The organism is Microbacterium sp. K24, from assembly GCF_004794465.1.
Taxonomy (GTDB): Bacteria; Actinomycetota; Actinomycetes; order Actinomycetales; family Microbacteriaceae; genus Microbacterium.
Window position 1 is genome coordinate 1 of record NZ_SSDJ01000152.1, and the last position, 54,583, is coordinate 54,583.

General features: G+C 67.6%; 58 protein-coding genes (1 of these 58 cut by a window edge). 26 read left to right on the top strand and 32 right to left on the bottom strand.

Going from position 1 to position 54,583, the window contains the following annotated elements:
• Together DW306_RS19265 and DW306_RS19270 are read left to right on the top strand one after the other, a co-directional pair.
• On the top strand, positions 1-2,104 hold a 2,104-nt coding region (locus DW306_RS19265; protein WP_136057190.1), incomplete at its 5' end, for a DEAD/DEAH box helicase.
• A 201-nt stretch (positions 2,105-2,305) separates the two neighbouring features.
• Complete coding sequence (locus DW306_RS19270) at positions 2,306-3,334, top strand: 6-phosphofructokinase (protein ID WP_136057191.1); 1,029 nt, start codon at positions 2,306-2,308, stop codon at positions 3,332-3,334.
• A 16-nt stretch (positions 3,335-3,350) separates the two neighbouring features.
• Here DW306_RS19270 and DW306_RS19275 read toward each other — a convergent pair whose 3' ends face one another.
• Entirely contained in the window at positions 3,351-5,450 is a 2,100-nt protein-coding gene (locus DW306_RS19275) for a S9 family peptidase (protein ID WP_136057192.1), read from the bottom strand.
• Between the two features lie 155 nt (positions 5,451-5,605).
• Between DW306_RS19275 and DW306_RS19280 the strand changes: the two genes are divergently transcribed.
• Both DW306_RS19280 and DW306_RS19285 read left to right on the top strand, forming a co-directional pair.
• Complete coding sequence (locus DW306_RS19280) at positions 5,606-6,973, top strand: inorganic phosphate transporter (protein ID WP_136057193.1); 1,368 nt, start codon at positions 5,606-5,608, stop codon at positions 6,971-6,973.
• Positions 6,970-7,305 (top strand): peptidase, encoded by a 336-nt coding sequence (locus DW306_RS19285; protein WP_136057194.1) that lies wholly within the window; start codon positions 6,970-6,972, stop codon positions 7,303-7,305. Before DW306_RS19280 ends, DW306_RS19285 begins: the two co-directional genes overlap by 4 nt.
• 35 nt (positions 7,306-7,340) lie before the next feature.
• Here DW306_RS19285 and DW306_RS19290 read toward each other — a convergent pair whose 3' ends face one another.
• A complete protein-coding gene (locus DW306_RS19290) occupies positions 7,341-7,907 on the bottom strand; it encodes a TetR/AcrR family transcriptional regulator (RefSeq protein ID WP_136057195.1) in 567 nt (188 codons plus the stop codon).
• 62 nt (positions 7,908-7,969) lie between these two features.
• Between DW306_RS19290 and DW306_RS19295 the strand changes: the two genes are divergently transcribed.
• Complete coding sequence (locus DW306_RS19295) at positions 7,970-8,890, top strand: metallophosphoesterase (RefSeq protein WP_136057196.1); 921 nt, start codon at positions 7,970-7,972, stop codon at positions 8,888-8,890.
• Between the two features lie 60 nt (positions 8,891-8,950).
• Complete coding sequence (locus DW306_RS19300) at positions 8,951-10,411, top strand: aspartate ammonia-lyase (protein WP_136057197.1); 1,461 nt, start codon at positions 8,951-8,953, stop codon at positions 10,409-10,411.
• Between the two features lie 64 nt (positions 10,412-10,475).
• Here the strand turns inward: DW306_RS19300 and DW306_RS19305 are convergent, their stop codons facing one another.
• Entirely contained in the window at positions 10,476-11,345 is an 870-nt protein-coding gene (locus DW306_RS19305; RefSeq protein WP_136057198.1) for a fumarylacetoacetate hydrolase family protein, read from the bottom strand.
• Positions 11,346-11,434: 89 nt separating this feature from the next.
• On the opposite strand from DW306_RS19305, the gene DW306_RS19310 reads away from it, so the two are divergent.
• Together DW306_RS19310 and DW306_RS19315 are read left to right on the top strand one after the other, a co-directional pair.
• Positions 11,435-12,736: a PrsW family intramembrane metalloprotease gene (locus DW306_RS19310; protein ID WP_136057199.1), complete on the top strand. Its 1,302-nt coding sequence runs from the start codon at positions 11,435-11,437 to the stop codon at positions 12,734-12,736.
• A gap of 38 nt (positions 12,737-12,774) precedes the next feature.
• Entirely contained in the window at positions 12,775-13,464 is a 690-nt protein-coding gene (locus DW306_RS19315) for an alpha/beta hydrolase (RefSeq protein ID WP_136057200.1), read from the top strand.
• Positions 13,465-13,575: 111 nt separating this feature from the next.
• On the opposite strand, the gene DW306_RS19320 is transcribed toward DW306_RS19315, so the two are convergent.
• Complete coding sequence (locus DW306_RS19320) at positions 13,576-14,283, bottom strand: cache domain-containing protein (RefSeq protein WP_136057201.1); 708 nt, start codon at positions 14,281-14,283, stop codon at positions 13,576-13,578.
• Between the two features lie 47 nt (positions 14,284-14,330).
• The gene (locus DW306_RS19325; RefSeq protein ID WP_136057202.1) at positions 14,331-15,134 is read right to left on the bottom strand and encodes a GntR family transcriptional regulator; all 804 of its coding nucleotides are present in this window, start codon (positions 15,132-15,134) and stop codon (positions 14,331-14,333) included.
• Between the two features lie 99 nt (positions 15,135-15,233).
• Between DW306_RS19325 and DW306_RS19330 the strand changes: the two genes are divergently transcribed.
• Entirely contained in the window at positions 15,234-15,602 is a 369-nt protein-coding gene (locus DW306_RS19330; protein ID WP_136057203.1) for an FKBP-type peptidyl-prolyl cis-trans isomerase, read from the top strand.
• A 181-nt stretch (positions 15,603-15,783) separates the two neighbouring features.
• On the top strand, positions 15,784-16,338 hold the full coding sequence (locus DW306_RS19335) for a YceI family protein (protein WP_136057204.1): 555 nt from the start codon (positions 15,784-15,786) through the stop codon (positions 16,336-16,338).
• A 33-nt stretch (positions 16,339-16,371) separates the two neighbouring features.
• On the opposite strand, the gene DW306_RS19340 is transcribed toward DW306_RS19335, so the two are convergent.
• Positions 16,372-17,664, bottom strand: coding sequence for an MFS transporter (locus DW306_RS19340; protein WP_136057205.1), 1,293 nt, complete (start codon positions 17,662-17,664; stop codon positions 16,372-16,374).
• Between the two features lie 187 nt (positions 17,665-17,851).
• On the opposite strand from DW306_RS19340, the gene rpsO reads away from it, so the two are divergent.
• From rpsO to DW306_RS19355, 3 genes are all read left to right on the top strand, one after another.
• Positions 17,852-18,121, top strand: a complete 270-nt coding sequence (rpsO, locus tag DW306_RS19345; protein ID WP_017830938.1) for a 30S ribosomal protein S15 — start codon at positions 17,852-17,854, stop codon at positions 18,119-18,121.
• Positions 18,122-18,276: 155 nt separating this feature from the next.
• Positions 18,277-19,158, top strand: a complete 882-nt coding sequence (locus DW306_RS19350) for a hypothetical protein (protein WP_136057206.1) — start codon at positions 18,277-18,279, stop codon at positions 19,156-19,158.
• Positions 19,151-19,489: a transcriptional regulator gene (locus DW306_RS19355; RefSeq protein WP_136057207.1), complete on the top strand. Its 339-nt coding sequence runs from the start codon at positions 19,151-19,153 to the stop codon at positions 19,487-19,489. The genes DW306_RS19350 and DW306_RS19355 overlap by 8 nt, the downstream gene beginning before the upstream one ends.
• A 26-nt stretch (positions 19,490-19,515) precedes the next feature.
• Here DW306_RS19355 and DW306_RS19360 read toward each other — a convergent pair whose 3' ends face one another.
• A complete protein-coding gene (locus DW306_RS19360; RefSeq protein ID WP_136057208.1) occupies positions 19,516-20,520 on the bottom strand; it encodes a 2-oxoglutarate and iron-dependent oxygenase domain-containing protein in 1,005 nt (334 codons plus the stop codon).
• 120 nt (positions 20,521-20,640) lie between these two features.
• Here DW306_RS19360 and efeU point away from each other — a divergent pair, with 120 nt between their 5' ends.
• From efeU to efeB, 3 genes are read left to right on the top strand one after another with little or no spacing between them, the layout of a single operon-like run.
• Positions 20,641-21,582 (top strand): iron uptake transporter permease EfeU, encoded by a 942-nt coding sequence (gene efeU, locus DW306_RS19365; RefSeq protein ID WP_136057209.1) that lies wholly within the window; start codon positions 20,641-20,643, stop codon positions 21,580-21,582.
• The gene (gene efeO / locus DW306_RS19370; protein WP_136057210.1) at positions 21,579-22,811 is read left to right on the top strand and encodes an iron uptake system protein EfeO; all 1,233 of its coding nucleotides are present in this window, start codon (positions 21,579-21,581) and stop codon (positions 22,809-22,811) included. Before efeU ends, efeO begins: the two co-directional genes overlap by 4 nt.
• 26 nt (positions 22,812-22,837) lie before the next feature.
• A complete protein-coding gene (gene efeB / locus DW306_RS19375) occupies positions 22,838-24,148 on the top strand; it encodes an iron uptake transporter deferrochelatase/peroxidase subunit (RefSeq protein ID WP_136057211.1) in 1,311 nt (436 codons plus the stop codon).
• A 7-nt stretch (positions 24,149-24,155) separates the two neighbouring features.
• Here efeB and DW306_RS19380 read toward each other — a convergent pair whose 3' ends face one another.
• Positions 24,156-25,019 carry a serine hydrolase gene (locus DW306_RS19380; RefSeq protein ID WP_136057212.1) on the bottom strand — a complete coding sequence of 288 codons (864 nt, stop codon included), beginning with the start codon at positions 25,017-25,019 and terminating at the stop codon, positions 24,156-24,158.
• Between the two features lie 9 nt (positions 25,020-25,028).
• A complete protein-coding gene (locus DW306_RS19385) occupies positions 25,029-25,196 on the bottom strand; it encodes a hypothetical protein (RefSeq protein ID WP_240747282.1) in 168 nt (55 codons plus the stop codon).
• 129 nt (positions 25,197-25,325) lie between these two features.
• Here DW306_RS19385 and DW306_RS19390 point away from each other — a divergent pair, with 129 nt between their 5' ends.
• Entirely contained in the window at positions 25,326-25,937 is a 612-nt protein-coding gene (locus tag DW306_RS19390) for an NAD(P)H-dependent oxidoreductase (RefSeq protein ID WP_136057213.1), read from the top strand.
• A gap of 236 nt (positions 25,938-26,173) precedes the next feature.
• Complete coding sequence (locus DW306_RS19395; protein ID WP_136057214.1) at positions 26,174-28,015, top strand: S8 family peptidase; 1,842 nt, start codon at positions 26,174-26,176, stop codon at positions 28,013-28,015.
• Between the two features lie 63 nt (positions 28,016-28,078).
• Here DW306_RS19395 and DW306_RS19400 read toward each other — a convergent pair whose 3' ends face one another.
• From DW306_RS19400 to DW306_RS19410, 3 genes are all read right to left on the bottom strand, one after another.
• Positions 28,079-29,815, bottom strand: a complete 1,737-nt coding sequence (locus tag DW306_RS19400) for a hypothetical protein (RefSeq protein ID WP_136057215.1) — start codon at positions 29,813-29,815, stop codon at positions 28,079-28,081.
• A gap of 96 nt (positions 29,816-29,911) precedes the next feature.
• Positions 29,912-30,949, bottom strand: a complete 1,038-nt coding sequence (locus tag DW306_RS19405) for a methionine synthase (protein WP_136057216.1) — start codon at positions 30,947-30,949, stop codon at positions 29,912-29,914.
• 20 nt (positions 30,950-30,969) lie between these two features.
• On the bottom strand, positions 30,970-31,962 hold the full coding sequence (locus DW306_RS19410) for a DUF1852 domain-containing protein (RefSeq protein ID WP_136057217.1): 993 nt from the start codon (positions 31,960-31,962) through the stop codon (positions 30,970-30,972).
• Positions 31,963-32,034: 72 nt separating this feature from the next.
• Here DW306_RS19410 and DW306_RS19415 point away from each other — a divergent pair, with 72 nt between their 5' ends.
• A complete protein-coding gene (locus DW306_RS19415) occupies positions 32,035-32,976 on the top strand; it encodes a LysR family transcriptional regulator (protein WP_136057218.1) in 942 nt (313 codons plus the stop codon).
• A gap of 256 nt (positions 32,977-33,232) precedes the next feature.
• Here the strand turns inward: DW306_RS19415 and DW306_RS21525 are convergent, their stop codons facing one another.
• The 3 genes from DW306_RS21525 to DW306_RS21405 are packed head-to-tail and all read right to left on the bottom strand — an operon-like array spanning position 33,233 to position 34,069.
• Positions 33,233-33,625, bottom strand: a complete 393-nt coding sequence (locus tag DW306_RS21525) for a DUF2510 domain-containing protein (protein ID WP_205814213.1) — start codon at positions 33,623-33,625, stop codon at positions 33,233-33,235.
• 20 nt (positions 33,626-33,645) lie between these two features.
• Entirely contained in the window at positions 33,646-33,834 is a 189-nt protein-coding gene (locus DW306_RS19430; RefSeq protein ID WP_136057220.1) for a helix-turn-helix domain-containing protein, read from the bottom strand.
• Positions 33,824-34,069 carry a DUF3263 domain-containing protein gene (locus DW306_RS21405; RefSeq protein WP_342670869.1) on the bottom strand — a complete coding sequence of 82 codons (246 nt, stop codon included), beginning with the start codon at positions 34,067-34,069 and terminating at the stop codon, positions 33,824-33,826. Before DW306_RS21405 ends, DW306_RS19430 begins: the two co-directional genes overlap by 11 nt.
• A gap of 15 nt (positions 34,070-34,084) precedes the next feature.
• Here DW306_RS21405 and DW306_RS21410 point away from each other — a divergent pair, with 15 nt between their 5' ends.
• The 6 genes from DW306_RS21410 (at position 34,085) to DW306_RS19460 (ending at position 36,686) form a co-directional block, all read left to right on the top strand.
• Positions 34,085-34,657: a hypothetical protein gene (locus DW306_RS21410; RefSeq protein ID WP_168429385.1), complete on the top strand. Its 573-nt coding sequence runs from the start codon at positions 34,085-34,087 to the stop codon at positions 34,655-34,657.
• 36 nt (positions 34,658-34,693) lie between these two features.
• Positions 34,694-34,999: a hypothetical protein gene (locus tag DW306_RS19440; RefSeq protein WP_136057222.1), complete on the top strand. Its 306-nt coding sequence runs from the start codon at positions 34,694-34,696 to the stop codon at positions 34,997-34,999.
• Positions 35,000-35,003: 4 nt separating this feature from the next.
• On the top strand, positions 35,004-35,315 hold the full coding sequence (locus DW306_RS19445) for a hypothetical protein (RefSeq protein ID WP_240747284.1): 312 nt from the start codon (positions 35,004-35,006) through the stop codon (positions 35,313-35,315).
• A 19-nt stretch (positions 35,316-35,334) separates the two neighbouring features.
• Positions 35,335-36,030, top strand: coding sequence for an SOS response-associated peptidase (locus DW306_RS19450; RefSeq protein ID WP_136057223.1), 696 nt, complete (start codon positions 35,335-35,337; stop codon positions 36,028-36,030).
• A gap of 9 nt (positions 36,031-36,039) precedes the next feature.
• A complete protein-coding gene (locus DW306_RS19455; protein ID WP_136057224.1) occupies positions 36,040-36,312 on the top strand; it encodes a hypothetical protein in 273 nt (90 codons plus the stop codon).
• A 128-nt stretch (positions 36,313-36,440) separates the two neighbouring features.
• Positions 36,441-36,686 carry a hypothetical protein gene (locus DW306_RS19460; protein ID WP_136057225.1) on the top strand — a complete coding sequence of 82 codons (246 nt, stop codon included), beginning with the start codon at positions 36,441-36,443 and terminating at the stop codon, positions 36,684-36,686.
• 51 nt (positions 36,687-36,737) lie between these two features.
• Here the strand turns inward: DW306_RS19460 and DW306_RS19465 are convergent, their stop codons facing one another.
• The 14 genes from DW306_RS19465 to DW306_RS19530 form a co-directional block, all read right to left on the bottom strand.
• Complete coding sequence (locus DW306_RS19465) at positions 36,738-37,049, bottom strand: hypothetical protein (RefSeq protein ID WP_136057226.1); 312 nt, start codon at positions 37,047-37,049, stop codon at positions 36,738-36,740.
• The gene (locus DW306_RS19470; RefSeq protein WP_136057227.1) at positions 37,046-39,109 is read right to left on the bottom strand and encodes a glycerophosphodiester phosphodiesterase family protein; all 2,064 of its coding nucleotides are present in this window, start codon (positions 39,107-39,109) and stop codon (positions 37,046-37,048) included. The genes DW306_RS19465 and DW306_RS19470 overlap by 4 nt, the downstream gene beginning before the upstream one ends.
• Positions 39,110-39,143: 34 nt before the next feature.
• Positions 39,144-39,497: a hypothetical protein gene (locus DW306_RS19475; protein ID WP_136057228.1), complete on the bottom strand. Its 354-nt coding sequence runs from the start codon at positions 39,495-39,497 to the stop codon at positions 39,144-39,146.
• Between the two features lie 3 nt (positions 39,498-39,500).
• Positions 39,501-39,947, bottom strand: coding sequence for a hypothetical protein (locus DW306_RS19480; RefSeq protein WP_136057229.1), 447 nt, complete (start codon positions 39,945-39,947; stop codon positions 39,501-39,503).
• Positions 39,944-40,597 carry a hypothetical protein gene (locus DW306_RS19485; RefSeq protein WP_136057230.1) on the bottom strand — a complete coding sequence of 218 codons (654 nt, stop codon included), beginning with the start codon at positions 40,595-40,597 and terminating at the stop codon, positions 39,944-39,946. Before DW306_RS19485 ends, DW306_RS19480 begins: the two co-directional genes overlap by 4 nt.
• 2 nt (positions 40,598-40,599) lie before the next feature.
• A complete protein-coding gene (locus DW306_RS19490) occupies positions 40,600-40,974 on the bottom strand; it encodes a hypothetical protein (protein WP_136057231.1) in 375 nt (124 codons plus the stop codon).
• A gap of 33 nt (positions 40,975-41,007) precedes the next feature.
• Positions 41,008-41,790, bottom strand: coding sequence for a hypothetical protein (locus tag DW306_RS19495; RefSeq protein ID WP_136057232.1), 783 nt, complete (start codon positions 41,788-41,790; stop codon positions 41,008-41,010).
• On the bottom strand, positions 41,790-42,005 hold the full coding sequence (locus tag DW306_RS19500) for a hypothetical protein (RefSeq protein WP_136057233.1): 216 nt from the start codon (positions 42,003-42,005) through the stop codon (positions 41,790-41,792). The genes DW306_RS19495 and DW306_RS19500 overlap by 1 nt, the downstream gene beginning before the upstream one ends.
• Positions 42,002-43,813, bottom strand: a complete 1,812-nt coding sequence (locus tag DW306_RS19505; RefSeq protein WP_136057234.1) for a DUF859 family phage minor structural protein — start codon at positions 43,811-43,813, stop codon at positions 42,002-42,004. The genes DW306_RS19500 and DW306_RS19505 overlap by 4 nt, the downstream gene beginning before the upstream one ends.
• A 10-nt stretch (positions 43,814-43,823) precedes the next feature.
• Positions 43,824-47,129 carry a hypothetical protein gene (locus DW306_RS19510; RefSeq protein WP_168429386.1) on the bottom strand — a complete coding sequence of 1,102 codons (3,306 nt, stop codon included), beginning with the start codon at positions 47,127-47,129 and terminating at the stop codon, positions 43,824-43,826.
• Between the two features lie 10 nt (positions 47,130-47,139).
• Positions 47,140-47,934: a hypothetical protein gene (locus DW306_RS19515; protein ID WP_136057236.1), complete on the bottom strand. Its 795-nt coding sequence runs from the start codon at positions 47,932-47,934 to the stop codon at positions 47,140-47,142.
• Positions 47,934-51,479 carry a hypothetical protein gene (locus tag DW306_RS19520; protein WP_136057237.1) on the bottom strand — a complete coding sequence of 1,182 codons (3,546 nt, stop codon included), beginning with the start codon at positions 51,477-51,479 and terminating at the stop codon, positions 47,934-47,936. Before DW306_RS19520 ends, DW306_RS19515 begins: the two co-directional genes overlap by 1 nt.
• 11 nt (positions 51,480-51,490) lie before the next feature.
• Complete coding sequence (locus DW306_RS19525) at positions 51,491-51,796, bottom strand: hypothetical protein (RefSeq protein WP_136057238.1); 306 nt, start codon at positions 51,794-51,796, stop codon at positions 51,491-51,493.
• Positions 51,797-51,870: 74 nt separating this feature from the next.
• The gene (locus DW306_RS19530; RefSeq protein ID WP_136057239.1) at positions 51,871-52,323 is read right to left on the bottom strand and encodes a hypothetical protein; all 453 of its coding nucleotides are present in this window, start codon (positions 52,321-52,323) and stop codon (positions 51,871-51,873) included.
• 130 nt (positions 52,324-52,453) lie between these two features.
• Between DW306_RS19530 and DW306_RS19535 the strand changes: the two genes are divergently transcribed.
• On the top strand, positions 52,454-52,993 hold the full coding sequence (locus tag DW306_RS19535) for an HNH endonuclease signature motif containing protein (protein ID WP_136057240.1): 540 nt from the start codon (positions 52,454-52,456) through the stop codon (positions 52,991-52,993).
• Between the two features lie 20 nt (positions 52,994-53,013).
• Here the strand turns inward: DW306_RS19535 and DW306_RS19540 are convergent, their stop codons facing one another.
• The 3 genes in view from DW306_RS19540 to DW306_RS19550 are tightly spaced (at most 54 nt apart) and all read right to left on the bottom strand, a layout consistent with a single transcriptional unit that may run on beyond the window.
• Positions 53,014-53,853, bottom strand: a complete 840-nt coding sequence (locus DW306_RS19540) for an IPT/TIG domain-containing protein (protein ID WP_136057241.1) — start codon at positions 53,851-53,853, stop codon at positions 53,014-53,016.
• Positions 53,854-53,907: 54 nt separating this feature from the next.
• A complete protein-coding gene (locus DW306_RS19545; protein WP_136057242.1) occupies positions 53,908-54,336 on the bottom strand; it encodes a hypothetical protein in 429 nt (142 codons plus the stop codon).
• On the bottom strand, positions 54,336-54,583 hold the 3' portion of the coding sequence (locus tag DW306_RS19550; RefSeq protein WP_136057243.1) for a DUF5403 family protein. 94 nt of this gene lie beyond the right edge of the window; only the last 248 of its 342 coding nucleotides appear in the window; its start codon lies off the right edge, out of view; it ends in the stop codon at positions 54,336-54,338. Before DW306_RS19550 ends, DW306_RS19545 begins: the two co-directional genes overlap by 1 nt.

Genomic DNA, 54,583 nt, shown 5'->3' on the forward strand with positions numbered 1-54,583 from the left:
GTCCCGTCGAGACGACGAGGCCCCCCTCATCCCGATCCTCGCGCGCAAGGTGCGCGAGATCGAGGCGAAGTCGCAGCGGGGGAAGCTCGGCCCGACGAATCGGGTCAAGTTCCAGGTGATCGCCTTCCTGGTGCGCGAGGAGCGCGCCAGGGTGAAGGCGGATGCCGAGATCGGCGACCCCGCACGCGCCGAGCTGCTCAAGCGCCTCGACGGCGTCGCGACCATCCTCGCGAAGACCGCGGCCCGCGACACGTCGCTGATCCAGCTGCTCGAAGCCGACCAGGCGACGTCGCCGGTGGCCAAGCGCATGCGTCGCGACTGGCTTCTCGAATCCGGTGCCGAACTCGCCCCGGAAGAGCTCATCATCGCCGACGCCGCCCCGGTGCAGATCTCGTCGGTTCCCGCAGCCATCGCCGAGCGGCAGGTCACCCCGCCGTCGGTCGAGTCGCGCCAGCTGGCCAACCCCTTCCTCGCCCCGGATCTGACGCCGCGCAGCACCGTGACGCCGCGTCGCCGGCTGGACGGCTGGGAGCTGATGGGCCCGCTGTACAAGGCGTTCGAGACGGGCGCCGGCGGATCCGCCGCCTCGATGGAGCTGCCTCCCGCCCCCGAGTACGATCACCTCTCGCCCAAGGGCCTCGAGGTCATGGTGCACCAGTCCCGCTTCCTCGAAGCCGTGCGCGCCGGTCACCGCAGCTTCCTGCTGGCCGACGAGCCCGGCCTGGGCAAGACGGCGCAGTCCCTGCTCGCCGCATCGGTCGCCGGAGCCTACCCGCTGCTCGCCGTCGTGCCGAACGTCGTGAAGATGAACTGGGCCCGCGAGGTGGAGCGGTGGACTCCACAGCGCCGTGCCACGGTCATCCAGGGCGACGGCACCGACATCGACGCCTTCGCCGACATCTTCATCGTCAACTACGAGATCCTCGACCGTCACCTCTCCTGGCTCGGCTCGATCGGACTCCGCGGCATGGTCGTCGACGAGGCGCACTTCATCAAGAACCTGTCCTCGCAGCGGTCGCAGAACGTGCTGTCGCTCGCCTCCCGCGTGCGGGAGCGCACACCGGGCGGCGACCCGCTGATGCTCGCCCTCACCGGCACGCCGCTGATCAACGACGTCGAGGACTTCGACGCGATCTGGCGCTTCCTCGGCTGGACGACCGGCGAGAAGCCCGGCCCCGAATTGATGGAGAAGCTCGACGCCACCGGGTTCACCCCCGCGGACAAGGCGTTCTACCCGGAGGCGCGGGATGCCGTGATCTCCATGGGCATCGTCCGCCGCAAGAAGAAGGACGTCGCGGCCGACCTCCCGGACAAGCTCATCGCCGATCTTCCGGTGCAGCTCGACGACGAGTTCGGGCGCAGCATCCGTCAGGCCGAGCGCGAACTGGGGGAGCGGCTCGCCGCACGGTACCGCCGCATCATCGAGGCCCGGGGCGACCGCGGCCTCGCACCAGGCGAGATCGACGACGACATCGTGCGCCTGGTCGCGCAGAACGAGCTCGAGGAGTCCAAGGCCGCCGGCACCGGAGGAGACAACGTCTTCACCATGGTCCGCCGGATCGGCCAGGCCAAGGCACAGCTCGCCGCCGACTACGCCGCGCAGCTGCAGCGGTCGGTCGGCAAGGTCGTGTTCTTCGCCAAGCACATCGATGTGATGGATCAGGCGGAGGCGCACTTCGCGTCGGTCGGCATCCGCTCGGTCTCGATCCGAGGAGACCAGACGTCGACGGTGCGCCAGCAGGCGATCGACGACTTCAACGGCGATCCCGAGGTCGGCATCGCGGTCTGCTCGCTCACCGCGGCAGGCGTCGGACTGAACATGCAGGCGGCGTCGAACGTCGTGCTCGCCGAGCTGTCGTGGACGGCCGCGGAGCAGACGCAGGCGATCGACCGGGTGCACCGCATCGGTCAGGACGAGCCGGTCACGGCGTGGCGCATCATCGCCGCTCACACGATCGACACGAAGATCGCCGAGCTCATCGACCAGAAGCAGGGTCTCGCGGCTCGTGCTCTCGACGGCGAGGCGATCGATGAGACCGCCGCGGAGCCGGTGCAGCTGGGGGCGCTCATGCATCTCCTGCGACAGGCGCTCGGAGCCGCGTAGGCGTCAAGAACCGTTGTTCTTAACGTCGTTTTCGGGCGTGAATCAGCATATGTCGTGAAGATCTCACGTGCCGGGTCTCAAGCGTGTCAAGATCGCGGGTTTTCACCTCCGCCGAATGGCGCCTGACCGCGCCGGGGCACTAGTGTCGATCGCAGGCAGCGTCGCCTTTCCCCCTTTCACCGAACGTCTGAAGGCACCAGCATGAAGATCGGCATCCTGACGAGCGGCGGCGACTGCCCCGGCCTCAACGCGGTCATCCGCGGCATCGTGCTCAAGGGCACCACCACGTACGATCTGGAGTTCGTCGGCATCCGCGACGGATGGCGCGGCCTCGTCGACGGAGACTTCATGCCGCTCACCCGGCACGAGGTGAAGGGGCTGTCGAAGGTCGGCGGAACGATCCTCGGAACCAGCCGCACCAACCCCTACGAAGGCGAGCGCGGGGGAGCGGAGAACATCGCCAAGACCCTCTACGGGCACAAGATCGACGGCATCATCGCGATCGGCGGCGAAGGCACGCTCGCCGCCGCCGACCGGCTGTCCAAGGACGGCATCAAGGTGATCGGCGTCCCCAAGACCATCGACAACGACCTCCAGGCCACGGACTACTCGTTCGGCTTCGACACGGCCGTGAACATCGCCACCGACGCCATGGACCGGCTGCGCACCACCGGCGATTCGCACCAGCGCTGCATGGTCGCCGAGGTCATGGGCCGTCACGTGGGCTGGATCGCGCTGCACGCCGGCATGGCCGCGGGCGCGCACGTCATCTGCATCCCCGAGGTGCCCATGTCGATCGAGGACATCACGGCCCTCGTCACGAGCGCCCATGATCGCGGTCGCGCACCACTGGTCGTGGTCTCCGAGGGCTTCAAGCTCCTCGGCATGGACGAGGCATACAGCGACAAGGGCCTCGACGCGTTCAACCGACCGCGACTGGGCGGGATCGGCGATCAGATCGCCCCCGCGATCGAGCGCATCACGGGCATCGAGACGCGGGCCACGATCCTCGGCCACATCCAGCGCGGCGGTTCGCCGTCGGCCTTCGACCGCGTTCTCGCGACGCGCCTCGGGCTGCACGCGGCCGACGCGATCGTGGAGGGCTCCTGGGGCCAGATGGTGGCCATGCACGGTACCGACATCGTGCGCGTTCCGTTCGCCGATGCGCTCGGTGAGCTCAACACCGTGCCCCGCTACCGCTACGACGAGGCCGCAGCGCTCTTCGGCTGAGTCCGCGGGCGACGGCTCACGCCTCCGCGAGGCCGAGGGTGTCGAGGAGCCAGGCGAGTTCGAACGCGCGCTCCCTCCAGGAGTTGTAGCGTCCGCTGACGCCACCGTGCCCGGCGACCATCTCGCACTTCAGGAGCACGTCAGACGCCCCGGCCTCGCGGAGTCGGGCGATCCATTTCGCGGGCTCCACGTACAGCACCCGGCTGTCGTTGAGCGAGGTCACGGCGAGGATGCGCGGGTACGCGACGCCTTCGCGCACGTTCTCGTACGGCGTGTACGACTTCATGTACGCGTAGACATCGGCGTCGTGCAGCGGGTCGCCCCACTCGTCCCACTCGACCACGGTCAGCGGGAGGGAGGGGTCGAGGATCGTCGTCAGTGCGTCGACGAACGGCACCGCCGCGAGGATGCCGGCGAACAGCTCCGGCGCCAGGTTCGCGACCGCGCCCATGAGCAGCCCTCCGGCACTCCCGCCCTCCGCGACCATCCGCTCCGGCGTCGTGACACCGGACGAGACCAGATGCTCGCCGCACGCGACGAAGTCGGTGAAGGTGTTGCGCTTGTGCAGCAGCTTGCCGTCCTCGTACCACTGGCGCCCCATCTCGCCGCCGCCCCGCACGTGCGCGACCGCGAAGACGACGCCGCGGTCCAGCTCCGACAGTCGCGCGACGGAGAAGCCGGGGTCGATCGAGTGCTCGTAGGAGCCGTAGCCGTAGAGGTGCACCGGTCGCGGATCCGCGCCAGGGTCGCCGAACGAGCGCTTCCAGACGAGCGAGATCGGCACCTGCGTTCCGTCGGATGCGGTCGCCCAGTCCCGCCGCTGACCGTACTCCTTCGGGTCGTAGCCGCCGAGGACGGCGACCTGCTTGCGCAGCAGCAGCTCCCGTGAGGCGAGGTCGAGCTCGTACACCGTCCCGGGCGTCACGAACGACGTGTACCCCAGGCGCAGGTAGGGCGAGTGCCACTCAGGGTTGCCGCTGACCCCCGCGGAGTACAGCGGCTCGTCGAACGAGATCTCCTCCACGGCATCCGTGGCGTAGTCGAGCAGGCCGACGCGCTCGAGTCCCTCGCTGCGGTACTCGACGGTCGCGAAGTCGCGGAACGCATCCGTTCCCAGAAGGCGCCGCCCTGGCTCGTGCGCCAGGATGACCCGGCGTTCCCCCTGCGGGTCGGATGCCGCCACCGACACGAGCGCGAAATCGAGCGCGTCGTCGTTGTGCAGGATCAGGAGGCGATCCTCGCCGTCCACGACGGCGTGCTCGAGCGAGTACTCGACGCCCTCGCGTCGGGGCCACACGACGCGCGGGTCGGCGGTGATATCGCCGGTCAGATCGACCAGGTGCTCCTCGCTGGTGATGCTGGAGCCGACGCCGATCACGAGGTATCGACGACTGCGGGTGATGCCGGCGCCGAGCCAGAACTTCTCGTCGGGTTCGTGGAACAGCGTGACGTCGTCGGCGACGGGGGTGCCGAGGCGATGCAGCCAGAGGGTGTCGGGCCGCCAGGCCTCGTCGCGGGTCGTGTAGAGGATCCCGGTCCCGTCGGGCGTGAAGAACGCGCCGCCGGTGTTCGGGATCTCGTCCTCGAGGTTCGTGCCCGTCGTGAGGTCACGGACTCGCACCGTGTAGAGCTCATCGCCTTCGAAGTCGGTGGACCACAGCAGCTTCGTGGCGTCGTCCGAGGTGTCGAAAGCTCCGAGGGAGAAGAACTCATGCCCCTCCGCCTCGGCGTTGCCGTCGAGAAGGACGACCTCTCCGGGTACGGGTACGCCGGGCTCGAGGCGCGGGGGAGTCCAATCGTTGGGCGCAGCCGCGGCGCGGCAGTGGATGCCGTACTGCGCACCCTCCTCGGTACGGCTGTAGTACCACCAGTCGCCGCGTCGGGTCGGCACGGAGAGATCGGTCTCCTGGACTCTGCCCTTGATCTCCTGGAAGAGGGTCTCGCGCAGTCCCTCGAGGTGCGCGGTCCGCTCCTCGGTGTAGGCGTTCTCCGCCTCGAGATGCTCGATGACCTCGGCGGAATCCTTCGCCCGCAGCCACTCGTACGGATCGTCGAACGTGTCTCCGTGGTGCGTGCGGGTGGTCGAGCGGCGGTCTGCGGTAGGGGCATCGGTCACCGTCCCACGCTATCCCAGGTCGAGTTGACCGGCGCGGGACAGGGTGGGAGGATTCAACGGGGCCGGTTAACGGAAGAAAAACCCACGGTGAACTCTTCGTTCGTCACGTCGATCACGTCGACACCTCCTTCCTCCTCAACGACCGAAAGCGAACGGTGGAAACCGCAGCCCTCATCGTCGTGCTTGTCATCGCGCTGGCACTGTTCTTCGACTTCACGAACGGGTTTCACGACACCGCGAACGCGATGGCGACTCCCATCGCCACCGGCGCGCTGAAGCCCAAGACCGCCGTGCTCCTGGCGGCCGCCCTCAACCTCGTCGGCGCATTCCTCTCGACGGAGGTCTCGAAGACGATCTCCGGGGGCATCATCAAAGAGGACGCGATCATCGCCGCGGGCACCGATCTCTTCCTCTCGCTGATCTTCGCCGGACTCATCGGCGCGATCACCTGGAACATGCTGACCTGGCTCCTCGGTCTGCCGTCGAGCTCGTCGCACGCGCTCTTCGGCGGGCTGATCGGCGCCACGCTCGTCGGCGCCGGACTCGGGGGCATCGACTTCGGGATGGTCCTCTCGAAGATCGTGCTGCCCGCGCTGATCGCGCCGGTCACGGCCGGGATCATCGCCTTCGCCGCGACGAAGATCGCCTACTCGATCACCCGCCGCTACGACGGCAAGCCCGACGGCCGCGACGGCTTCCGCTGGGGCCAGATCTTCACGTCGTCGCTCGTGGCCCTCGCGCACGGCACCAACGATGCGCAGAAGACCATGGGTGTCATCACCCTGGCGATGATCACGATCGGCTGGCAATCCGGCGCGCACCACGAGCCCGAGCTGTGGGTCATCATCGCCTGCGCCTTCACGATCGCGCTCGGCACCTACCTCGGCGGCTGGCGCATCATCCGCACGCTCGGCAAGGGGCTGACCGACGTGAAGCCGGCGCAGGGCTTCGCCGCCGAGAGCTCCACCGCGGCCACCATCCTCGCGTCGAGCGCCCTGGGTTTCGCGCTCTCGACCACGCAGGTCGCCTCGGGCTCGGTCATCGGCTCCGGACTCGGCCGCCGTGGATCGACCGTCCGCTGGCGGACCGCGGGACGGATCGGCATCGGCTGGCTCCTCACGTTGCCCGCCGCCGGAGGCGTGGGCGCGCTGGCTGCCCTCCTCGTGGTGTGGCTCGGCAACTGGGGCGTCGCGATCGATGCCGTCATCGCCGTGGTGATCATCCTGGCGCTGTTCCTGCGCTCGCGACGCAACGCGGTCACCCACGCGAACGCGATGAGCGACGTCGCAGAGTCCGGTCTCGCGATCGAGCTTCCCGACACGCCGCCGCCGACGCGTCGTCAGCAGCGCATCGAGCAGGCCAAGGCGGAGGCGAAGGCGCGAGCCGAGGCGAAGGAGAAGGCGAAGGCCGAGGCCAAGGCCCAGGCGAAGAAGAAGGCCGAGGCGAAGGCCGCGTCGAAGTCCGGCAAGTCCGGGAAGTCGGCGAAGCCCGTCGACGCGAGCCGGGACGGAGACTCCGCATGACCGTTTCCATCGATTGGCTCGCGTTCCTGCAGGTGTTCGCCGCGGCACTCGTCGGCGCGACCGCGATCGTCACCTTCTATGCCCTCGGTCTGCGTCTGCTGGTTCGCAGCGGACGCGCTCCCGTGGTGAGCCCGGCGGAGTTCACGGATGCGATCACCGTCATCTCCGAGAAGGAGCTGAAGCGGGCAGCGAAGCAGGCGGCGAAGGCAGCCAAGAAGAGCCCGCTGACCGAGGGACAGAAGTCGCTCGCGCTGGTGGGGGCGTATGGCTGCTTCGTGCTGTGTGCAGCAGCGGTGATCGCCGGCATCCTGATCATCGTCCTGGGGCACTGACCTCAGGACGGGGGACCGGCCTCAGGGCGACGGGCTCAGCGCAGCAGCCCGGCCACGAGGTCGTCGATGATGTCGTCGGTCGGCGTGTCCGGATCGATCGGAGACGTGAGCCGGTCGAGCAGGAGACCGTCGATCGCGTAGTGGAACAGCGCGATCTCGCGGCGTCCGCCCGGCAGTCCGGCCGCGATGTTGAATTCGACGTCGCCGTCGAATCCCGCGCGCTGCCAGGCTCCGAGCACGGCGGCGACCTCGGGGCGGCGGCTGCTCTCCAGACGCAGCTCGAACAGGGCGAGTGTGACGTCGCGGTCGTCGCTGAGGCGACGCACGATGTCGCGGATGTAGTCGGCGAACAGGGCGGGACCGGGGGCGCCGCTCGCGCGCCGCGCGAGGTCATCGGGCGTCGGGGCGAGCCGTTCCCCGATGCGGTCGACGAGTCCGGCGACGAGAGCATCGCGGCTGCGGAAGTAGTTCGAGGTGGTCCCGGTGGGCACGCCGGCCGCGACGTCGACGGCGCGATGGGTCAACCCTCGCGATCCGTCCCGCGCGAGCACCGCCAAGCCGGCATCCGCGATGGTCCGTCGTCTGCTGTCGTTCTTGGCCATGTCGGCATCCTAACTTGATCACTACACCCGCAGTAGTCGGTGGGGGAGCATAGGCTGATGCCATGTCCGCAGTTAACGGCACCGCATACGCCTTCGGCCGGCACCGGCCCGCGTCCCACGTCCTGATCCACGTCAGCGACCCGCACTTCCTCGCCGGAGGCGCCCGCCTCGGCGGACGGTACGACGTGGAGGCCACCCTCGCGCGGACGCTCGCGGCGATCCGCTCGGTGCATCGGAACCCCGCGGGCATCGTCATCACGGGTGACCTCGCCGACCTGGGGGAGCCGGAGGCGTACCGCCGTCTGCGAGCCGCCGTCGAGCCCGTCGCAGCGGAGCTGGGCGCCCCGATCATCTGGGTCGCCGGCAACCACGACGAGCGCCCGGCGCTGCGCCGGGATCTGCTCGATCTGGCGCCGACCGAGGAACCGGTCACCGGAGTGTGGGATCTCGACGGTCTGCGGGTCGTCGCCCTCGACACCAGCGTTCCCGGCTGGCACCACGGCGACCTCGACGCGGCGCAGCTCGGCTGGCTCGCCGAGGTCCTGTCGCAGCCGGCGCCCCACGGCACCCTGCTGGCGATGCACCACCCGCCGCTGCCGAGTCACGTTCCTCTGTTCGACATCCTCGAGCTGCGGCACCAGGACGAGCTCGCCGAGGTCATCCGCGGCAGCGATGTGCGCGGCATCCTCGCCGGCCATCTGCACTACTCCTCGCACGGGACGTTCGCCGGGGTGCCGGTGAGCGTGTCCTCGGCGACCTGCTACACGATGAACGTCGCGCGCCCGGCCGCCGAGGTCAACGGGATGGATGCCGCGCAGGCGTTCCAGCTCGTGCACGTGCACCCCGACACGATCACGCACTCGGTCGTCCCGGTGACCGACGCCACGACCGGGGACTACTTCTCCGAGACGTGGCTGGAACACATGGCGAGCCTCACTCCGGAAGGGCGGCTCGAAGCCTTCTCCCGGAAACCCGGACGGTGAGCCGCGTAGACTGGTGGCATCCCCCACACACCCACCCGCCACGACCCACAAGGATGTGACATGGCTTCTGCCGCGCCTGCCCTGACCCGCACCGAGACCGATTCCCTCGGGAGCATGGAGATTCCCGTCGACGCGTACTGGGGGATCCACACCGCCCGCGCCGATGCGAACTTCCCGATCACCAAACGCCCGATCTCGGTCTATCCCGATCTCGTGATCGCGCTCGCGATGGTCAAGCAGGCCAGCGCCCGAGCCAACCGTCAGATCGGCGTCCTCGACCCGGAGCGCGCGGATCTCATCGACCGGGCAGCCCAGCGCGTGATCGACGGCGAGTTCCACGAGCAGTTCACGGTCGGCGTCATCCAGGGTGGTGCCGGCACCTCGACCAACATGAACGCGAACGAGGTCATCACCAACATCGCGCTCGAGATGGCCGGACGCGAGAAGGGCGACTACGCCTTCCTGTCGCCGATCGACCACACCAACCGCAGCCAGTCGACGAACGACGTGTACCCCACGGCCGTGAAGATCGGCCTCTCGCTGACGCTCCGCTCACTGCTCGAGGAGCTCGACCTGCTGCGCCTGTCGTTCCTCGCGAAGTCCCGCGAGTTCCACGACGTGCTCAAGGTCGGCCGCACGCAGCTGCAGGACGCGGTCCCGATGACGCTCGGGCAGGAGTTCCACGGCTTCGCGTCCACGCTCGGCTTCGACCACACCCGCCTGACCGAGAACGCCTCGCTGATGTTCGAGATCAACATGGGCGCGACGGCGATCGGCACCGGCATCACCACGCACCCGGACTACGCGCCGGCCGTGCTCAAGCACCTGCGCGAGATCACGTCGCTCGACCTGAAGACGTCGGCCGACCTCGTGGAGGCGACCAGCGACACCGGGTCCTTCATGTCGTTCTCGTCGACGCTCAAGCGCAACGCGATGAAGCTGTCGAAGATCTGCAACGACCTCCGTCTGCTCTCGTCCGGACCGCAGGCGGGCTTCGGCGAGATCAACCTCCCCGCGATGCAGGCCGGTTCGAGCATCATGCCCGGCAAGGTCAACCCGGTGATCCCCGAGGTCGTGAATCAGGTCGCGTTCGCCGTCGCCGGCGCCGACATGACCGTCACGATGGCGGCCGAGGCGGGGCAGCTGCAGCTGAATGCCTTCGAGCCCGTGATCGCGCACTCGATCTTCCAGTCCATCACCTGGATGCGCCAGGCGATGTGGACGCTGCGCGTCAACTGCGTCGACGGCATCACCGCGAACCGCGACCGTCTGGGCGCGATGGTCGGCGCCTCGGTCGGCGTCATCACCGCCCTCACGCCGTTCATCGGTTACGCGGCGGCTGCGGCGCTCGCGAAGACGGCGCTGCTCACGAACCGCAACGTGGCCGACCTGGTCGTCGAGGCGGGCCTCATGTCGCGCGACGAGGTCACCAAGCAGCTGTCGCCGGCGCGTCTCTCCGGGCTGGAGGCCATCACGGCGGCGATCCCCGTGATCACGCCGGAGGATCTCGTCGAGATCTGAGGACCGAACGAGAAGGGGACGGATGCGAGTCGCATCCGTCCCCTTCTCCGTCTCGTGCGAACGGTCAGCCGGTGATGCGGCAGTAGGTGGTGAGCTCGCCGAGCCCGTCGATCCCGACGGTCACCGTCGAGTGATCGCGGAGGAAGATCTGCGGGTCGCGCGAGTACCCAGCGCCGCCGGGGCTGCCGGTGGAGATCAGCGTGCCGGGCAGGAGGGTGACCGACTGCGACAGGTGCGCGATCAGCTTCGCCACGGAGCGGACCATCTGTCCGGTGCTCGCATCCTGCACGGTGTGACCGTCGACGACGGCCCAGATGTGCAGGTCCTGGGGATCGGCGACCTCATCGGCCGTGACCGCGAACGGGCCGGTGGGCGTGAACCCGTCGAAGGACTTGCACCGGGACCACTGCGCCTCGGAGAACTGGATGTTGCGGGCGGTGATGTCGTTGACCACCGTGTAGCCCCAGACATGCGAGAGCGCGTCGGCCTCGCTCACGTCTTTCGCCGGGGTGCCCATGATCACGCCGAGCTCCGCCTCGTAGTCGACCGCCTCGCTGAGCGCGCGCGTCCACGACGTGATCTGCTCGTGCCCGTTCAACGAGTTCGGCCACAGCGTGAACACGGTCGGCGCGGAGTCGGTCTTGAGCCCGAGCTCACTGGAGTGCGCGGCGTAGTTCAGGCCGACGGCCAGCACCGCCGGGGGAGCGAGCACGGCGGAATCGAACGTCCAGTCGCCGAGCGGATGCCGCGGCGCAGTGCCCTCGGCGAGGGCGGCGCGCAGTTCGTCGAGCACCCCGTCACCTCTCTCGATGAGCTTCTGCAGGGTCGCAGGAGCATCGTTGAGGAGGTCAGAGACGAGGATGGCGTCCGAATCCTGCACCACGGCGAGAACCGCGAGAGGGGAGTCAGGACGGCGCAGATGAGCGAACCGCATGCTTCTACGCTACCGGGTGGTGGGGGATCGCCGCCTGGAGGTCTTCACCAGAACAGAGCGATGACCCTTGTGCCCCATAAGCTTCTGCTATGAGTCTCGGAGGACCTCCCCAGCCGCAGCAGCCGTCGCCCTATACGCCGCCGCCTGCGCAGCCGGCGAACGCGCCGCAGTACTCCGCGCCGCAGTACGCGCAGTCGCCGTACACGCCGCCGCAGTTCTCGGCCCAGCCCGGATACGCATCGGCTCTCGCGCAGCCCACCCCGTACACGCCACCCGCGCCCGTCGCCCCCTCGCCGGCGCCGTCGCTGCCCGCGCTGCCGGTGCCGACGCGGAAGGGACGCACCGTCTCGCTCTGGCTCTTCGCGTTCCTGGGCTTCCTGCTCCTCGCGCTGATCGGGTACTTCGGGTGGGCGCTCGGTCCGGCGGCGTCGGTGATCGGCCTCGTGCTCGCTCTCATCCCGCTCACGATCGTCTTCCTCGGGGTGCGCATCATCGACCGCTGGGAGCCCGAGCCGAAGCGTCTCGTGTTCTTCGCGATCGCCTGGGGAGCCATCGCGGCGATCGGGCTGACCCTCCTCGTCGATCTCGGGCTCACGCTGCTCGTCGGTCCGCGCGGCGACACGTTCTCGGCGGTGGTGCAGGCGCCGATCGTGGAGGAGTTCTGGAAGGGCTTCGGAGTCTTCCTGATCTTCCTCGTGGCGCGCCGCGCCTTCGACGGCCCCGTCGACGGGGTCGTCTACGGTGCTCTGGTCGGCGCCGGGTTCGCCTTCACCGAGAACATCCAGTACTTCGCGATCAGCCTCATCGAAGGCGGGGGCGAGCAGCTCACCGTCACGTTCGTGGTGCGCGCCCTGCTCTCACCCTTCGCGCACGCGATGTTCACCTCGCTGACCGGCTTCGCGATCGGTCTCGCCGCGCGTCGTCACGCGTCGGCGGGCGCAGCCCTGGGCGTAGGCCTCCTCGGGATGCTCGGCGCGATCGTGCTGCACGCCCTGTGGAACGGCTCCGCGACGTTCGCCGACTTCTTCGGGCTGTACTTCACGCTCCAGGTGCCGCTCTTCCTCGGCTTCATCTTCGGGATCATCATGCTCCGGCGCGAGGAGTCACGTCTCACGAGATCGCGTCTCGGCGAGTACGCGGCCGCGGGCTGGTTCACGCCCGAAGAGGTCACGATGCTCGCGACTCCGGCCGGACGCAAGGTGGGACTCGCCTGGGCGGCGCAGCTGCGCGGAGACCGGCGCCCGCTCATGCGGGAGTTCATCAAGGATGCGACGGCGCTGGCATCGGTGCGCCAGCGGGCGATCACCGGACGGGATCCGCTCGCGGCCGAAGACGAGAGGGCGCTGCTCATCCGCACGCGGGCGACGAGGGCGGCGCTGCTCGCCTATTGAGGTTCGCAGGTGTGCTGGCGGGAGAGAGGCGGTTCGGGATGAGCACCTTCGCGCTGATCCACGGCGGCGGGGACGTCGGCTGGTCCTGGCATCTCGTCGCTGCCGAGCTCGAGACGAAGGGGCATGAGGCGATCGCCCCCGACCTTCCGGCGGACGATGACTCCCTGACGCTCGAGGACTACGCGGATGCCGTCGTGGCGGCTGTCGGCGACCGGAAGGACGTCGTCGTCGTCGGGCACTCGTTCGGAGGCTTCACGGCTCCTCTCGTCGCGGAGAGGCTCTCCGCCGATGTCCTCGTGCTGCTGGCCGGGATGATCCCCGCGCCCGGTGAGCCACCCGAGCTGTGGTGGGACGACACCGGCTACGGGGCGGCGGTCGAAGAGCAGTCGGGGCGCGACGGAGGGCTGACGGGCAACGACGACCCGTACGTGAGCTTCTACAACGGCGTCCCGCGCGAACTGGCGTCTGCGGCGCTGAGCAAGGAGCGCGCGCATCCGTCGCAGGCGGCGATGTCGGCACCCTGGCCGCTCGCCGAGTGGCCGACCGTGCCGACGCGGTTCATCGTGTGCGCCGACGACCGCTTCTTCCCCGCGGACTTCCTCCGCGATCTCGCTCAGCAGCGTCTCGGGATCGTCGCGGACGAGGTTCCCGGTGGACACTGCGCGATGCTGAGTCATCCGCAGGAGATCGCCGCGCTCCTGGTCGACTATGCGGAGAACGTCTCGTAGAGACCCCCGGAGCAAGACTCAGCGCCCGGTGCTGCGGCGATGCCTGCATGTCTCCCGGGCGCTGAGTTGGTCTGTAAACAGCGTGCACCCGGCCATGCGGGGTGTCAAGGGTCAGTTGGCCGTCGCGTCGACGATGACCTCGAGCGGGACGTCCGCGCAGGCGAACCGGGGCAGTTCCGCCCAACGAGTGCTGCGCACGGCGTCGCCGGTCGCGCACTGCGGATCGGTCGAGAGCACGATGCGGCCGATGCTGTTGATGACGGTGATCTCGCGATCGAGTTCTGCGAGACGGGGAAGCAGATCCCGCTCGACCTCCGAGACGAGCATGTCGAGTCCCGCGACACCGATCCGCTCCCCGTCGATCTCTGCCGGGACGGCGATCGTGATGGTGTACTCGTCGCTGCAGAGATAGTCGACGTAGGGACCGGCCATGTGCGGTCGGCCGGTGGCCATCGGTATGCGGTACCACTCGAGCACGCTGTAATCGATGTTCTCCTTGTTCAGCGACTGCGCGGCGAGCACGAGCTGCCGACGATCCTCGCCCTGCCACCACGCCAGGTGACTGCGGGCGTCGGCGGGGAGATCGATCGCGGCGATGAAGCCGGCGCCGTAGACGGGAGCATCCGTGGTCTCCAGAGTGTCCAGCGCATGGGGCTCCACAAGCGCGTCGATGCGCCCGCTGGTGAGAGCCTCGGATCTCCGGACTGCGGCGATCCGCTCGGCGAAGGGACCCACCCACTCGAGCAGACTGCGCGTCGGACCGGAGAAGTACTCCGCCACGATGTCCGCGGCGGCGCGGACCGTTCCATCTGCTGTCATCGTCGTCGCTTCCTCCGGATCGGTGGCGGGGTCTTCCTGCATGCGGCTCAGTCGGTCTTCGCTGCCGCCTGCGTCTGGATCAGGGCATCGATGACTTCGGCGACCATCGTCTCGGTGCGGGTCCCTGCGGCATCGGCATCCGCGTCCTCCACCGCTTCGCAGACCGCCGTGAGATGCTGCCCCTGCCTGCGGTGATCGTCGGAGGTGTGCGCGGCGAGCCGCAGATAGGGGGAGAACTCGGCCTGGAGCTTCATCTGCTCGCGGGTCAGCCGGGCGGACTGGCTCAACGCCACGATCTCGATCTGCACGTCGTCGAGCAGGCGACGCTGCGATTCGCCGTCGAGGTCGTCGAGGCGTTCCAGCCGTCGACGGACCTGCCGCGCTTCGGACGGATCGGCTCGGCGGGCGGCCAGGCGCACGCCGGCGCCGGTGATCGCGGCGTAATGGGCTCCGAGATCGCGGAGCGAGACCCGGGAGGACAGGCGGATGGCCTCCCGTGCGAACGAGAGCGGGTCGGCATGTGCGGCGACGAAGCTGCCGCCGTTGCGTCCGCGCCGGGTGACGACCAGGCCGCGCCCCCGCATGGCGAGCAGCGCTTCGCGCACGGTGACCGGTGCGACCCCGAGACTCCGCGCCAGTTCCGCTTCCGACGGGAGCCGCTCGCCGGCGCGGAGATGACCGCGGGTGATCGCATCGACCAGACGGCGTTCGACGAGTGCGGCGCGGCCTTCGTCGCCGATCGGCTGGAACAGCACGCCATGGAGCCGATGCGGACGCTGGTGCGCGGCGGCTGAGCCGTGCGGAGGCGCGTGGGAATCGGCGGCTCCCGGAGGCGTCGAAATCGATTCCATGTTGCGATTCTGCACTGTCATCAGCCGCTTGTCGAAGTGTTCGCTCTGAGCAGGTGCTGCCGCGTTGACCCGTCCGCATGCCTCCGGTTGGATGGAAGCATGACTGATCGCACAAAGCCTGAGTTCGACGCCCCCACTGGTACCGCTCCCACGGAACTCGTCATCCGCGACCTCATCGAGGGCGACGGCGCCGAGGCGAAGCCCGGTGACACCGTGACCGTCCACTACGCCGGCGTGGAGTTCGATTCCGGCGAGGAGTTCGACTCGTCGTGGGGACGCGGCGAGACCATCCAGTTCCCCCTCCGCGGCCTGATCCAGGGCTGGCAGGACGGCATCCCGGGCATGAAGGTCGGCGGACGTCGTGAGCTGGTCATCCCGCCCCACCTCGCATACGGGCCGGCCGGCGGAGGTCATTTCCTCTCCGGCAAGACGCTGATCTTCATCATCGATCTCGTCGCCGTCGGCTGAATCGACGCCTATCGGATGCAGACGCCTCGCTCCTCCGGGAGCGAGGCGTCTGTGCGTGGGGAAAAGAAATCCTCGCGCCGGGGAATACATGCGCGTGAATGCAAGTTGGGTCACATGATGCCGCGAACGCGGCCCCTGTCCCTCCGCCGCTCCGGCGGCCGACGTCTCGAGGAGAGAAATCATGACCAGCATCGACATTCCCGGCTACCGTTCCGGCACGTGGGTCCTCGACCCCGCCCACAGCGAGGTGACGTTCAGCGTCCGTCACATGATGATCTCGAAGGTGCGCGGAAAGTTCGGCGTCAAGAACGCCACCCTCGTCGCCCCAGAGAACCCGCTCGAGGCCAAGGTCGAGGCCTCGGTCGACGTCACCTCGATCGACACCAACGACGAGGGCCGCGACGCGCACCTGCGCTCGGGTGACTTCTTCGACACCGAGAACTTCCCGACCATGGAGTTCGTCTCCACCGGTGCGCACGTCAAGGGCGACGAGCTGTTCGTCGACGGAGACCTCACCATCCGCGGCGTCACCAAGCCGGTCAGCTTCGAGCTCGACTTCGGCGGCTTCGGCACCGACCCGTACGGCAACTACAAGGCGGGCGCGTCCGCCAAGACCGTGATCAACCGCGAGGACTTCGGCCTCACCTGGAACGCCGCTCTCGAGACCGGCGGCGTGCTGGTGGGCAAGGACGTCACGATCAGCCTCGACCTGCAGGGCGCCCTGCAGCAGGACTGACGACGTCGGACCGCATCACGAGAACCCCGGGCCTCACGGCTCGGGGTTCTCTGCGTCGTAGTCGTGGAAGCGGCTGTTCCGGCGCGCGAGCAGCGCCACCAGCGCGATCACGAGGATTCCGCCGAGGAGCGGCGGGAACCAGAGCGCGGTCACGGTCGCGAGCGTGCCGGCGTACAGGGCGCCGACGCGCGGTCCGCCGGTGACCACGACGATGAAGACGCCCTGCAGGCGTCCGCGCATGGTGTCGGGCACGGCCGCCTGCATCATCGTGTTGCGATAGATCGAGCTGACGTTGTCGGACGCGCCGGAGAGCGCGAGCGCGACGCACGCGGCGACGATCAGCGCGACAGCGGGGGAGTCCTCGGTCGCCGATCCCGAGAAGGCGCCGATGAGCAGGACGACGCCGAACAGCAGGATCGACGCGCCGTAGGCCTCCACGGCCCTCTCGATGCCGCGGCCGTGCCAGCGGTAGTGCACCACGCGGCCCGACAGCAGACTCGACGCGAAGGTGCCCACCGCGACGGCGGCGGTGAGGATTCCCGTCGTGACCGCTCCACCGCCCAGGATCACGGTGCCGAGCGCGGGGAACAGCACCAGCGGCTGCCCGAACGTCATCGCGATGATGTCGATGATGTACTGCGTGCGGATGTTGCCCGCCCGTCGCAGGAACCGCCATCCGTCGACGAGCGACGCCAGCCCGGGGCGGACGATGTCGCCCTCGGGGCGCAGCGCGGGCAGAGTCCACAGGCCGAGGAACATCGACAGCATCAGCACGACGTCGATGGTGTAGGTCCAGCCGTAGCCGGTGAGCGCGACGAGCAGACCGGCGAGTGCGGGACCGGCCATCACCGTGACGCCGAACGCCACCCCGTTGAGGGCGGATGCCGCGGCGAGCATGTCACGCGGGATGAGACGCGGCACGATGGCGGTGCGGGTGGCCATGCCGACCGAGTTCGCGGCCGAGTTGACGATGCTCAGCACGTAGAGCCACCAGATCGTCTCGCCGCCCGTCCACGTCAGCGTCGCGAGCAGTGCCGTGGAGGCGAAGGTCACCGTGGCGGCGATGAGTGCGACTCGGCGGCGGTCGAAGGCGTCGGCGAGCATGCCTCCGTAGAGGCCCGCGAGGACCATCGGGAGAAGTCCTGCGACGGCGATCATCGAGACCGCGAACGTGCTCTCGGTGAGCGCGAAGACGTGCAGCATCACCGTGACGATCGTGAGCTGGCCGCCGATGCCGGCGAGCGTGGACCCGATCCACATCCGGGCGAAGGCGGGGCTGCTCTTCAGCGGGGTGAGGTCGATCAGGTGCCCGCGCGCTGCGCTCACTTCACGACCCCGTCCTGCACCCTCCGAGACTAGCCGAGCGCAGAGGGCGGGGCGCTCCGGCCGCTGTCGCCGGAGCATGTCGCCGGCTGGTAGACTCTTCAGGTTGCCGTTTGATCGGCCGCGGATAAAGAGAGCCCTCGCATCAGGCGTCGGGCGCCGCGCAACAAGCTGAAAGGGGATCGAATCTATGGCACTGGAAGCAGACGTCAAGAAGGCGATCATCGAAGAGTACGCGACGCACCCCGGTGACACCGGATCCCCCGAGGTGCAGGTCGCAATGCTGACGCAGCGCATCAAGGACCTCACCGAGCACCTCAAGGAGCACAAGCACGACCACCACTCGCGTCGTGGCCTGTTCCTGCTCGTCGGTCAGCGCCGTCGTCTGCTCGGCTACCTCCAGGACATCGACATCGCGCGCTACCGCTCGCTGATCGAGCGTCTTGGTCTTCGCCGATAAGGCAGAGCGAACCCAGCGTTCAATCGCGCAGAACATTCTTGAGAAGGCCGCCCCACGGTGTGGGGCGGCCTTCATCGTGTCCGGGGTTGATCCCGTCCTGACTTTCCGGTAGGAAAGTAATGAGGCTTTCCACATGGAAACAGGAGGGGATCCTGATGGACCAGAAACCGATGCCGGGCGTTCAGCCGCTCGAACCGCCGACGCCGGAAGTGGCGCGACTGTACCTCGACGAGGTCGAATCGGTGACCGAGCGACGCGATTCCCAGGTCGACCTCCGCGGGCAGGGGTGGATCACGATCGTCGAGGCCCTGGTGATGCTGCTCTTCGTCGCCTGCTGCGCCGTCCTGATCCGATCCGGTCGGGCCTCGCATGTCAGCCTGCTGCTCTTCGCGATGCTCGCCGCCTCCCAGATCCTGTCTGGGGCGGCGCAGAGCAGGGGAGTGCAGTGGCGCTTTCGCGGCAACCGCACGGTCTACATCGTCGTCATCGTCTTCACCGTCATCGCCATGCTCAGCAGTTTCGTGCTGTTCCTCGTCGCGCCTCAGCTTCCGCTGGCTTCGGTACTGCTGCCTGCGGCGGTAGGCACGGCGGCCCTCATGGGGCTCGGCATCCGGCAGCTGTGGGCCGGACGAGACGCGCCTCGCGGCGTCCGTCGTGAGCGCCCGCCGTTCCTCTGGCCCGCGAGAGGGACCACGATCGGTCTGGGCGCGCTCCTCGGAGCGCTGATCATCGTCGCGGGTACCGCTGATCTGCTCGTGTCGAACCTGCTGGCGATCCTCGCCGGAGGCGCGATCATCGTGATGAGCATCGGCAACCGCACCGACTGGGGTCCTGTCCATCTGGGCGAAGTATGGCGCTGGCCGCAGTTCGCGATGTTCGCCCTGGGCGGGCTCCTTCTCACCGCCGTCGTGACTATCGGCGATCGATCCGACCTCGTGAATCCCTGGAGCACGACGATCCTCGGCTCGATCGTCGTCGTCCTCGCCGTGCTGGTGTCGCTCGTCGGTTCTCCCGCCCGAGGTGGCCGAGATGGGTGACCACGCGGAACCGGAGCGCGACCCGCATCCGCGGACACGGCTGGACGACAGTTTCTCGACGCCGGTGCGCTTCTCTCTGATGGCCGCGCTCGGCGACAGCATCGAGCTGGACTTCGCCACTCTCGCCGCGATTCTCCAGGCAGGTGACTCCGTGCTGAGCAAGGCGATCGCCCACCTTCAGGACTCCGGATACGTCGCCACCCGGAAGGTCCATGCCGGGAGCCGCCCGCGCACCTGGGTCCGCGCGACCACGGAGGGCGCTGACGCGTTCGCCGGCCACCTGCGCGCCCTGCGCGAGATCGTGGAACTGAGCGGCGGACGCATGCCCTGAGCGCGCCGACCGCCGCTCATCCGATGTCAGGCGGGGGCGCCTACCAGATCGGGGTGGTGGATCGCCGCCACATCCGGGTGCGCGCGCAGGCGTGACTTCATGGCGTTCTCGCCGTAGGTGGCGTGAATCGGGTTGCTCGGATCATCGGTGACGCCCGTGGCCTCGGCGGCCAGGTCGGCAGGGAGCTCGAGCAGGGGGAGCTGCTGGTCGAGCGCGGGGTTGAAGAAGAACGGGATCGAGATGCGCTCCTCCGGTGCTCGGGGCGAGATGACCCGATGATTCGTCGCCTTCAGGTAGCCGCCGGTGGCGTATTCGAGCAGCTCTCCGATGTTGACGACGAAGGCGCCATCGACGGGAGGAGCCGACACCCATTCGCCATCGCGCTCGACCTGCAGACCGCCCTTCCCGGGTTCGACCCAGAGCAGCGTGAGCACACCGGAGTCCTTATGCGCGCCGACGCCCTGCTGCGGCTCGGGTTCGTGGGAACCCGGGTAGCGGACGATCTTGATCAGGGTGGACGGGTCGCGGAAGGGCTCGTCGAAGTAGGTCTCGTCGGCTCCGAGGGTCACGGCCCAGGTGCGCAGCAGTTTGCGGGCGATCGCGGTCAGCGTGTCGTGCCACTCGGTGACGACCTCCTGCAGCTCCGGCTGAGTCGCAGGCCACAGGTTGGGCCCGATGAGGCGGTTGAAGGCGGGGCCGCCCTCGACCGGCTCGCGCTCCGGCCCGATGTCGATCTGCTCGCGCCAGTCGACCTTGCCCTGCGTCCGCTCCCCGCCGATGCGCGTGTAGCCCCGGAAGTGCGGGCTGTTCACGTTCTCGATCGCGAGCTTGTCCTCTTCGGGGAGTGCGAAGAAGTCGAGTGCGGCGCGGTGCAGACGGGCTTCGAGCTCGGGGGAGATGCCCGTGCCGGTGAGGTAGAAGAAGCCGACGTCATGCGTGGCAGCCCGTAGGTCGTCGCGGAAGCGTGCCGCTGCTTCGGGGCCTTCGTCGAGCTGGGAGAGGTCGAGGACGGGGAGCGAGAGTTCAGCCATGGACCGAGGCTACGTCGGCTTCGCCCGGGAGAGGGCGTGTGTTGCGCCGCGTTACCCAGTGCTAGAGTCTCGTGGGTAAGGGATGCCTTACCTCAGTCTTCGCCAGAGAGTCTTCCTTCCGTGCTCGCAACCTTTCTCATCGGCCTCCGTGAGGGCCTCGAGGCCGCGCTCGTCGTCGGCATCCTCGTGGCCTACCTCCGTCGACTCGGCCGGCAGGATGCTCTGCCGAAGCTCTGGGCCGGTGTCGGTCTCGCCATCGCCCTCGCCCTGGGCATCGGCGCCGTCCTCACGTTCGGTGCGTACGAGCTCACCTTCGCCGCCCAGGAGCTGATCGGAGGCGGACTCTCGTTGCTCGCCGTCGGCATGGTGACCTGGATGATCTTCTGGATGCAGCGCGCCGGTCGCACCATGAAGGCGACGCTCGAAGGCGGAATCGATCGGGCGCTCACCGTCGGCGGTCTCTGGGCGCTCATCGCGATCGGCTTCGTCTCGGTCGCCCGCGAAGGCATCGAGACCACACTGCTGCTGTGGTCCATGGTGCAGTCGTTCGGCGACGCGCCCTCCGCCCTGCTCGGCGCCCTCCTCGGGCTGATCGCCGCGGTGATCATCGGCTGGTTGATCTCCCGCGGCGCGGTGAGACTCGACCTCCGTCGCTTCTTCGCATGGACCGGTGGCTTCCTCGTGATCGTGGCCGCCGGCGTGCTCGCCTACTCGTTCATGGATCTGCAGGAGGCGGGCGCCCTTCCCGGGCCGTTCACCGCCGCCGCGCCCATCGACGCCGTCACCGGCGGCGTCGCCGTCGGCTGGGCGGGCTTCCCGTTCGGCTGGGCGTTCGATCTCTCGGCGACGATCGCCCCCGGCGGCCCGCTGGCCGCGATCCTGCAGGCCACGGTCGGCTTCATGCCCGCGATGACCTGGTTGCAGGTGATCGCCTGGACCGTCTACATCCTCATCGTCGGATCGCTCTACATCCGCGGACTCCGCTCGCGCCGCCCGTCGAAGCCGCAGGCTCCGACCGAGCCGCAGCTCGCTACATCTCACTCACGACAAGGAGCAGCATGACCACCTTCCACCGGATCCTCGGGGCGGTAGCCGCCACGGGTGCGGCCGCACTCGTCCTGAGCGGATGCGTCGCGAAGAGCGACGTCGGCGCCTCAGCGGCGTTCGACGTGTCCTCCACGGACAGCGACTGCGCCGTCTCGGCAGCGACGGCGAAGAGTGGCACGCTCACATTCGACGTGACCAACGACACCGATCAGGTCTCCGAGTTCTACCTGCTGGCCGAGGACGGGCTGCGTATCGTCGGCGAGGTCGAGAACATCGCACCGGCGGCATCGCGCACGCTGACCGTCGTCGCCCAGCCCGGCGACTACTTCACCCTGTGCAAGCCGGGCATGATCGGCGAGGGCGTCGGCAGGAGCGCCTTCACCGTGACGGGTGACCGCGTCGCGGTCGACGGTCCGGATGCCGACCAGAAGCAGAAGGCCGTCGACCTGTACGCGGCGTTCGTGAAGGATCAGGTGGGACAGCTCGTCCCGGCGGTCGAAGACTTCGTCGCCGCCTACGAATCGGGTGACGACGAGACCGCCCGCACGCTCTTCCCGCAGGTCCGCGCCTACTACGAGCGCATCGAGCCGGTCGCCGAGGCGCTGGGCGACCTCGACCCGCGCATCGACTACCGCGAGGTCGACGCCGTCGCTGAGGGACTGGACTGGACGGGATTCCACCGCATCGAGAAAGACCTGTGGGTGCCCGCTCAGGATGCGCTGAACGCCGATGGTGAGACGCCGGCCTGGCAGGACTGGGCGCCGTCGACGCCCGAGGAGCGCGCCGATTACGGTGTTCTGCTGCTCGCCGACGTGCAGGAGCTCTACGACTACGTGCACTCCGACGACTTCACGACCGCGCTGGACGATCAGGGCATCGGCGGGATCTCGAACGGGGCGATCGCTCTGCTCGACGAGGTCGCCACCGGCAAGATCTCCGGCGAGGAGGACTGGTGGTCGGGTACCGACCTGTCCGACTTCGCTGCGAACGTCGAGGGTTCCAAGATGGCCTTCTCGCTCGTGCAGGACTTCGCGACCGCGCAGGGTGATGACGGTGAAGCGCTCGTCGCCGAGATCGAGTCCGGCTATGCGGCTCTCGAGGGGTCCCTCGCGGTGCACGGTTCGCTCACGGGCGGTTTCGTCGGATACGCGGAGCTGACCGAAGACGACAAGCGCGAGTTCACCGATCTGATCAACGCGCTGGCCGAGCCGCTGTCGCAGCTCACCGGCACGGTCCTCGACTGATCGGCTGAGCGGGTACCATCACGGACGTGAACGAACGAGAAGCGGATGCCGCGGCCGACCCGGCGACGGAAGACACGGCCGCGGCCCCCGCTCCCTCGGGACTGAGCAGGCGAGGGCTCCTGGGCCTCGCGATCGGCGGCGGTGTCGCCGGGTTGGCGGTCGGTGCGGGGGCCGGCATCGCCGGGGGCGTGGGGATCGGACGCGCGGGAGCGCAGGCCGATGCCCAGACCGCGCACGATTTCTTCGGAGAGCACCAGGCCGGTATCACGACCTCTGTACAGGAGCACCTGCACTTCGCGAGCTTCGACATGATGCCGCGCACGGACCGCGACGATCTCATCTCCCTCTTGCAGGACTGGTCGTATGCGGCCTCCCGCATGACGCAGGGCCTGGAGGTCAGCGCCAGTGGGGCGGTGAACGGCCCGGCCGAGGCGCCGCCGGACGACACCGGCGAGGCGCTGGGTCTCCCGGCGGCGAACCTCACGATCACCTTCGGCTTCGGGCCTGGCCTCTTCGAGAACGAAGACGGCGACCGTTACGGGATCGCGTCCCTCCGTCCGTCAGGGTTGGAGCGCCTCCCGGCGTTCCTCGGCGACGACCTCGACCCGCAGGCCTCGCACGGCGACCTGTGCATCCAGGCCTGCGCCGATGATCCGCAGGTCGCCGTGCACGCGATCCGCAACCTCAGCCGCATCGCCTTCGGACGTGCCCGCCTGCGCTGGTCGCAGCTGGGATTCGGGAAGACATCGCGCACGACATCGGGGCAGGCGACGCCGCGGAACCTGTTCGGCTTCAAAGACGGCACGGCGAACATCCTGGCCGACGACACGGCCGCGCTCGACGACCACGTCTGGGTGGCGAAGAAGGACGAGCCCTCCTGGCTCGCCGGCGGGTCCTATCTCGTCGCACGGAAGATCGCCATGCTCATCGAGACCTGGGATCGTGTGCGCCTCGCCGAGCAGGACACGATCATCGGCAGGGACAAGGGGAAGGGTGCACCGCTTTCGGGCGGCGACGAGTTCACGGCCCCCGACTTCGGCGGCGCGTCGATCGACGCGAACAGCCACGTCCGTCTCGCGCATCCCGACCAGAACGACGGCATCCGCATCCTCCGTCGCGGGTACAACTACGTCGACGGGAACAACGAGCTCGGCCGGCTCGATGCCGGACTGTTCTTCCTGTCGTATCAGCGAGATCCCGCCCAGTTCATCTCGCTGCAGCGCCGGCTCTCGACAGACCTCATGAACGAGTACATCCGACACGTCGGCTCCGGCATCTGGGCGATCCCGCCGGGCGTGAAGCCCGGCTCCTACGTGGGGGCGGAGCTGTTCGCCTAGACGCGGGTCACGTCTCGAGCATCCGCACGACGTGCTCGGCCATGGCGTCGGCGCCGAAGTGATCGTCTGCCGTGATCGTCACGACGGCGTCGCCCGCGAAGATCACCAGCTGGCCGTACGCGCCGTGGAGTCTCCAGGCGTCGCCGGGGCCGCCCCAGCCGGCGAGCGCGTAGCGGTCGTAGCCGGGTGACGCTCCGGCGACCACCCAGTCGGCGTGCATCGCGTCGACCAGTCCCGGCGACACGATCCTGCGGCCGTCCCACATGCCGCGGTCGCGGATCAGCCGCCCGATACGCGCCAGCTCCTCGGTGCGGAGGGCGAGCCCGCCGCCGGCGACGATCCGGCCGTGGGGGCAGCGCTGCCACTCCACGTCGCGGATGCCGAGGGGCGCGAACAGCCGCGCGGCGAGGTACTCGCCGACGTCGCCGACGTGGGCGGCGAGCACCGTCATCGCGGTGTAGGTGCTCGCGTTGGAGTACTGGAAGACGCGGCCGCGCGAGGGGCGGCGGAGGAACTCGCGGGCGAGATCCGGCCAATCGGTCATCATCGTCTCCGACCACGGCAGATCGATGCCGCTCGTCATCGTCAGGAGATGGCGGAGCGTGACGCCGTCGACGCCGGCTCCGAGGTCGACGTCGTCGAGATGCTCGGCAACGGGTGCGTCGAGGTCGACGAGCCCCTCGTCGCCCGCGATGCCTGCCGCGAGCACGCACACGCCTTTGGCCGCGGAATGCACGTCTTCGCGGATGTCGGGCGACCAGCGGTGCTCTGCGACGTCGGAGCCGATCAGCACGTGGAGCCCGTGAGCGGCGAATCCGCTCGCATCCGCTGCCTGCACGATCCGGTCGCGGACGGTCAGCGCACGGGTCATCCGCTCAGGCTATCGCGGCCGTCGCGAACCGGTCGGATCGTTCCTGCGGCCTTCGCGCGACGCGAGAGCAGGGTCGGTGAACAGCCACTTCGGCCGCGGCTCGACGAGCGGGCGGAACAGCCAGCGCACGGGTTTCGTCGCGAGGGCGAGAGCGACGACGACGGACAGGATGGTCACGAGGGGCAGCCAGATCCAGGTCGGCTCGAGATCGCGCAGAGCGCCGGACTCGCGGAACGGGTAGTGGTGGGTGCGCGAGCGGAGGAAACCCCCTGGGCCGGGCCCGTCGCCGCGTGGTTCTCTCTCTGCATGAACGCTCCACTCACGGCTCTCGCCATCTCCTGCACCCTCAAGCCCTCCCCCGCGGAGTCGAGCTCCGATCTGCTCGCATCGCAGATCCTCGCTGCTCTCGCCGACCACGGCGTCACGGGCGACGTGGTCCGCGCCGTCGACCACGTGATCAGTCCCGGGGTGGAGAAGGACATGGGCGACGGCGACGAGTGGCCAGCGCTGCGACGGCGGGTCCTGGACGCCGACATCCTCGTGTTCGTGACGCCCACCTGGATGGGCCAGCAGTCGAGCGTGGCCCAGCGTGTGCTCGAGCGCCTCGACGCCGAGCTCAGCGAGACGGATGCCCGCGGACGGCTCACCCTGCTGGACAAGGTCGCGATCGCGGGCATCGTCGGCAACGAGGACGGCGCGCACCACATCGCCGCGATCCTCTTCCAGTCCCTCAACGACGTCGGCTACACCATCCCCTCGCAGTCGTCGGTCTACTGGAATGGCGAGGCCATGCACACGACGGACTACAAGGACCTCGAGGAGACGCCGGAGAAGGTCGCGTCGGCCACGGCGACCGCCGCGCGAAACGCTGCGCATCTGGCACGCGCGCTGCGGGAGCGCGAGTACCCCGCGAGCTAAAATATTGGTTTCTGTCCAAGAATCCTCTCAGAGGGTTGACGTCGTTCACAGCGGTCAATAGGTTCGGTGACGAACCGCTCCGGCGGATTCGACCTCAACAGCCAGCCGGTGTCTCCGCGCTCCCCACGCGGCTCCGCTTCTGAACGAGTCCGCCCCCAGAGCGGGCCCGGTCGTCGACCCCTGCGGTCGGCGGCAGACGTCCCCACGGCGTCTTCCCACCGATGAGAGGAAACCCCTTGTTCACCGACACCCCGAAGCGCAGTGCAGCGCCGCGAGGACTGGCCGCTGCGGCGGCGGCCCTCACCTGTCTCGCCCTCACCCTGACGCCGTCGTTCGCCGGTGCGACCACCGATTCGCCCGATGCGCCGGAGATCGTCGGCGCCGACTCGGCGTCGGCCGTCGAGGGCGAGTACCTGGTCGTGCTCAAGCCGCAGGCGGCGCTCGGCGCCGCCGAGGACATCGCGTCCGCGTTGACCGACGCGGTCGGCGGCGAGATCCGCGACGTCTTCAACACTGTGATCGACGGATATTCGGCCACGCTCAGCGAGGACGAGGCGCTGGCGATCGCCGCCGACGAGCGGGTCGATCACGTGGAGCAGGTTCAGATGCTCCACGCGATCGGCGAGCAGGTGAACCCGCCCAGCTGGGGAACCGACCGCGTCGATCAGCGCGACCTTCCCCTCGACGGTCGGTACACGTACCCTGACGCGGCGGGGGCCGGGGTCAATCTCTACGTCGTCGACACCGGCATCCGCCAGACGCACGCGGAGTTCGCGGGTCGGATCCGCCCCGGATTCGACGCGGCGACCGCGGGCGGGAACGCGTCCGACTGCAACGGTCACGGCACCCATGTGGCCGGCACGGCCGCCGGTACGAGCTACGGCATCGCCAAGAAGGCGACGGTCTATCCGGTCCGGGTTCTCGATTGCAAGGGCGACGGCCTGAGCACGACGATTCTGGCGGGCATCGAGTGGGTCGCGGAGAACGCGGTCAAGCCGGCCGTCGTCAACTACAGCGTCGGATGCCGCACCGCGTGCTCCCTCCCGTCGATCGACGCCGCCGTCAAGCGCGTCGTCGCCTCCGGGATCACCTGGGTGTCGGCAGCCGGCAACAGCAACGACGATGCCTGCCGGTACAGCCCTCAACTCGTGCCGGAGACGATCGTGGTGGGCAACACGACCCGCGTCGACGGCAAGGCGCTCACGAGCAGCTACGGAAGCTGCCTCGATCTCTGGGCGCCGGGAACCGACATCCTCTCCTCCTGGTACACGGGCGACACCGCGGCGGCGACCGCGACCGGCACATCGATGGCCTCCCCGCAGGTCGCAGGGACCGCGGTTCTCTACGTGAGCGCCAACCCCATCGCGACGCCCGCCCAGGTGCAGGCCGCGATCGTCGACAACGCGACGCCCGGCAAGGTGACCGGACTGGATGCCGCGTCGCCGAACCGCCTGCTCTACACGGGGTTCCTGAACGGCACCACGACGCCGACTCCCACCGCCGTGGATCTGGCCGCGATCGCCGACGCGACCGGCACCGTCGGCCAGCCGGTCTCGGTCAGCGCGAGCGCGACCGGCGGAACCGCGCCGTACACGTTCTCGGCAGCCGGGCTGCCTTCCGGTCTCACGATCAACGCCTCCACGGGGGCGATCACGGGCACGCCGACGGCGGCGGCGACATCCACGATCACGGTGACGGTGCGCGACGCCGGCTCACCGGCGACGACGGACTCCGCGACGTTCCGGCTCGCCGTCGCCGGCGGCGGCACGGGAACGACCCCGAGCACCTGCCCCGGCACCGCGCTGAGCGCGGGCACGCTCGCCGCCGGGCAGCAGGTCGCGTCGTCGACGTTCACCCGTGCCGCCGGCGCGGTCGAGGTCTGCCTCGACGGGCCGACGGGCGCGGACTTCGACGTGTACCTCCAGCGGAACTACTCGTTCTTCGGGTGGATGACGGTGGCACAGGGCACCTCGAACAGCCCGGATGAGAAGTTCACGTACAACGCGAGCGCCGGAAGCTACCGGCTCATCGTGAAGTCCGACTCCGGCTCGGGAGCGTACACCGCGACCGTGAAGTAGTCCGACATCGAACGGCGGATGCCGCGGGGGCCAGACCCGCGGCATCCGCTCTCCCCGACGCGGTCACCGGCGAGGAAGCTCGGCGAGGCGCCGCTGCCAGTAGTCGAGTTCGTCCTGCCACCGCTGGCGCCCTGTGCCCGCACCGATCGCGCCTGCGGCGTCGAGCCACCAGGCGGCAGAGACCCGGTCGCCGGCGGCACAGGCGAGCGCACCCAAGGCGAGCTCGGGCGGGAACGGCTTGCGTCGGAGCCGAGGTCCGGTGAAGCGGGTCACGATCGCCGTGTCGTCGTCGGCCGGGACGCCCGTGCCGTTGATCAGCACCTCGGCGAGGAACCCGCGATCGCCGCAGCTGCGCAGGAACGGGTCGATCTCGTACCTCAGCCGTTGCGCCATCCGGTCGAGGAACCACGCAGACCCGTGCCCTCCGAAATCGATCACGAGCAGATCGAGTCGGAAGGCCGTCACGCCCTTCGCTCCGACGCGTTCGGCGGGACCGTCCTTCGGGTGAAGGGCCGGGTAGAGCACGCCGTATCGCGGAGCCACCCAGCCGTCGCCGTTCGAGTAGAAGTCCACGACGTCGACCCGCGATTCGGCGAAGCGTCTCCACACCCGGCCGGAGTTCACGAATCCGAGCTCCCGCAATGTGTCGTTGACGTGGGCCTCGAGCAACCTGTCGACTTCGGCGTCGACCACGCTGCGCGTCTCGATTCCTTTGCGCCGCACCGCGATGGCCTTGTCACGTTTGATCTCCGCATCGCGGATCGCGGCGCGCGCTGCACCGTCGGGCCCCAGGGCAGCCCCGATCTTCTTGACGAGGTCGCGTCGGCTGAGGTCCTCCAGCAGACGTCCGAGTTCGGCCGTATCGGACGAGGTCGCGCGGAACGCGAGCGTGTCGATCGCTGCGGTGGAAACCCTGTGAGCGAGGGAATCCGTGCTCGGCGGCCGGGTCGCCGCTCCGCGCCTCGCCAGCGCACCCAGCAACTCGGCGGAGACTTCGTCCGTGCGCAGCCATCTCGCCGCGATCACCGCCGCTCGCACGAGATCATCGTTCGAGGGGGCCAGCAGGTGGACGAACGGCGCGACAGCGCCGTCGAACTCCTGTGCAGCCGCCGCCGATCGCAGCCACTCCGCGACCAGAACCCTCGCCGAATCCGGCCCCAGCACCGCCACGATCTTCTTCTGCCACGACTGCGGCGGAGACCGGTGCCCGAGTTCGGCGAGCGTGCGCACGAGCGGCTCGACCTCATCGGGATCGTGCTGCCGCGCGGCGAGCCGTGCCGGCTCGCCCCAGTTGTCACCGTCGCGGATCGCCGACAGATCGAGCAGCCCAGGAGGCAGGAGTTTCGAGAGCAGACGACGGGCGTGGCGTCGGTCCTGGTCCGCACCCCAGATATCGCCGATCTCGCCGAGCTGCTCAGCGCACCTCGACAGAACGGCGTGCAGGGCGGGGTCGGTGGACCCGGCGTCGATCACCTTCTCCGCGCCCCGCAGCGCAGGGCCGGTCAGGTAGTGCATGCATCCGTTCGCGATCGCGGCCTCGAGCGCGAACACCGCGGTGTCCGAGTCCCACGGAAGGCTTCGGCGGGGAAGAGTCCGGACGATCACGTCCTCGTCGGAACCGTACGGCCATCCGTTGACGCGCGCCGGGCTCACCTGCATCACGAGCAGAAGCGCCGCCAACCGTTCGCGCGCGGTCAGTCGAGGATCAGTGACCGCGGAAGGCCACCCGGCCCAGCCCACGCCGATGCGCTCGAAGGCCGCCTCCATCTCGTGGACGAGGTCGTCGCGGGAAAGCGCCATCGATTCAGCAGTTCGGCTTCTTGCCGACAGGAGCCGGGACGTGCGAGATCAGGACCAGGAGCATCTCGGAGAGTCTACGTGCGGCGGACCGCGCGGTCAGGTCGTCGCGCCGGCGAGTTCGTCGCGCAGGAGCGAGGCACCCGCGGCGAGCGCGTGCAGCTTGCCGCGCGAGACCTCTCGCGACAGCGGCGCGAGGCCGCAGTTCGTGCTGGGGACGAGCTTGTCGGCGTCGACGAAACGGAGCGCGTTCCGAAGAGTGTCCGCGACCTCTTCCGGGGTCTCGATGGTGTCGCTCGCGACGTCTATGGCTCCGAGCATCACCTTCTTGCCTCGGATGAGCTCGATCAGGTCCAGCGGGACGTGGGAGTGGTGACTCTCCAGCGAGATCGTGTCGATGCTCGAGCTCTGCAGCAGCGGGAACGAGGTCTCGTACTGGCGCCACTCCGCCCCGAGCGTCGCCTTCCAGTCGGTGTTCGCCTTGATGCCGTAGCCGTAGCAGATGTGCACCACGGTCTCCGCGCGCAGCCCTTCGGCCGCTTTCTCGAGCACCGCCACGCCCCAGTCCTGCACATCGTCGAAGAAGACGTTGAAGGCAGGTTCGTCGAACTGGATGATGTCGACGCCCGCCGCCTCGAGCTCCCTGGCCTCCTGGTTGAGGATCGTCGCGAACTCCCACGCGAGCTTCTCGCGGCTCTTGTAGTGGCGATCGTAGAGAGTGTCGATCATGGTCATGGGGCCGGGCAGAGCCCATTTGATCGGCTGATCGGTCTGCTGGCGGAGGAACTTCGCGTCCTCGACGAACACGGGCTTCTCGCGGCTCACGGCTCCGACGATGGTCGGCACGCTGGCGTCGTATCGATCACGGATCCGGACCGTCTCCCGCTGGTCGAAATCGACTCCGGAGAGGTGCTCGATGAACGTCGTGACGAAGTGCTGGCGCGTCTGCTCGCCGTCGCTGACGATGTCGATCCCCGCGAGGCGCTGCTCCTGGACGGCGAGACGAAGCGCATCCTGTGTGCCCTCGACCAGGGCATCACCCTCCAGTCTCCAGGGAGACCAGAGCGTCTCGGGTTCGGCCAGCCACGAGGGCTTCGGCAGGCTGCCGACGATGGATGTGGGAAGAAGCGTGTTCATGACCGGTGATTCTCCGTTGGTCATCCGACAGGCACGAGGGAGTCGGCGGCCCACCGTTCGAGGAGGTCGCCGTGCGGCTTCATGAGGTGTTCGTGCGCATACTTCCCCTGCTCGGTCGCGAGACGGCTGCGCTCGTCGCGGTCGTAGGCGATCTTCGTCACCGAGTAGTCCTGCTGCTCGAGAGTCGGCCGGTACACGCTCGCCGCTGCCGAGTTCGCGTTGTAGATCTCCGGTCGGTAGATCTTCTGGAACGTCTCCATCGTGCTGATCGTGCCGATGAGCTGGAGGTTCGAGTAGTCGCCCAGGAGATCCCCGCGGAAGTAGAAGGCCAGCGGCGCGACGCTGCCGCGCGGCATGAAGTAGCGGACCGCGAGCCCCATCTTCCCGAAGTACTCGTCGGTCAGCGAGGGATCCTTCTGCTCGTACTCGACCCCCAGGATCGGGTGGCGATTCTCGGTACGACGGTAGGTCTTGCTCGTCGAGACGCTAATGCAGATCACGGGCGACACCGCGAAGCGCTCCCGGTAGGTCACGGATTCGAGGAAGTGCTGGAAGAGCTTGCCGTGGAGGTCGCCGAAGTCCGCGGGGACGGTGAACCTGCCAGCGGCCTCCGTGGCCGCCGGCAGCCGCACGCTGAAGTCGAAGTCGCGGACATAAGACGAGAAGTTGTTCCCGACGATCCCCCGGCTGCGCTTTCCGGTGAGACGATCGAGGATCGTGATGTCCAGAACTTCGAGCAGAGGGAACTCCTGGTCCTCCCCCTCGGCGGCGAACTGCACCGCGACGGAGATGATCTCGAGTTCGACGCGGTAGCGGTCTCGATCCGGGTTGTCCCAATCCGCCAGATCGTTGAACCGCCGGTCGATCATCGTCAGCGCGTTGCGGAGGTTCTCCTGACGATGCTCACCTCGCGCCAGGTTGGCGAAGTTCGTGGTGATGCGGGAGCTGTCGGAGGGCGAATAGTCCTCGTCGAACGGAGTCGTCGTGATGCGGAACGTGAAGTCGTGCGCCATGTCTCCATGGTGCGCTCTCGGAGCCCCTATCGAGTAATGCGCTGCCGCTATGCCTGGGCATAGTCTAAAGCTATGGCAAAGCGTTCGAGTGGCATCACCCTCCAGCAGCTCACCTACTACATCGAGGTCGCCGCGGAGGGTTCGATCAGCGCTGCCGCCGACCTGCTCTATGTCGCCCAGCCCACGATGTCCGCGGCGATGAAAGACCTCGAGAGCCGGGTGGGGCGCGTCCTCCTCCTGCGCTCCGCGCGAGGGGTGACCCTCACGACCGACGGCGCGGAGTTCCTCGGATACGCGCGACAGGTCGTCGAGCAGGTGGCGCTGCTCGAACAGCGTTACCTCGATCGGCCGCCGTCACGACGCCTGCTCGGGGTATCGACGCAGCACTACTCGTTCGCGGTCGATGCGCTGGTGCGCATGGTCAAGGCGACCGAGGCCGCCGAGTACGAGTTCTCGCTGCGGGAGACGCGCACGTGGGACATCATCGAAGACGTGCGCACCCTCCGCAGCGAGCTGGGCATCCTCTACCGGAACGACTTCAACCGGAACGTCATCGACAAGCTGCTCCGGGACTCCGGGCTCGCGTTCCATCCGCTCTTCGTCGCCGAGCCCCACATCTTCATCTCCCGAAAGAACCCGCTCGCCTCACGCGATCGCGTGACCCTCGACGATCTCGCCGGCGTGCCGCGGCTCACCTTCGACCAGGGCGCCAACAACTCCTTCTACTTCGCCGAGGAGATCCTCTCCACCCTCTCCAGCGCGCAGGAGATCCGGGTCTCCGACCGTGCGACGATCTTCAACCTCATGATCGGACTCGACGGATACACCATCTCGACCGGCATCATCAGCGACGACCTCGACCCGGAGATCGTCGCCATCCCGCTCGACGTCGACGAACGCATCGAGATCGGCTGGATCGGCCACTCCGCGATCCCGCTCACCGAGCAGGCGCAGCGTTATCTGGCGGAGCTGAGGACGGTGGTGTCGGAGTTCGGGGTCGCGCTGCTCGGGTGAGAGCCGCTCAGAAGTCCCAGTCGTCGTCTTCCGTGGCCTCCGCCTTGCCGATGACGTACGACGATCCCGAACCGCTGAAGAAGTCGTGGTTCTCGCATCCGCTTGTTGTGCTCTCAGATTCTGCATCATTCCGGGGGTTTCGGTCGGTTTCGGTCGTCCCCCGTCGCCCGCGGTGATGGGGGTATGTGGGCAAAACGTGGGCAGAACCTCGCGGATGCTGGCGTAATGCCATGCGGTCGCGCCTAGACAATGGGAGCTACTTTCGGTGATCGGTCCAGTCCTGGCCGTTCCACCACCTCAGATTCGGGGTGCCGTCGGGATCGGAATACCATCCTGCGGACGGGCCGGAGGGCACGACCGGACCCTGAGTCGTCGGCGCAAAGGATTCGTAGGCTTCGTCCGGCGGGTTGAAGATAGCGTTCATCGCTCGCGACGCGACGCCCTGCGCTCCCTCGCGATGGTGGAGCGACATCTTGTGTCCGCACGCACGGCAATTCGCCGTGAAGAACATGGCGGCTTCCGAGATACCGACGGTGGCGACTGCTGCAGTCCCCCGCCCCGCGTTGCGCAGACCAAGCCCTGCACTGCTCGTCGTGCACTTGTCGCAATCAGCACATCCCGTGAACGCTCTGACGTCTTTTCGTCCCATGACGAGATCGTAACGCGCCGTCAGTGCCGCTCGAGGAGACGCTCAACCCATTGATCGAGCTCAGTCTTCTTGAATCGAATGCGCTTCCCCTCGCCGTAGGCGGTGATTTCGCCTCGGTTCTTCATCAGGTCTATCTCGCGCACGGACATGCTGAGGTAGTAGGCCGCGATCTCACGAGTCATCAGCGCCGGGGCGAATTCAACGCGCATGGCGAGTGGCCTGAGCCGGCCGTTCGCGCACTCGGCGCGCGGTGATGGGGTCAGCTGCGATCCCCTCGCTCGCCTCGGCCGCGTGGCGGAGCTTCTGGTAGTACCGGGCCGGGTGCAAGCCAAGTTCGCGGTGGATCGCCTGAGTCTTCGTGGGAGTGTGGGCGGGGTATCGAGCCTCGAAGGCGAGCAGATCAGCGGGAGTCACGAGGGGCATCCTCTCCCGACCCTCTGACATCGCTATCGTCAGAGGATGCCGGATCTCACCGAGATAGCCAACGCCGTCCCATGGCTGTTCCCATCGACCATCTCGCTGATCGGTGTCCTCATCGGATCGACCCTGACCCTCCTCATCCAGCGCTCCATGGCGCGACGAGCGAATCGTCGCGAGCTCGCGCTTTCTGCTCTGGAAGCCGTCACCACGGCGCGGAGCCTCGCTGCCCAACGGCGTGCTGAGCACGCGACGCGGAAGCTGGTCCAGCCACTCATCGCCGCCGAAGAGGCCACCGCGATCTGGGTACGTTTTGAGATGCTTTCCGCCATGGAACGGCGTCGTCCCGACCGGAGATCTCTTGCCGCGAACGGACTGAACGCGCACGAGATGCTGATGGGCGGCTCGCAGTCCGAACAGGAACTCGAGACCATTGGTATCGAGCTGCAGCGCCTCGGCCTTCTGCTGGTGGCCTGGGAGCGTGGCCGCGCGCGCGGAAGAGACTTCCGCCTCCCCCTCGAGGACGCGTACCGGAAGTTCGGACCCGACTACACCGATCGCGACCTGCCGCCCGTTCCTGAACCGCGACAAGCGGCCGTCAGCCCCACGACTTAGACTCGAATGTCTCGGCCGGAGAAGGGACATCCGGTCATGCCATCACATGGGCTCTCCGCCGAGACCAGGCTCAGCATCAAGCTCGACAACATCTGCTCGCGGAACAGATACACCACCGACCCCGCATCCGTCGTGGCGGAGCTTCACGCCGCGGCCGGCGCGCGCACCGACATTCTCACCGAGTCGGTCGGGACGTGGCTCGGCTACTTCGAGGACGACTACACCCGCGTTCTGTGCGATTCATTGCGCCAACTTCCTGGACTCGAACCATGGATCGCACTAGGGCGACGTCGGCGGGCGACCGGAGCGCACAGCACCGCCCAGTTCTGGCGCCCGGAGTGACCGTGTGGGGACGAACAAGCGCCACGCGCACTACTACGACCGCTTGATGGACGAGACCATCATCGAGCGGTTCGTCGCGACGGCGGGTCCGCTGCAGTCGCTCACTCCCGAGGAGCTCGGCCTCAGCACGACCCCGGTGACGATCTACCCGCAGCCGCCGGCCGTGCACGCGTGGGTGCGCTTCGGGGCGCAGCACACGCGCGTCGAAGCGAGGCTCCTCCGCTCCACCGATCAAGCGGCCGGGATCGAGTTCGTCGTCAAGGGCAAGCCGTACCGGTGCTGGGTGTGGGGCAACGCCGTTTCGGCTGTCCCATGACCGGAGTATGTTCGCTGCCATGTGCGGACGATTCGCGAACGATGCCAACACGGACGAGCTGATCCGGGAGTATGTCGCTGAGGGCGGCAAGCCCGAGGACTGGTGGAAGTCGTGGACCGGCGCCTACTCGATCGCCCCCACGATGGATGCTCCCATCGTTCGCGACCGCGGCGAGGGCCGCATCCTCGAGCTCGTGCGCTGGGACTGGCAGAAGCCGGCCAACAGGCCCAAGGGCGCTCCGATCATCAATGCTCGGATGGAGAAGCTCGCGACGGGGTTCTGGGCGCCGGCGTTCTCAGCGGCGCGTTGCCTCGTCCCGATGCGTGGCTACTTCGAGTGGACAGGCGAGAAGGGCGACAAGACTCCGCACTTCCTCCACGGCGATGGGTTGCTCTCCGCGGCCGGGCTCACATGGTCGATGGAGCTCGCCAACGGTGAGCGATCCCGCTGCTTCGTCGTCATCACCCGCGAGGCCCGCGATGCCAGCGGGGAGGTGCACGACCGGATGCCCGCCTTCCTCACTCCAGACACATGGGATGCGTGGCTGACCCCGGAAAAGCTCACCGGCGATCGCAAGGTCGAGACGCTCGCGATGCTCGAGCACACGTCCGCCGACGTCGCGTCCACGATCACCGAACACATCGTCGACCGGAAGGTCAACAACTCGCGCACCGCTGACGCCGCCGACGCGTCGCTCATTGAGCCAGCGGCTTAGGCTGATCTAATGCTCATCGCCACGATCCGCCCAGCCGAGAAGCACATCGCGACCGCCGAGGGTACTGAGATCCCCGAGCTCCGCGCGAAGCTGATCGCTGAGGCGCCGGCCGGGTGGGAGATGGTTTCGGCGCACGTCGAGATGAAGCCGGGCGGCATCCGCATCGTCACTGGAAAGTTCGAGCGGCGTGACGAGCCGCGCGAGATCGAGGCTGCCGACATGGCGACGCTCGAGGCGAAGGTGCCGTCTGGCTGGCAGGTGCTCTCGGTTCGGGCAACGTGACGTTCATCAGCGCGTAATACCCCCTGGCGTGTCGCCCGGGCCAGAGATGCGAAGCTCGCGGTTACAGTGGTGTTTCCGCCGATCCCGGTGGGGCCAACGGCTGGCCGAAGCCGGTAGACGGAGCCTCCATGACGAAACTCGACCCATACCGCACCAAGTTCCACGAGGAGTTCGTGGACCCCGACAACGCGGCGTTCTTCCTCGACCGCGAAGAAGACTCCGGCTACCAGTGGCCGGCGGGCGCGGATCGCGTCAGCACCGAAGAGGGCGTGGAAGAGCTCTTCTCCTCCTCGCTGACGGAAGCCGAACGCGACGAGCTTGCATCGGACCTCAACGGAAGCTATCCGTACTGGGCGCGCCGCTCCCAGGTCTAGGCCGGATACGACGAAAGACCCCCACTCTGCCGTAGCAGAGCGGGGGTCTTTTCAATCGAGGTCGCGCTTGACGATCAGCGTGGAGTAGCCATCGTTCGGAAAGGTGAAGACTTCGCCGTTGCGGGTGACTTCCAGCTCGACTCGGTACGTGGCGACGTCGAGCAGGCCCGACAGCGTGTGCGAGACGACGCCGTTCACATGGTCGGTGATCTCGGACATGAGGAGCACAGGGTCGTAACCGCCGCGCCGGCGGGCGATCAGCCTGACGGTGCAGCCGGTGAGGTCCATGTTGACGCGCCACGGGATGGCGTGCTTGTCGCCGGCCTTGACGATGTGCGCCATTTCGATCGTGTCGACGATCATGCTTCCTCCAAGGTTCGATTCCAGTTGAGCGGTGTCAGCGACAGGGTCTCCCCGAGCGCTGTGAGGGTGCGGTGGTCCGGGAAGGGTTCAGTTTCGGCCGTGACCGTTCCGGCGCCGAGGATCACGAGTCCACCGGATGCCGTCCGCGCGATGCCAACGACGCGCACCGTCGAACCGTCGAGCGAGAGCGGGCCGACTGCGCTGCGCGCGACGTCGATGACGCGAGATGCGATGCTGTTGAGGACAAGATCCCCCGCGGCCGTGCGAACGATGCCCTGGCTCCCGACCTCTCCTGAACCTTCGAGGATCAGGACTCCTGCGGCGCTGCGCACGACATCTACCGTGCGCTCCGCCGATCCGGTGAGGCTAAGCCCGCCTGTCACCGCACGCTCGACATCGACTCCCCGGTCCGCTGCGCCAGTGAGCACGAGTGCGCCGGACGCCGTGCGCGCCACGTCGATGCTCCGGTCTGCTGCCCCGCCGAGCACGATACTGCCTACACCGGGGCGGACAGTATCGATCGAGCGCGATGCGGACCCGGTAAGCACCAGAGAGCCCGCCGCGGTGAGGGTTGAAGGACCAATCGCTGTGATCGCCGAGACGCCGGACGACTGAACGAAGTCCGCGCCCTTTGCCATGGCCGTGTTGTAGTCGGCCTGCGTGGCGGCGATGTGTCCCCACACCTTCTTGCCCTGCGCGAGTGCGAGGTCGACGACGTTCCCTGGCCCTGTCCACGCGGTTCCCGCAGTCAAGTCCATCCCGAGGTAGTCCCAGAACGGAGCCTGAGCCGCCAGGTTCCCGTTGTCGTAGTCGGCCTGATACCAGTAGCCGGCGGTCTTGAACCCGGCGGCTTTCGCGGCGTCCGCGAACGAGGTGAGCCCTCCAGCCCATTTCATGATGACCCTCGCCGGATCGACGTCGGCGGCGACCATGGCGAGGAACTCGGCCTGGTGGGTGCCGACGCTGTTCTTCGGGTCGAGCACGAGGACGTGCGTGTTCCCGTAGCCGGCGGCGATGAAGTCCTGCCAGCGCATGAACGGGGCCGTCCCCTTGCCCGGCACACTCATCTGATACTGGTTGACCTGCGCCCACGTCATGGTGCGAACGTCCTGCGTGAGCGCCGGGTTCCCGGTGATCTCCGCCAGAGTCAGGTTGTGCAGCGCGAACCACACACCATCCGAGGTGCGTTGCAGCGACACCTCGAGCACGCCGTACCCGCGCGCGGCTGCTGCGGCGTACGCGGCGAGAGAGTGCTCGATGTAGGACGCGGAGCCGCCGCGATGCGCCCACGTGGCGCCGCGCTTGACGCGCATCTCCGCGACGGAGTTGAACCCGCGAGGTGCGACGACGTCGGACTTTCCGCGCACGATCCACAGCGCGCTCTTGGGGTCCGTCGGTGAGCCGCCGGTTGACCACAGGTTGGTGAGAGCGGCGAGTGCCGTGGTGTCGGCGAGGCGCTTCGAGAACAGCGCCATGCCGGTGCGGGAGCCGGTCGTGGTCGAGTTCGGGGTGACAGGTGCGGGTGACGAGCCGCCCGCGGTCTGGGTGACGAATTCCTGCACCCATCCGTCTACGGGCGGCGTTGTAGGGTTCACGGATACACCGGCTGTGAACTCGGCGGTGAACAGGGCGAGCGCGAGGGCGGGGAAACCGCCCGCCGTGGTGGCGGGCAGGGACGCGTCAGTGTCGTAGGCGACTCCTCCGTCGTTCAGGTGCGCGAGGTCCGCGCCGCGGATGACGCGCATCTTCCCGATGATCCGTGATGTCGACGTGGAGAGCCCCGAGAACGTGTACGACACCGCGGTCTCGTCCGCCACTGTCGGGATCGCCTTGTAGAAGATGCCCTGCGAGCGGTCGTTCGGAACGGTGCCGAGCCCGCCGCGCTCCCACCCCGACGGAAGGACGATCTCGCCGTTGCGGACGCCCTGCGAGCGGATCGGAACCGCGAGCACGTCACCGTCGAGTAGACCGCTGCTCGGCTTCGGGAAAACGATGCTCGCGGCCTGCTCTGCGACCGCGACGGGGTCGATCGCCGCGACGATGAACGGATTGTCAGCCACGATCGACCCTCTTTCTGTCAGCCTGCGACAATCGTCACGGTGTGGGGTCGACGACCGGGATCGTCGGGATGACGGTCACCGTCTGCTGGCCGGGAAGTGCGCCGGTCGACGACGCGAGTTTCAGACCGCCGATGAACGTCGAGCCGTTCCACTGCCCGAGCCACTTGTACTCGCCGGCCGGAACATCGAACACGACCGGCGAGCCGGACACGACACCATCGACAGCGCCACCTGCCCAGGTGGTCGTCTTGCGGGCGTACGCTGGCGAGCCGCCCGAGACCTCGCTCGCCCCGGTGATGCCGGGGTCAGCGGTATGCAAGCTGATCGAGTTTCCGAGGGCGGCAACAGCGAGCGCCGCCGCCTCCTTCGCTGCATTCGTATACGTCATAACTCAGCCCTCCACTCGGAAGTCGCGGCGAAGAGCACCATCGGGCAGGTCGCGGGCATCGACGATGCGCTGTTGCTGACCGCTGGCGAAGATCGCGATGGCGGAGGACAGGGTGGTGAGGCCGATCGAGAGGCCGGTGAGAATCTGAGCGTTGACGCTTTCGTCGTAGAGGCCGAGCAAGACGAGCGAGGGCGAGATGACGGTGCCGAGTGAGTACACGACGCCTCGTACGATCGCCCAGCCCTGGGTCGCCCAATCGGCGACGCGCACGTTGAGCAGGTTGAGCAGGGACGCGATCGCGCCGATGACGGCACCAGTGATGATGAGCACCTGTTCCCAGGTGCCCTCCGAGCCGTAGCCGAGCAGGATCGCGAGCGGGGCGAGAGCGACGAAGAACGCCTGGATGAGCGCACGGCGCTCGGGAGTAAAGAACTGCGCGAAGTCTTTCATGGTGTGGGATCTCCTTCGGGAGTTTCGGGTGCGGGGTCGGGTGTCGGTTCGGTGATGAGGACGAACCGGCATGGGCCAGGAACGTCGCGGGTGGTGCCGTCGGTCATGACGAACTGCCATGTGCCGTCTTCGAGGCACGCGATGGTGGCGACGCCAACTCCGGGAGCGCCGGCAGGGCCGGGAACGGTGGAGTCTGCGCCACGTGCACCGTCGCCGCCGTTCGTGCCGTTGGTGCCGTTGGTGCCGGGGTCTCCCTTGTCTCCCTTCGGCGCGGTGCAAGTTCCGGCGGCGAAGCAAGCGCGTATGCCATCGAGCACCTCGAGCGCCGTCGGTCCCGGTCCGCGCGCGCCGTCACGCCCGTCGCGTCCGTCCTCGGGGATGGGCGTGACGACGTCATCAGGAGCCTCACCTTGCGGGCTCTCGCCGAGGGCGAGCAGTTGGTCGTAGAGCCGCTGGGCGTTCTCTTGCGAGGCGTGCAGGTCGCCCAGGAGCGCGCTGATCTGCTCGCTCTTCTGAGTGTCGCGTTCGTTCGCCGCGTCCACCCGCGACGCGAGGTTCGTGATGATGAAGCCGCCGAGCACGAAGAGCATCGCGGAGAGGAAGACCGCGAGGCCGAGGAAGACGACTCGGGATCGAATAGCACGGGTCACGATCAGCCTCCAATCGGCGGGATGAGGTCGCGGAAGATGCCCAGAAGCATTGCGACGACGGCGAGCATGATCGCGCTTCCCGTGTGGTACTTCCGCGCCTCCATCCGGTCCTCGACCACCTGGAGCCGTCCAGCGACCTTCTCGCGCTCTTCGGCTTCCTTCTGGTCGGCCGCGATGCGTTCCTGTTTCTCCGCTTCGACGGCGGCGACCCGTTCGGCACGTTCACGCTCGAGCGCGCCGGTGAGGCCGCGAATGCGATCGTCGATGTACGCCTGATCGGTCCGGGTCGCCATGTTCTTCTTGATGTCGGTGACATCCTCTTGAACGTTCGCGATCCGTTCGACGATCACGGGCATCGATGGTTCGTCAGCGGCCATGTTGGGTTCTCCCCTCGCCGGGTGGGCGCGACGTCAACTCTTCGCGCCGGCGACCGCCGCCTGGGAGCCGGCGGCGAGCATCGCCTTGATGCGGTCGAGGTCGGTCTGCGTCAGCGACGCGCCGGCCACCTTGATGGTCGGGCAGAGCTTGCCGAACAGGGCGAGCTTGTTCTTGTACAGGTCGCCGCCGATCGGGTCCGGGAACCAGTCGTGGTCGACAGACCCCATGTACTTGCCGATCCAGTCGGCCTCCGCCTGGGTGTGCACGGCGAAGAGCGCGCCGGTGCCCCAGTTGAGCCAGCACCAGGACGGCACGCCATCCACATATGCAGCCATCGATTCAGGCATGTCGTCCTCCTTGGACTTGTTGGTGAGCACTGCGGGGATTGCCACGCCGCCGGAGCCGGCGGGCTCGCCGATGTGACGGTCGAAGGCGCGGATGTACTCGAAGTGGTGGTCTTCGCCCTTGACGTAGAGCCGGTTCCGGATGAATCCGTTCTCGGCGAGGATCTGGACGATGCGGGCATTGCGCCAGTCGTCAGAGTCGAGAGCCGTGCCGGAGACGTGGAACGACTCGCTGGGATGCACAGCCTTGCTGTGGCCCGGGTAGAACGAGGGCTTGTAGCCAGACGCCACGTAGCGAAGCCACGCCAGGTGCATGAGCATCTGCTGGTCCCACGACCGGTACGTGGAGTTCACGTCGATGTCGCGGCCGAACTCGGCGCGCACCTGCGCATTTGCGCGTCGGAATGCTGCAGCGGCTTCGCGGGTGAACTGCACCCCGGCGCGGATCGTTTCGATCACCAGACCGCCCATCAGCTCGGCTCCTGCTCGGAGATCTCGGACATGGTGTCCTCCTCGGTCTGCTCGAGAGCAGGCGGTTCGACGGGCGCGATGATCCACTCGAAGCACGCGCCGCACTGGACGACCTCGACGGGGTGGGAGTTACCTTCGAGGTCGGACCAGGTGTCGGCGATCTCGATGGCGATGCCCTCGTTCTCGCATCCGGCGGTTTCGCATATGACGGTCATCCTGAGCCGCTCCCTGCTGTCATCTGGACCGCTGTCCAGTCGAAATTCGCGGCGACGAGCGCACCGCCTGGCATGGTGAACATCTGCACTTGGAACGACGTCGCGGTCGGGTCGGCCGCGATACGGGGCGTGATGACGTTCGTGTGATTCATCGGTGTCAGCGACAAGCGAGGCGGCTGGGTGAAGCGCCCAGCTGGAAACGTGACGGTGACCGCACCAGATGCCGACGACGTCCCGCGACCGGTCGACGTGGAATACGGCAACCACGCCGCGTTCCGAACAGTCGCTGGGGTGAGCGCTCGACCGGGGTCCGTTCCGGCGTTGACCTCTGCCTGAGTCGCCAGCTCGACGATGCCGGCCGCTACCTCGCTGGCGACGTCGGACGTGTCGATGACGACGTTTCCGGCTTGGTAGATGTCGCCGGCGACGTCGAGAACGCCGCGCTCCCAGATCTTGCCGACTCCGACGTTCTTCCCGTAGAGGTCGAGGGTCACCGAGGCGGTCGCTACCGTGGTCTCGACATCGGATGCGGCGAACTTGTCTTCGATGCGCACCCGCACGTCGTACGATGCCGTCGCCGAGAAGATGCCGCCACCGGAGACGAGCACCCACGTGTTGTAGGTGATGCCGCCTGGGACGATGACGTTGCGCGGCGTCCACACCGTTCCACCGTTGGGGCGCGTGAAGACCCGAATGGTGATGGCGTTGCGCTCGGTGCCGTTCATCAACGATGCGACCGCCGCCGCGAGGTCGAGGCGAAGATAGGTACCGTCGTCCTGTGGGGTGCCGATACTGCTCGAACGGCGGAGCTGCCACGGTGCTGTCGGGGCTGGCTGCGTGTACGGGAGCGCGTCGAGGGTGCCCGCCCACGTCGCCTGGCGTCCGCGAGAGTCTGTAACCTTCGCGGTCACGGGGAGTGCCCCGCCAGCCGTCACTGCGACTTCACCACCGGAGGGGACTGTCGTACCGAGGAGCGTGGCCTCCGCCGCCGTGATGGTCGACGAATACACGCCGGCGCCGTTGACGGTGAGCTTCACTCGAGACAGCCCTGCGACCGGCTTGCCGACGATCGACGCAACCGTCGCGTTCTGGTCCGTGTAGGTGCAGGACGACAGGGTCGGTACCACGGACGCCGGCGCGGTGAGCGTGAAAGGGGTGTTGGTGTATCCCACGCCGGCGGCACCATTGAAGGTGTTGACGCCGACGATGCCGGCTCCCGAGACACTGTTCGGGATCTGGTTGAGGAGCGAGAGGGGCGGCGTCCAGTCCACGGATGAGCCGACGCCGGTCGCGATCATGACTGTCCCGGACCCGCCAAACAGGTAGGCGACCTCGTGCGTGTAGGACGAGCTCTGCCGGTTCATGTGCACCGTGACCTGATGGCCAGCGTCGAACGACGTGATCGCTGGCCCCGCCACCTCCGAGAACGAAGCCTTGGAGGCGGTCGCGATCGGCACCGTGAGGGTGTTGATCGCACCGTTGCCGGCCGACGCGGTGTTCGGGCTGAACGTAACCGTGATGTACGTCGAGCTGACGCCGGGCGGGAAGACCACGGCGTGCGACTCGATCCATTGGGGAGCGATGTCGCCACCGGCGGGAGCCGAGAAGTTCCGCGTTCCGGTCTTCTCGCTCCCGCCGATGTCGAGCTTGAACGGTGCCGCGCCGTTGTTCGATGACGAACCGTACGGACCGCGGAACCATTGCGCCGTCGCGGCGACCTGGTTTCCGCCGGAGACGGCCTGCACCTCGTAGACCACGCGGAGGTAGAACGGCCCGGCTCCGGTCATCGCTGCGTCGAAGGTGGGCATGTAGTTCCTCTCAGAGTGGGCGGATGATGGTCCTGCCCGGGCCGAAGCCCTCGAACCGGTGCGACGCGATCGACGACGCTTTCAGGCGTGTCTCGTCGGCGATGAAGACGCCGCCCTCCCATCGGGAGACGGCGACGCCCTGCTGCATCATCTGGATTCCCTCAGGGGCGAGTCGCAGCTCCGACGTCCCGTCCGGGCGACCGATCTTGACCGAGTCGACCTCGACCTTGAAGTAGAGCTGGTGCTGGTCGAGACGACCGGAAACGGCCTCGGCTGCGGATTGCGCTACAGACGCTGCGGACTGGGCGTTGTCTGCCGTCGTCTGCGCCGTGTTGACGTCTCCGCCGAGTGAGTCAATCTGCCCTGCCTGCTCGTCCTGCCGGCCGACAAGGACGTTGAACGCCGCGTTGGCCGTGAGGTTGATGGTGTCGCCTACCGACGGGTGCAGGTGGTCGACCATGATCGAGTTCGCGCGGAACAGCGGCGAAGTGATCGATCCAGCTGCGATGATCTCGTCGGCGACCATCAGGTACGGCACCCAGTCGAGGCCGTTCCAGACCTTCACGCCGATGATCGAGGTCTGCGTCGAGTCGAGCACCCACCACTGATCGCCCTGCGTGTGCTGCCCGACGTACGGCCCCTTGTAGATTCCCTTCGCGATGAGCACGCGCCCCATGCGCAGCTTCACGCCCGCCGCCCCGTTGCCAGAGCGCACGAGTGACAGGTTCAGGTTGCCCGCCAGCACGTTCGCGTTGATCGTGCTGACAATCTCGACCTGCTGCGGCGCTCCGGTCGCGACCAGGGTCGCTGAGCCGGAAGGAAAGTAGACGTTTCCGGTGTTGCCGTGCGCGCGCACCGAGTACGTCGCCCCCGGGACGTCGTCGACGATCTCAACGACGGCGCGCAGTGTGTACGTTTCCCCGGCGGTCGCTGCGAGCGAAGAGTTCGCACCGAAGATGTACGGCGTCGATGCACCGTTTCCGGTGATCTGGAAGCAGGGTGTTCCGTCGGACATCACCGTCACGGCCGCCGCGCCACCTCCGCGCCAGTCGCCTCGCGACGACGGGGCGAGCGGGAGAGGGTTGACCGCGAGGTTGACACTGCTGCCGACCGGCTCGGTGATCGACGTGTAGATGCGGTTCCGACCGTCGAAGGTCGTCCGGATCGAGTCGAGCGAGCCCGCCAGATCCGGGGCAATGTCGCCGAGGGAGATCCCCGACGCCGTAGCGGAAGCGACGGCAGAGGTTCCGCCGATGCGCCCAAGCGTGTCGAACGAGCGGAAACGAACGAACACCGTCGAAGTCGGCGCAGCCGAGATGGTCGCGCCGCCCGCAGCGCTCAGCGGAGTTCCGAGTGCCGTCCACGGGCCCGACGCCGAGCTACCGACGTCGACGACGACCCTGTTGAATCCGGCCGGCATCGAACCTGCCGCTGACGACAGGCCATCCCATCGGAAAGCGACGGCACCCATACCGGCGGTCAGGACGGGCGCGGACGGGGCCGGCATCGTCGTCGTCGGCGCGGCACCGGTGATGCTGAGCGCGCTCGAAGGATCGCCCCAGACATCGAGGTTGCTCCGAGCCGCCACAGTCACGGAAACTCCGCGGCCGCTGGGCACTGTGAACGTGGCCGTCGTGCCGGTCACGCGCTGGGTGTCGAGGCCGACCTTGACCTCGTACTCCTTCACCGTCAGCGGCGAGTTGTCGAGTGATTGCGTGACCGCGTTCCACTGGACCGTGATGGTCGCGAGCGCCGAGCCGTCCGTCTGGAACGCGGCCGTGTTCGACACGGACGCGAGACCTGTCGGGATCTTCGGGATGATGAGGCCGGGCACCTGTGGAGTGACGGAGATCTCGCCCGACCACGGAGAGACGTCTCCGCTCGCCGATCGCGCGCGCACCTTCACGAGACGGACGACACCAGGTGCCCACTCGGTCGTGGTGAGCGCGAGCGCCTCGGTGGTCGCGAAGATCTGCGACTCGGAGCTTTCCGTACGCACTGCGACCTCGTAGGCGGCGACATCGACAGCGGAGCCGTCCGCGGCCTGAGTGACGCCGTTCCAAGCGATCGTGACTGCGGCCTGAGCGGAGCCGTCCGGTCGCCACGAGCCGACGTTCGTCTCCAAGCGCAGACCTGTCGGTGCGCCAGGGACCGGGAAGGTCGCGTCAGGAATCGGGAATGCCGCCCCGCCACCTCCGATCGTGCCGCCGATAGAGCCGGCGCCGGTGCGGCGCGCGACCTTCGCGGCTTGGGTGAGCAGCTTGTCGCCGACCTTCACGACCGCGGTGACGGTCGAGCCCTTCTTCGAGACCTGGATGCCGATGATGCGCTGCAGCGACTTCCCGTGGCGCGTCTTCGAGGTGACGACGTCGCCGAGGTTGAAGTCAGACCACGGGTTCGGTCCCGCGACCTCCGGCGTCCACGCGAACGAGTACTCGCGCTTGACCGCTCGTCCGCCGGTGAGCGCCGCCTGAGCGAGCACGGTCGCCGTGGCGTGGTCGGCGACGCCGGACTGCGTGAGGGTCGCCTCGAGCCGACCGAAACGCGATGATGCGCCAGTGTTCGGGAGGTAGAGCCACATGTCGGCCTTCTCGGGCACAACCGTGAGGTGCGTGAAGACGTCGTCGAAGCTCGACTTGGTCGGGCGGGCGCTGAACGTCGGCCCGCCGAGGACGAGGTTCTCGCGGATGACGCCGGTTCCCGGGCGGAAGAGGCGCAGTTTCGTGCCCTCGGTCCACCAATCGCAGAGACCCTGGTCGGTGATCGACTGGAGCACCGTCGTCAGAGGGGTGAGGAGCCGCCAGGGCTGCTTGACCTTCTCGGCGGCGGTCCACGGAGTGCCGTCGGACGCGAGGTTCCACGTGAAGTCCATGGAGATCATCGATCCCCAGCCGCGACCCTGGGACTCGAGGATCATGCCGCCCATGATCGTGCCGGCGGATGCGGGGAAGCCGGTCTCGGTCCACATCCGCTCGCCGTTGGCCGCGCCCGCCGCCCAGTGGAGGTAAGTGCGCGCGAGCATCCACGAGACGAACCCTTGGCCGGTGAACTTGACCGTGCCGTTCGTGTCGGCGTCGTCGGCGTCGTCGATCGACGCCATGAACAGGCCGTTGCGCGGCTGAACGTACGCTCCGCCTGTGGAGTACTCGATGGCGACGACCTGCGGAGCGTCCATGCGTCCCGCGACCTTCTCCGAGACCGTGAAGTTCAGAGTCGGGGTCGAACTGTCGACCTGTGTCACGTCGATTGACAGTGTCTGGAGGACAGCTCCCTTGTCACCGCTGTCGGACATGAGGCGCAGACGGACATCGAACACGTGGTTCCTCCTACAGAATCTGCGCGCTCTTCCCGCGCACTGCGAAGCTCGAGGTGCCGGTGCGCGACGCGGTGGTGATGGTGAGTTCGCCGCGGCGGTCGCTCGGGTTGAGCGGCGTCAGGACGGGAGTGATTTCGAAGACGCCTCGGGGCCCGCCGAAGTCGACGGCGCCGGAGACATCAGTGCCACCGGTCCAGACGTCCGTCGTCGTGACGAACGCCTTGCCGGTGGCGGACTCGAACCGCACCCACGAGCCGGCGGCGACATTCGGGAGCGTGACCCACGAGCCGGCGGCGTCTGTGATCTGGATGCCGGTCGCGGCACCCTGCACCCGAAGCACGGCATCTGCGATCGGCGCAGACATCGCAGGGAACAGCGTGAGCAGCTTCGACGCGGCATTCACGACGACAGATGTCGTCGAGGCGACCTGGTCACGCCAGAACGCTCCCGTCAGCTCGACCAGGAACGTCGCGTCGATGTACTTGTTCCGGTCGAATACGCGGTCTGGGGTCGATGACGCGAGCCGCACGGGGATCTCCAACCCCGGCGCATCGTCGCGTGTGAGGACGAGCCTCTGAGAAGTGAACAGCGCGAGGAGCGAGGGCCACCCCGACGGAGCGGTGTTGACGACGAGCGGGTACATCGGCGATCGAATCGTCGTTGCGGTGGCGAGCGTGCCGTCGCGACCCGCGAGGGACACTTGCCCCAGGTCGATGTCGGCACCCGAGTACGGGACGGACCCCTTGCGGAAGATCCATCCCATACTCGGGTTGTCGAGCGGCACACTGTTGACGCGAATGACCATCAGAGACCCGCCTGTCCTACGAGCTGCGCGGCTTCCCACGCCTCCTGCTGGAGATCGCGGACAACCGGGTTGTGGATGTGAACGGCGACGCCTCGTGCGCTGGAACTGCCGTCGGTGCCAGTGATCGACGGCGCGACGCCGGCGAGACCGCTGAAATCGATCCCGTCGACCATCGCGCGCTCAGCCTTGAAGGACTCCTTGCGGATACCGACCGCGATGCCCTGCATGAGCGGTGCGCCGATTTCCCGGTTGGTGCGGCGAGACGGCGAGTGGATCTCACCCGCTGCCCGCGCCGCGTTGACCGCGCGGTCGACGGCTGCGCCGGCGGCACGGGAGACAGCGCCGCTGTTCTCAGCGATGCCCCGGGCGATGCCGGCCATCATGGCTGCGCCGACGCCGTAGAACCATCCGCCCGCGCCCGCGAGGGTGCCGGCGATCGTTCCGCGGAGTCCGGTGAACGCACCGGCAACGGACCACTGGGTGTCGACCGCGCCGTTGCGCATGCCGAGCATCGTCGCCGACCCTGTCGGGTACAGCCACGAGCCGGCGTCGGCCATCGCGCCCTGGAGCACGCCGCCCATGCTGGACATGGTCGTGGTGAGTGCCGGAGTCGCGCCGGCGATGCCCGCCTGGAGGCCACCAATGAGCGCAGCACCCTCGGGAGCGAGGAGCGTGTCGGAGCCGATCATCCCCTTGGTGACGGTGTCACGCATGGTGCGCACCGAAGCGTCCAGCTCGGGGAGCCCGAGGAGGATGCCCTGAGCGAGCTGACGGGAGAACCCGCCCCCGCCGCCGCGGCGTTCTCCGCGGTTGATGTCCAGCTTGTCCCGCGCTTCGTCGGCCAAGTCGCCGAGCTCTTGCATGATCTGGTTGCGGGTCTGCACGTCGACAGACCAAAACTCGCTCATCCAGGCCTTGTTCTTGTTGCCAGTGGTGAACGAGTCCCGGATGCGGTCGGCGATGCGCGTCGCTTCCTCCGATGCCACAGAGGCCGCGTTCGGATCGAACGTCGGATTCGGAATCGTGATCTTCGCGTCGCTCAGGATGCTCTCTGCCCAGAGGCGCATGTTCTCGGTGTTGGAGCCGAGATTGAACGCGTTCGGCGCGGTGACTTCTTTCCACATCGCAGCCGCGCCTTCGGCGCCGCCCGACTTATAGGCGTCCTTGACCTTCGTGACGACATCCTGGAGATAGGCGTCCTCGATCGGGGTAAGGTCGGGCAGCGCGAAGCCCTGCTTGAGACTGTCGTTGATCTTCGCGATCACCTCAGGCGGCAGACCTTCGATGTTCCGGAAGCTCTCCACGAGCTTGTCCGCGGCACCCTGCCCCTCCGTGGCGAGCACGTTCTCGTACTCATCCATGAAGACCTTGGCGATACCGCGCGCCTTGTCGGCGGTGGTCATACGACTGTCGTTCCAGTACCGCTCGAAGTCGAACTTGACGGCAACCGTGAACGGGTCACCGTCATCCTCCGGCTTGAACGCGCCGAGCTTGCCCAGAGACTTCAGCCCCTCAGAGGTGTCTTTATCCCACCCCATGAACTCGCGAACACCATCGAAGAAGTCGCCGTTTGCGGTCGACCACTCCCCCAGCGCCGAGATCCACTCCCCGAGGGTGTCAATGAGGGCGACCAGCACCGGAGCGATGTCCACGAGAGCGTCAGCGAGTCCGACGAGCGCGTCGATCAGCACAGGACCGGCCGCGTCAGCGAAGCCCTCGAGTGCCGGACCGAGCTGCTCAGCGATATCGGTCACCGCGTCGCCAAGCGTCTGGAGGACGCCCGAGTCGCGAATTGAGGAGATCAGGCTGTCGATTGTCGGCATCAGATCTGCGATCACTCCGACGGCCGTGGGCAGGAGCGTGCCTGCGAGGTCACCGAGCAGCCCGAGGAAGTTCCCGAACGTGGCAGCGATGGCCGGCAGATGTGGGAGGACGCCTTCGAGAGCGGTGATGAGCCCTGCCGAGAGGTCATCCATGCCCTTGCCAACCAGCGGCTGGTTCAGTGCGTTCGCTGCGCCCTCGAAGATGCCGAAGAAGAACTTGCCGGACGAGCCGATGAATCGCTCGAACGATCCGTCGAGATCGGCGACGAGCCGACCGATCGCGCGCACCGCGGAGCCGAACGAGCTCATCGCGACGTTCGCGCCCCGGAACACGGCTGTGAGGCCTCGCTGGAAGTCCGCACCGTTGACGACGCGGTCCCACTCCTGCATCATGTCGGCGAATCCGGCGAGTCCCTTGGAGCCGGCGGCGTCTGCGGCCCGCCACAGCCCCTTGAAGACTCCGGCGGCACCCTTCGTGGCGTCCCACAGGTCGTACATCGAGTCGATCGCGGTTTCCATCCAGCCGTCGAGACGACCGTCGGTGGAGACTGCTTCCAGCCAGGTGTCGAACGTGTTGGCCTGGCGGACGAACCATGACGCGAGTCGCGGCGTGTACGTTGCGGCGATCTGCGACAGAGACGTCATCGCGCCGGCGAACGCGGGAGCGCCCGTCGAAAGGATGCGCCATCCCTCGGCGATGCCCGTGAAGATGGACTCGAGGTTGCCGCCGGCGAGTTCAGTGCCGAAAGCCTCTGCGAGTGCTCCGGTGAACTGGCCGACGCCGGTGGACAGCTCGCGGAACGAGTTTCGGAGCTGCGGCATGAGGCCGTTGACGAGGTCGAGGATCGGCTGGCGGGCCTGGTCCCAGAACGCCGAGCGGATGATGCCGCCCAGCTCGTTCATGCCCGCCTTGAGCGGTGCCAGCTCTTCGCCAGCGTGCCGAAGGGCGACGACCAGCGCGGTGAGCGATCCCGCGGCGTTCAGGAAGAGGCCGGGGAGGACGAGGAACGCGGGGAGGATCGAGAAGAGACCTTGACCGACTCCGACGAGCCCACTGGTGGCTCCGAACAGGGATGCCACGAGGGAGGTGACACCGGTCGTCCACCCGAGGATCGAGGGCAGGTTCTTGTCGAGGTTGCGCGCCATCTGCGCGAGGTCGTCGATCCACTTTCCCGAGAGCCGCGCGCCGGAGAGCGCGGCGAGCGTCGTGGCGGCGGATGCGAGGGACTTCTTGTTCACCTGGACGACCAGGTTCACGAAGCGGTCGCGCGAGAGCCACGCCATCTGCGCCGAAGCGTCGAGCGTGTGCGCGGCCGCGCGGATCTTCACCTCGTTGCGGGACGCCCGCGACACCATGTCGCGCACTTCCTTCTCGAAGCGCTCCTTGTTCTGGATCTGCGCCGCGATGTTAACGCGGATGTCCGAGAACTGGTCGAACTGGTCCTGGATCGACTTCCGCAGCTTCGTCTTCTTGAGACGAGCCTTATCGACCGTGACCTGCACGTTGACCGCCGCGTCGAGCCCCTTGAACTCCTCCATCTGGCGACGGATGTCCTCGCGGATCGCGGTGTTGTCGATCTTCGCCTTCGACACCCGGACCGTCATCGACGTAGTCCGCGAAATGGTGTCGAGCTGGCGCTTGAGCTCGCGCCGGAACTGGGTGGTGTCGGGGACGACACGGATGGACAGACGACCAACGTTGCGACCGGGGTTGAATGCCATCCGTGCCACCCCTATTCGTTCATGAAGCTGTCGAGCGGACCGGAGACGAGCTCCGCGAGCGTCTTCGGCTGGAAGACGTTCTCGTGCTTCTCAGCACCCGGCCAATCGATGAAGACGCTGGGGTCTTTCACCTTGGAGAAGGACTGCACGACGGCGGCGATCAGGTTGTACATGCGTACGGCGATCACCGTGGCGGCGTCCCAGCCTTGAAGCTCCGGTGATCCACCTCGGATCGCGTAGACGCGCGAGTGAGGGTTCAGCACCAGATGGTTCGCGAGGTAGAGGACGTGGCGGACGGGCACCTTGCCCGCCCACACGTCGTCGATGTTCAGCCCGGAGTAGAACTGGGCCAGGTCAGCTCGGAGAGCTCCTTGAGTGTCGAGTTCGTCGATCAGCTCGCGGAGCTCTTCGATTCCCCCAGGGCATCCCGGTAGGTGATGTAGAGGGCCATGAAGTGGTCGTGGGTCTTGCCCTCGGACCACTCCGCGTACGCCTCCGGGTCGTCGGCGATCGTCTCCGCCCACTCGTCGATGCACGCCACGAACTCGTTGAGCTTCTGGAGCCGCTCGATGTCCTCGGGCTTCGCCGAGTCGAACTCAAGCGGCCCGCTGTCCTCGCCGGCGAACGCGCCGGACTTGGCGGCGTCGAGCACGAGGTTCGCGAAGTCGTTGCGGTGGCGGACGCGGAAGCGCGTCGCGGGGCGCATAGGGGGAAGATCGGCGAGCAGCTCGGCGAACAGCTCCGCCTGCTCCAGCTCGGCATCGACGACCTCGGACGGCTTCGGAGCGACCTTCGCGGTTGCCTTCGGCTTCCGGTCCTGGGGCTTGGTGGTGGGAGTAGGCATGGCAGACCTCTTTCATGCAGCGCAGACCTGGATGGGGGAAAGGTGACCCCGGGCGGGTCTGCGGCACTGCACCCGGGGTCACCAGCTTTTGAAGCTCCTCTATGTACGCGTTTCGCATACAATTGGGAGCATGAACGGCAACGATGAACGTGCTCGCTCGATCGAATTCACGACGGCCGGAGCGGAGAAGATGCGCTCACGCCTCGCTTCCCGCTCAGAGCAGGAAGGCGAATGCATCGTGTGGACAGGCGGACGCGGCCAGAACGGCTACGGCGTCACAGGCGGCGCGCTCACTGGCGTACGCCGTCGCCTATACGTTCACCGCGTCGCGTGGGCGCTGGCAAACGGGGCACTAACCGATGGTGTTGTCGTGCGTCACTCATGCGACAACCGACCGTGCATCAATCCCGACCACCTACTGATCGGGAAGACCGCCGACAACAACGCGGACACCCTCGAACGGTGGGAGGGCCGGTGGCAGTTCGGCGCATGGAAGACGCAGCGCGGGACCGGCCACCGTTCGGCGCGGCTCGATCCTGAGAAGGTCAGGGAGATCCGACGCCGACGCGTCGAGGGCGAAACGCTCGACGCGATCGCATCCACCTACGGTGTGAGCATCCAAGCGATTCATGATGTGGTGCACCGTCGGTCCTGGGCTCACGTGGAGTAAGCCCAGGACCGACGGAGCGACTACGCGCCTCGTGTGTACGCGAGCGCGGTGGAAGCGCCGGTGCCGTTCGTGACGACGATGGGCGCGGAACCCGCGGAACCCGCGGGCAGGGAGGCGACGATCGTCGAGGAGTTGACGACCGTGTACGCCGCGGCGTTGGTGGCGCCGAACTTCACAGCGGCCGCACCGGAGAGGCCGGTGAAGCCGGAACCGGTGATCGTGACCTGCTGGCCGGCCGCGGCCCCCGACGGGAGAGCGGTGTTCAGGATCGGCACGCCGGCGGTGAGACCGGTCTTGAAGATCTGGAACACACCGGGACGTCCGTTGACGGCCGGGATCGTCGCGTTGTCCGCGGAGAGCACCGACGCGGTCAGCGGCATCTCGAGGAAGTTCGCGGTGTCGACCGACGGCGCGTCACCGAGCGAGATCTCCGTGTTCGGGAGCCAGAATCCGACCGACGCGGTGGTGTCCTGGAAGTACAGGAAGAGGGACACCGGCAGCGGGGCCGGCGAGGCCACGGTGTAGCCGCCGGTGGACGGGTCGAAGTCACCGTTGAACGCGAGGTCGAGGTTGTTCTTGTCGAACTGGAGCGCGGCGACGTTCACGCCCCACGAGGTCGACCCCGTGGTGGTGCGGACGCCGTCAGCCAGGAAGGTGTCGAGCGACTCCTTCTCGCCGCCCTCCTTGGTGAACGCGATGGTGTTCTGCTTCGACGTGTGGCCGAGGTTCTTCCAGACCGTCGGGCCGTCCGCCTGGATGTTGAACGCTCCGAGCGGGTTGGTCGGGGGCTTGGTGTTGACAGGGGCGTAGAAGACGGTCCCGTGCCCCGGGATTACGAGTGTGGTTGCGTCGACAGACACGGTTCCTCCTGGATGGTTTGCAGACCCACCCGCGGGATTGCGGGCGCAGAAGGACTAGTGATTTCGGGCGGTGAAGTTCCACGATCCCGAGTACTGGATCACGGCCTTGGTCTCCATCTGTGCTTGCCCACCGACCCGGGAGAAAGCGGAGATCTCTTGATCGAGGGACTCGATCGCGCCGACGCCGGGGACTATCCCCTTGGTCGGGTCTTCCCACGCCCAGACGCCCTTGTAGATGGCGCGGACGAGCTCGTAGGCGGTCTTGGGGTCGTCGAAGATGTTGAGGGTGAGCGTGACGGTCCAGAGACCGTTCGCGTTCCCTTCCTGGGTCGCGACGGAGTAGTGCGTGACGAGCGGGATCTCCGCGTAGGAGCCGACGTCGAGGTTGCCGGCCACCTCGGCTCGCTCGGGGGTGACCTCGCGCACGAGAGTCTGGAACAGCCCGTCGTTGTCGAGCAGCTCGACGGCAAAACGATCGAACATCACTGCACCATCGCCAATCCGCGGGTCATCGGGTACTGACCCGGCACCCACCTGACCCGGCGCGCGTTCTTAAAGCGCACCATGTGGCCGTACTCGATCGAGGGCGACGCGGGATCGTCGGAGACGATGAGCCTGTCGTCGACCAGCCGTCCGTTCCCGATGAGGCCGGGCGCGGTGACCACGTGGAGCTTGCTCATGTACTCACCGGTGAGGCGGTTGGCCGCGGCGACCGTCTGAACGGCTCGGA

What these genes read in the sequence shown, in the direction of transcription:
- DW306_RS19465 (WP_136057226.1), bottom strand. Translation starts at nt 37,049, where the DNA reads ATGATCGTCGACACGATCGAAATGGCGCACATCGTCAAGGCCGGCGAC.
- DW306_RS19300 (WP_136057197.1), top strand. Translation starts at nt 8,951, where the DNA reads ATGGCTTCTGCCGCGCCTGCCCTGACCCGCACCGAGACCGATTCCCTC.
- DW306_RS21410 (WP_168429385.1), top strand. Translation starts at nt 34,085, where the DNA reads ATGCCGGATCTCACCGAGATAGCCAACGCCGTCCCATGGCTGTTCCCA.
- DW306_RS19315 (WP_136057200.1), top strand. Translation starts at nt 12,775, where the DNA reads ATGAGCACCTTCGCGCTGATCCACGGCGGCGGGGACGTCGGCTGGTCC.
- DW306_RS19410 (WP_136057217.1), bottom strand. Translation starts at nt 31,962, where the DNA reads ATGGCGCACGACTTCACGTTCCGCATCACGACGACTCCGTTCGACGAG.
- DW306_RS19285 (WP_136057194.1), top strand. Translation starts at nt 6,970, where the DNA reads ATGACCGTTTCCATCGATTGGCTCGCGTTCCTGCAGGTGTTCGCCGCG.
- DW306_RS19310 (WP_136057199.1), top strand. Translation starts at nt 11,435, where the DNA reads ATGAGTCTCGGAGGACCTCCCCAGCCGCAGCAGCCGTCGCCCTATACG.
- DW306_RS19515 (WP_136057236.1), bottom strand. Translation starts at nt 47,934, where the DNA reads ATGGTCATTCGCGTCAACAGTGTGCCGCTCGACAACCCGAGTATGGGA.
- DW306_RS19415 (WP_136057218.1), top strand. Translation starts at nt 32,035, where the DNA reads ATGGCAAAGCGTTCGAGTGGCATCACCCTCCAGCAGCTCACCTACTAC.
- DW306_RS19305 (WP_136057198.1), bottom strand. Translation starts at nt 11,345, where the DNA reads ATGCGGTTCGCTCATCTGCGCCGTCCTGACTCCCCTCTCGCGGTTCTC.
- DW306_RS19360 (WP_136057208.1), bottom strand. Translation starts at nt 20,520, where the DNA reads ATGGCTGAACTCTCGCTCCCCGTCCTCGACCTCTCCCAGCTCGACGAA.
- DW306_RS19440 (WP_136057222.1), top strand. Translation starts at nt 34,694, where the DNA reads ATGCCATCACATGGGCTCTCCGCCGAGACCAGGCTCAGCATCAAGCTC.
- DW306_RS19325 (WP_136057202.1), bottom strand. Translation starts at nt 15,134, where the DNA reads ATGGAATCGATTTCGACGCCTCCGGGAGCCGCCGATTCCCACGCGCCT.
- efeO (WP_136057210.1), top strand. Translation starts at nt 21,579, where the DNA reads ATGACCACCTTCCACCGGATCCTCGGGGCGGTAGCCGCCACGGGTGCG.
- DW306_RS19450 (WP_136057223.1), top strand. Translation starts at nt 35,335, where the DNA reads ATGTGCGGACGATTCGCGAACGATGCCAACACGGACGAGCTGATCCGG.
- rpsO (WP_017830938.1), top strand. Translation starts at nt 17,852, where the DNA reads ATGGCACTGGAAGCAGACGTCAAGAAGGCGATCATCGAAGAGTACGCG.
- DW306_RS19390 (WP_136057213.1), top strand. Translation starts at nt 25,326, where the DNA reads ATGAACGCTCCACTCACGGCTCTCGCCATCTCCTGCACCCTCAAGCCC.
- DW306_RS19430 (WP_136057220.1), bottom strand. Translation starts at nt 33,834, where the DNA reads ATGCGCGTTGAATTCGCCCCGGCGCTGATGACTCGTGAGATCGCGGCC.
- DW306_RS19335 (WP_136057204.1), top strand. Translation starts at nt 15,784, where the DNA reads ATGACCAGCATCGACATTCCCGGCTACCGTTCCGGCACGTGGGTCCTC.
- DW306_RS19455 (WP_136057224.1), top strand. Translation starts at nt 36,040, where the DNA reads ATGCTCATCGCCACGATCCGCCCAGCCGAGAAGCACATCGCGACCGCC.
- DW306_RS19290 (WP_136057195.1), bottom strand. Translation starts at nt 7,907, where the DNA reads ATGGCCAAGAACGACAGCAGACGACGGACCATCGCGGATGCCGGCTTG.
- DW306_RS19530 (WP_136057239.1), bottom strand. Translation starts at nt 52,323, where the DNA reads ATGCCTACTCCCACCACCAAGCCCCAGGACCGGAAGCCGAAGGCAACC.
- DW306_RS19295 (WP_136057196.1), top strand. Translation starts at nt 7,970, where the DNA reads ATGTCCGCAGTTAACGGCACCGCATACGCCTTCGGCCGGCACCGGCCC.
- DW306_RS19400 (WP_136057215.1), bottom strand. Translation starts at nt 29,815, where the DNA reads ATGGCGCTTTCCCGCGACGACCTCGTCCACGAGATGGAGGCGGCCTTC.
- DW306_RS19270 (WP_136057191.1), top strand. Translation starts at nt 2,306, where the DNA reads ATGAAGATCGGCATCCTGACGAGCGGCGGCGACTGCCCCGGCCTCAAC.
- DW306_RS19520 (WP_136057237.1), bottom strand. Translation starts at nt 51,479, where the DNA reads ATGGCATTCAACCCCGGTCGCAACGTTGGTCGTCTGTCCATCCGTGTC.
- DW306_RS19405 (WP_136057216.1), bottom strand. Translation starts at nt 30,949, where the DNA reads ATGAACACGCTTCTTCCCACATCCATCGTCGGCAGCCTGCCGAAGCCC.
- DW306_RS19500 (WP_136057233.1), bottom strand. Translation starts at nt 42,005, where the DNA reads ATGACCGTCATATGCGAAACCGCCGGATGCGAGAACGAGGGCATCGCC.
- DW306_RS19350 (WP_136057206.1), top strand. Translation starts at nt 18,277, where the DNA reads ATGGACCAGAAACCGATGCCGGGCGTTCAGCCGCTCGAACCGCCGACG.
- DW306_RS19545 (WP_136057242.1), bottom strand. Translation starts at nt 54,336, where the DNA reads ATGTTCGATCGTTTTGCCGTCGAGCTGCTCGACAACGACGGGCTGTTC.
- DW306_RS19535 (WP_136057240.1), top strand. Translation starts at nt 52,454, where the DNA reads ATGAACGGCAACGATGAACGTGCTCGCTCGATCGAATTCACGACGGCC.
- DW306_RS19490 (WP_136057231.1), bottom strand. Translation starts at nt 40,974, where the DNA reads ATGGCCGCTGACGAACCATCGATGCCCGTGATCGTCGAACGGATCGCG.
- DW306_RS19320 (WP_136057201.1), bottom strand. Translation starts at nt 14,283, where the DNA reads ATGACAGCAGATGGAACGGTCCGCGCCGCCGCGGACATCGTGGCGGAG.
- DW306_RS19495 (WP_136057232.1), bottom strand. Translation starts at nt 41,790, where the DNA reads ATGGGCGGTCTGGTGATCGAAACGATCCGCGCCGGGGTGCAGTTCACC.
- DW306_RS19480 (WP_136057229.1), bottom strand. Translation starts at nt 39,947, where the DNA reads ATGAAAGACTTCGCGCAGTTCTTTACTCCCGAGCGCCGTGCGCTCATC.
- DW306_RS21525 (WP_205814213.1), bottom strand. Translation starts at nt 33,625, where the DNA reads ATGGGACGAAAAGACGTCAGAGCGTTCACGGGATGTGCTGATTGCGAC.
- DW306_RS19505 (WP_136057234.1), bottom strand. Translation starts at nt 43,813, where the DNA reads ATGCCCACCTTCGACGCAGCGATGACCGGAGCCGGGCCGTTCTACCTC.
- DW306_RS19460 (WP_136057225.1), top strand. Translation starts at nt 36,441, where the DNA reads ATGACGAAACTCGACCCATACCGCACCAAGTTCCACGAGGAGTTCGTG.
- DW306_RS19380 (WP_136057212.1), bottom strand. Translation starts at nt 25,019, where the DNA reads ATGACCCGTGCGCTGACCGTCCGCGACCGGATCGTGCAGGCAGCGGAT.
- DW306_RS19330 (WP_136057203.1), top strand. Translation starts at nt 15,234, where the DNA reads ATGACTGATCGCACAAAGCCTGAGTTCGACGCCCCCACTGGTACCGCT.
- DW306_RS21405 (WP_342670869.1), bottom strand. Translation starts at nt 34,069, where the DNA reads ATGTCAGAGGGTCGGGAGAGGATGCCCCTCGTGACTCCCGCTGATCTG.
- DW306_RS19355 (WP_136057207.1), top strand. Translation starts at nt 19,151, where the DNA reads ATGGGTGACCACGCGGAACCGGAGCGCGACCCGCATCCGCGGACACGG.
- DW306_RS19475 (WP_136057228.1), bottom strand. Translation starts at nt 39,497, where the DNA reads ATGACGTATACGAATGCAGCGAAGGAGGCGGCGGCGCTCGCTGTTGCC.